Origin of the sequence: Myxococcus sp. AB036A (assembly GCF_006547355.1) — a bacterium.
In the GTDB taxonomy this organism is placed as follows: Bacteria; Myxococcota; Myxococcia; order Myxococcales; family Myxococcaceae; genus Myxococcus; species Myxococcus virescens.
Genome location: NZ_VHLC01000015.1, coordinates 1 through 57,671, shown reverse-complemented (window position 1 = coordinate 57,671; position 57,671 = coordinate 1). Strand labels below are relative to the sequence as shown.

Annotated in this window: 44 protein-coding genes and 1 pseudogene; 16 read left to right on the top strand and 29 right to left on the bottom strand. The window is 67.3% G+C overall.

What is annotated here, in order from left to right; genetic code table 11:
- Window position 1: 1 nt before the first annotated feature.
- Window positions 2–2,137 carry a transglycosylase SLT domain-containing protein gene (locus FL344_RS08775; protein WP_141618188.1) on the top strand — a complete coding sequence of 712 codons (2,136 nt, stop codon included), beginning with the start codon at window positions 2–4 and terminating at the stop codon, window positions 2,135–2,137.
- Window positions 2,138–2,190: 53 nt separating this feature from the next.
- Here the strand turns inward: FL344_RS08775 and FL344_RS08770 are convergent, their stop codons facing one another.
- A complete protein-coding gene (locus tag FL344_RS08770; protein ID WP_141618187.1) occupies window positions 2,191–2,853 on the bottom strand; it encodes a glutathione S-transferase family protein in 663 nt (220 codons plus the stop codon).
- Between the two features lie 92 nt (window positions 2,854–2,945).
- Here FL344_RS08770 and FL344_RS08765 point away from each other — a divergent pair, with 92 nt between their 5' ends.
- Window positions 2,946–3,446 (top strand): helix-turn-helix domain-containing protein, encoded by a 501-nt coding sequence (locus FL344_RS08765; RefSeq protein WP_141618186.1) that lies wholly within the window; start codon window positions 2,946–2,948, stop codon window positions 3,444–3,446.
- Between the two features lie 47 nt (window positions 3,447–3,493).
- On the opposite strand, the gene cmk is transcribed toward FL344_RS08765, so the two are convergent.
- From cmk to FL344_RS08750, 3 genes are read right to left on the bottom strand one after another with little or no spacing between them, the layout of a single operon-like run.
- Window positions 3,494–4,186, bottom strand: coding sequence for a (d)CMP kinase (cmk, locus tag FL344_RS08760; RefSeq protein WP_141590094.1), 693 nt, complete (start codon window positions 4,184–4,186; stop codon window positions 3,494–3,496).
- Window positions 4,183–5,274: a histidinol-phosphate transaminase gene (gene hisC, locus FL344_RS08755; protein ID WP_141590093.1), complete on the bottom strand. Its 1,092-nt coding sequence runs from the start codon at window positions 5,272–5,274 to the stop codon at window positions 4,183–4,185. Before hisC ends, cmk begins: the two co-directional genes overlap by 4 nt.
- Before the next feature lie 27 nt (window positions 5,275–5,301).
- Window positions 5,302–6,270 (bottom strand): acetyl-CoA carboxylase carboxyltransferase subunit alpha, encoded by a 969-nt coding sequence (locus FL344_RS08750; protein ID WP_011554047.1) that lies wholly within the window; start codon window positions 6,268–6,270, stop codon window positions 5,302–5,304.
- Window positions 6,271–6,341: 71 nt separating this feature from the next.
- On the opposite strand from FL344_RS08750, the gene FL344_RS08745 reads away from it, so the two are divergent.
- Window positions 6,342–7,028, top strand: a complete 687-nt coding sequence (locus FL344_RS08745; RefSeq protein WP_228564876.1) for a tetratricopeptide repeat protein — start codon at window positions 6,342–6,344, stop codon at window positions 7,026–7,028.
- Window positions 7,029–7,304: 276 nt separating this feature from the next.
- Here the strand turns inward: FL344_RS08745 and FL344_RS08740 are convergent, their stop codons facing one another.
- From FL344_RS08740 to FL344_RS08715, 6 genes are all read right to left on the bottom strand, one after another.
- Window positions 7,305–9,272: an ArsA family ATPase gene (locus tag FL344_RS08740; protein ID WP_141590091.1), complete on the bottom strand. Its 1,968-nt coding sequence runs from the start codon at window positions 9,270–9,272 to the stop codon at window positions 7,305–7,307.
- Window positions 9,273–9,541: 269 nt separating this feature from the next.
- A complete protein-coding gene (locus FL344_RS08735) occupies window positions 9,542–10,993 on the bottom strand; it encodes a sigma-54 dependent transcriptional regulator (protein WP_141590090.1) in 1,452 nt (483 codons plus the stop codon).
- Window positions 10,994–11,072: 79 nt separating this feature from the next.
- The gene (locus FL344_RS08730) at window positions 11,073–11,810 is read right to left on the bottom strand and encodes a histidine kinase dimerization/phospho-acceptor domain-containing protein (protein ID WP_141618184.1); all 738 of its coding nucleotides are present in this window, start codon (window positions 11,808–11,810) and stop codon (window positions 11,073–11,075) included.
- Window positions 11,811–11,986: 176 nt separating this feature from the next.
- A complete protein-coding gene (locus tag FL344_RS08725; RefSeq protein WP_141590088.1) occupies window positions 11,987–12,439 on the bottom strand; it encodes a cytidine/deoxycytidylate deaminase family protein in 453 nt (150 codons plus the stop codon).
- Window positions 12,440–12,533: 94 nt separating this feature from the next.
- Entirely contained in the window at window positions 12,534–13,412 is an 879-nt protein-coding gene (locus FL344_RS08720) for a serine protease (protein WP_141590087.1), read from the bottom strand.
- Between the two features lie 122 nt (window positions 13,413–13,534).
- Window positions 13,535–15,781, bottom strand: coding sequence for a PrkA family serine protein kinase (locus FL344_RS08715; RefSeq protein WP_141618183.1), 2,247 nt, complete (start codon window positions 15,779–15,781; stop codon window positions 13,535–13,537).
- A gap of 272 nt (window positions 15,782–16,053) precedes the next feature.
- Between FL344_RS08715 and FL344_RS08710 the strand changes: the two genes are divergently transcribed.
- A complete protein-coding gene (locus tag FL344_RS08710) occupies window positions 16,054–17,574 on the top strand; it encodes an Hsp70 family protein (RefSeq protein ID WP_011554055.1) in 1,521 nt (506 codons plus the stop codon).
- Between the two features lie 81 nt (window positions 17,575–17,655).
- Here FL344_RS08710 and FL344_RS08705 read toward each other — a convergent pair whose 3' ends face one another.
- The gene (locus FL344_RS08705; RefSeq protein ID WP_141618182.1) at window positions 17,656–19,728 is read right to left on the bottom strand and encodes a response regulator; all 2,073 of its coding nucleotides are present in this window, start codon (window positions 19,726–19,728) and stop codon (window positions 17,656–17,658) included.
- A 68-nt stretch (window positions 19,729–19,796) separates the two neighbouring features.
- On the opposite strand from FL344_RS08705, the gene FL344_RS08700 reads away from it, so the two are divergent.
- Window positions 19,797–21,938 (top strand): carotenoid oxygenase family protein, encoded by a 2,142-nt coding sequence (locus tag FL344_RS08700; RefSeq protein WP_228564875.1) that lies wholly within the window; start codon window positions 19,797–19,799, stop codon window positions 21,936–21,938.
- A gap of 67 nt (window positions 21,939–22,005) precedes the next feature.
- Here FL344_RS08700 and FL344_RS08695 read toward each other — a convergent pair whose 3' ends face one another.
- From FL344_RS08695 to leuS, 3 genes are all read right to left on the bottom strand, one after another.
- On the bottom strand, window positions 22,006–22,878 hold the full coding sequence (locus tag FL344_RS08695; RefSeq protein WP_141618180.1) for an aspartate dehydrogenase domain-containing protein: 873 nt from the start codon (window positions 22,876–22,878) through the stop codon (window positions 22,006–22,008).
- Window positions 22,879–22,950: 72 nt separating this feature from the next.
- Entirely contained in the window at window positions 22,951–24,882 is a 1,932-nt protein-coding gene (gene asnB / locus FL344_RS08690; protein ID WP_194863047.1) for an asparagine synthase (glutamine-hydrolyzing), read from the bottom strand.
- A 223-nt stretch (window positions 24,883–25,105) separates the two neighbouring features.
- Window positions 25,106–27,592, bottom strand: coding sequence for a leucine--tRNA ligase (gene leuS / locus FL344_RS08685; RefSeq protein WP_141618178.1), 2,487 nt, complete (start codon window positions 27,590–27,592; stop codon window positions 25,106–25,108).
- 433 nt (window positions 27,593–28,025) lie between these two features.
- Between leuS and FL344_RS08680 the strand changes: the two genes are divergently transcribed.
- The 7 genes from FL344_RS08680 to FL344_RS08650 all read left to right on the top strand — a co-directional run bounded on the left by FL344_RS08680 (window position 28,026) and on the right by FL344_RS08650 (window position 34,778).
- Window positions 28,026–29,306: an aromatic ring-hydroxylating dioxygenase subunit alpha gene (locus FL344_RS08680; RefSeq protein WP_194863046.1), complete on the top strand. Its 1,281-nt coding sequence runs from the start codon at window positions 28,026–28,028 to the stop codon at window positions 29,304–29,306.
- On the top strand, window positions 29,306–29,827 hold the full coding sequence (locus FL344_RS08675; protein WP_141618176.1) for a 3-phenylpropionate/cinnamic acid dioxygenase subunit beta: 522 nt from the start codon (window positions 29,306–29,308) through the stop codon (window positions 29,825–29,827). The genes FL344_RS08680 and FL344_RS08675 overlap by 1 nt, the downstream gene beginning before the upstream one ends.
- A gap of 127 nt (window positions 29,828–29,954) precedes the next feature.
- Window positions 29,955–31,169, top strand: coding sequence for a hypothetical protein (locus FL344_RS08670; protein ID WP_141618175.1), 1,215 nt, complete (start codon window positions 29,955–29,957; stop codon window positions 31,167–31,169).
- Between the two features lie 65 nt (window positions 31,170–31,234).
- On the top strand, window positions 31,235–32,503 hold the full coding sequence (locus FL344_RS08665; RefSeq protein ID WP_141618174.1) for a phenylacetate--CoA ligase family protein: 1,269 nt from the start codon (window positions 31,235–31,237) through the stop codon (window positions 32,501–32,503).
- Between the two features lie 61 nt (window positions 32,504–32,564).
- Window positions 32,565–33,332 (top strand): SDR family NAD(P)-dependent oxidoreductase, encoded by a 768-nt coding sequence (locus tag FL344_RS08660; RefSeq protein WP_141618173.1) that lies wholly within the window; start codon window positions 32,565–32,567, stop codon window positions 33,330–33,332.
- Between the two features lie 17 nt (window positions 33,333–33,349).
- Complete coding sequence (locus tag FL344_RS08655) at window positions 33,350–34,243, top strand: CoA ester lyase (protein ID WP_141618172.1); 894 nt, start codon at window positions 33,350–33,352, stop codon at window positions 34,241–34,243.
- 25 nt (window positions 34,244–34,268) lie between these two features.
- Window positions 34,269–34,778 carry a MaoC family dehydratase gene (locus FL344_RS08650; RefSeq protein ID WP_090490508.1) on the top strand — a complete coding sequence of 170 codons (510 nt, stop codon included), beginning with the start codon at window positions 34,269–34,271 and terminating at the stop codon, window positions 34,776–34,778.
- A 52-nt stretch (window positions 34,779–34,830) separates the two neighbouring features.
- Here FL344_RS08650 and FL344_RS08645 read toward each other — a convergent pair whose 3' ends face one another.
- The 5 genes from FL344_RS08645 to crtI form a co-directional block, all read right to left on the bottom strand.
- Entirely contained in the window at window positions 34,831–36,039 is a 1,209-nt protein-coding gene (locus FL344_RS08645) for an aminotransferase class I/II-fold pyridoxal phosphate-dependent enzyme (protein ID WP_141618171.1), read from the bottom strand.
- Window positions 36,040–36,094: 55 nt separating this feature from the next.
- Window positions 36,095–37,051, bottom strand: a complete 957-nt coding sequence (locus FL344_RS08640; RefSeq protein WP_194863045.1) for an ornithine cyclodeaminase family protein — start codon at window positions 37,049–37,051, stop codon at window positions 36,095–36,097.
- Complete coding sequence (locus tag FL344_RS08635) at window positions 37,048–38,196, bottom strand: alpha-hydroxy acid oxidase (protein WP_141618169.1); 1,149 nt, start codon at window positions 38,194–38,196, stop codon at window positions 37,048–37,050. Before FL344_RS08635 ends, FL344_RS08640 begins: the two co-directional genes overlap by 4 nt.
- Window positions 38,197–38,240: 44 nt before the next feature.
- Window positions 38,241–39,305 carry a 4-hydroxyphenylpyruvate dioxygenase gene (gene hppD / locus FL344_RS08630; RefSeq protein WP_194863044.1) on the bottom strand — a complete coding sequence of 355 codons (1,065 nt, stop codon included), beginning with the start codon at window positions 39,303–39,305 and terminating at the stop codon, window positions 38,241–38,243.
- Window positions 39,306–39,643: 338 nt separating this feature from the next.
- Window positions 39,644–41,101, bottom strand: coding sequence for a phytoene desaturase family protein (gene crtI, locus FL344_RS08625; protein ID WP_305021748.1), 1,458 nt, complete (start codon window positions 41,099–41,101; stop codon window positions 39,644–39,646).
- Between the two features lie 219 nt (window positions 41,102–41,320).
- Between crtI and FL344_RS08620 the strand changes: the two genes are divergently transcribed.
- The gene (locus tag FL344_RS08620) at window positions 41,321–46,615 is read left to right on the top strand and encodes a trifunctional serine/threonine-protein kinase/ATP-binding protein/sensor histidine kinase (RefSeq protein ID WP_141618166.1); all 5,295 of its coding nucleotides are present in this window, start codon (window positions 41,321–41,323) and stop codon (window positions 46,613–46,615) included.
- A 66-nt stretch (window positions 46,616–46,681) separates the two neighbouring features.
- On the opposite strand, the gene clpX is transcribed toward FL344_RS08620, so the two are convergent.
- The 3 genes from clpX to FL344_RS08605 all read right to left on the bottom strand — a co-directional run bounded on the left by clpX (window position 46,682) and on the right by FL344_RS08605 (window position 49,800).
- Window positions 46,682–47,959: an ATP-dependent Clp protease ATP-binding subunit ClpX gene (clpX, locus tag FL344_RS08615; RefSeq protein ID WP_141590079.1), complete on the bottom strand. Its 1,278-nt coding sequence runs from the start codon at window positions 47,957–47,959 to the stop codon at window positions 46,682–46,684.
- A 224-nt stretch (window positions 47,960–48,183) separates the two neighbouring features.
- Complete coding sequence (locus FL344_RS08610) at window positions 48,184–48,840, bottom strand: hypothetical protein (protein ID WP_141590078.1); 657 nt, start codon at window positions 48,838–48,840, stop codon at window positions 48,184–48,186.
- Between the two features lie 27 nt (window positions 48,841–48,867).
- Window positions 48,868–49,800: an AgmX/PglI C-terminal domain-containing protein gene (locus FL344_RS08605; protein WP_194863043.1), complete on the bottom strand. Its 933-nt coding sequence runs from the start codon at window positions 49,798–49,800 to the stop codon at window positions 48,868–48,870.
- Between the two features lie 44 nt (window positions 49,801–49,844).
- Between FL344_RS08605 and FL344_RS08600 the strand changes: the two genes are divergently transcribed.
- Window positions 49,845–50,690, top strand: coding sequence for a tRNA pseudouridine(38-40) synthase TruA (locus tag FL344_RS08600; RefSeq protein WP_141256927.1), 846 nt, complete (start codon window positions 49,845–49,847; stop codon window positions 50,688–50,690).
- A 27-nt stretch (window positions 50,691–50,717) separates the two neighbouring features.
- On the opposite strand, the gene FL344_RS08595 is transcribed toward FL344_RS08600, so the two are convergent.
- The 3 genes from FL344_RS08595 to FL344_RS08585 form a co-directional block, all read right to left on the bottom strand.
- A complete protein-coding gene (locus FL344_RS08595) occupies window positions 50,718–50,882 on the bottom strand; it encodes a ribbon-helix-helix domain-containing protein (RefSeq protein ID WP_011554065.1) in 165 nt (54 codons plus the stop codon).
- Between the two features lie 59 nt (window positions 50,883–50,941).
- Window positions 50,942–51,517 (bottom strand): hypothetical protein, encoded by a 576-nt coding sequence (locus tag FL344_RS08590; protein WP_141618164.1) that lies wholly within the window; start codon window positions 51,515–51,517, stop codon window positions 50,942–50,944.
- A gap of 113 nt (window positions 51,518–51,630) precedes the next feature.
- The gene (locus FL344_RS08585) at window positions 51,631–52,122 is read right to left on the bottom strand and encodes a DUF1772 domain-containing protein (protein WP_194863042.1); all 492 of its coding nucleotides are present in this window, start codon (window positions 52,120–52,122) and stop codon (window positions 51,631–51,633) included.
- A gap of 77 nt (window positions 52,123–52,199) precedes the next feature.
- Between FL344_RS08585 and FL344_RS08580 the strand changes: the two genes are divergently transcribed.
- Both FL344_RS08580 and FL344_RS08575 read left to right on the top strand, forming a co-directional pair.
- Window positions 52,200–52,988 carry an AraC family transcriptional regulator gene (locus FL344_RS08580; RefSeq protein ID WP_141618162.1) on the top strand — a complete coding sequence of 263 codons (789 nt, stop codon included), beginning with the start codon at window positions 52,200–52,202 and terminating at the stop codon, window positions 52,986–52,988.
- Window positions 52,989–53,124: 136 nt separating this feature from the next.
- Window positions 53,125–54,924, top strand: a complete 1,800-nt coding sequence (locus FL344_RS08575) for a hypothetical protein (RefSeq protein ID WP_228564874.1) — start codon at window positions 53,125–53,127, stop codon at window positions 54,922–54,924.
- 41 nt (window positions 54,925–54,965) lie between these two features.
- Here FL344_RS08575 and larE read toward each other — a convergent pair whose 3' ends face one another.
- From larE to FL344_RS08555, 4 genes and pseudogenes are all read right to left on the bottom strand, one after another.
- The gene (gene larE, locus FL344_RS08570; RefSeq protein ID WP_141590073.1) at window positions 54,966–55,862 is read right to left on the bottom strand and encodes an ATP-dependent sacrificial sulfur transferase LarE; all 897 of its coding nucleotides are present in this window, start codon (window positions 55,860–55,862) and stop codon (window positions 54,966–54,968) included.
- A gap of 97 nt (window positions 55,863–55,959) precedes the next feature.
- Window positions 55,960–56,733, bottom strand: a complete 774-nt coding sequence (gene cysC, locus FL344_RS08565) for an adenylyl-sulfate kinase (RefSeq protein WP_141590072.1) — start codon at window positions 56,731–56,733, stop codon at window positions 55,960–55,962.
- A gap of 192 nt (window positions 56,734–56,925) precedes the next feature.
- Complete coding sequence (locus tag FL344_RS08560; protein WP_141618160.1) at window positions 56,926–57,339, bottom strand: Mov34/MPN/PAD-1 family protein; 414 nt, start codon at window positions 57,337–57,339, stop codon at window positions 56,926–56,928.
- Window positions 57,336–57,671 (bottom strand): annotated as a pseudogene (locus FL344_RS08555) (ThiF family adenylyltransferase); the annotation flags it as partial. The gene FL344_RS08560 and the pseudogene FL344_RS08555, both read right to left, overlap by 4 nt.

The following is a 57,671-nucleotide window of genomic DNA, read 5'->3' as shown; positions in this document are numbered from 1 at the left end:
CATGAGTTGGAGTGGGTGGGTTGCGGGGGTGGTTGCGGGGATGTCGCTGGGCCAGTCCCCCACGGCGCTGGAAGCCGTCCGCCTCCACAAGCCGGATGCGGCCGCCCTGGCGCGCGCGGAGCTGACGGCCTGCGCCGCGAAGAAGTGCGACGACGGGGGGCGGCTGGCGCTGCTCGCGGGGACGCTCGCCCTCTCTGACGGTCAGGCCGCCGAGGCAAGGGAGCTGTTGGCTGCCTGGCCCGCCCCTCCACTGCTGGCGCCGTACCACGCCTTCTACCTGGGCCAGGCCCGCTTCTACGCCGGGGACGCCGCGGGCGCGGCCGAGGACTTCGCGCGAGTGCTGGAATCCAAGGCACCCGCGGAACTCGCGGCTCGTGCCCGAGCGCGGCTGGGTGAGTCACTGCTCAAGGCAGGCAAGCCCCAGGACGCGGCCCAGGTGCTGGAGGCCGCCGCGAAGGCGTCACCCACCGTGGAGCTGCTCTATCAGCGTGCCTTGGCGCGAGGCGGCTCCGGCAACCGCGCCGGGCAGCGCGCCGACATGATGACGGTGGCGCTGCGCTTCCCCACCCACCCCTACGGCGACGAGGCCATGGCGTGGCTGACGGAGGGCAGCACGCCCCCGGTGAAGCTGGGCTACACCGAGCGCACCACCCGCGCGGAACGCTTCCTGGACGCGGGCGCGACGCAGCGCGGACTCGACGAGCTGGCGACGCTGGACAAGGTGAAGCTCGACAAGGCGCAGGCGGCCCGCGTGGCGCTATTGCGCGCGAGGGCCTGGTTCGCGCTGGGGCGGATGGAGGATGCGGAGAAGGCGCTCGCGCTGGCGCGCAAGGGCCCCGCCGCCGTCGCCGCTCAGGCGGACCTGCTGGTGGCTCGGCGCGCGCTCAAGTCGGACGACAACGCCAAGGCCCGAACGCTGATGGCGGCCCTGGACAAGAAGTACCCCTCGCAGCCCGCGGGTGATGAGGGCGCCTTCTTCGCGGGCTGGTTGGATTTGCAGGCCGGGCGCTTCGCGGACGCGGTGCAGGCCTTCACGGCGTTCGAAACGCGTTATCCGCGCTCACGCCGGCGCGACGAAGGCATGTGGTTCCGCGCGCTGGCCCACCTGCGCCAGGAGGAGTATGCGAAGGCCCGCGCCGCGTTGGAGGCGTTCCTGACCGCCTACCCCAAGAGCAACATGGGACCGCAGGCGCGCTACTGGATGGCGCGCAGCCGCGAGCTCGACGGCGCGAAGGCAGACACGCTGGGCCCCGCGTACGAGGCCGTCATCACCTCGGCGCCCGCGTCCTTCTACGCGCTGATGGCCAACGAGCGGCTCAAGGCGCTGAGCCTGAAGACGCCCGCGCACTTTCCACAGCCGCCCCAGGTGCTGAAGCTGCCCCGCCCGCCCGAGCTGGAGCTGGCGGTGGAGCTGACGCGCGCGGGCTTGTTCCGTGACGCGACGATGGAGGTGGAAGCCCACGCGGCGCGGCTGCGCTCGGCGGACCAGGCCCTGCCCTTCGCGCACGCGCTGCTGGGACTGGGCGAGTACGGCCACGCCCACGCAGTGGCGGCGCGCCACCTGTGGGGACGGGCCTTCGGCGCGCGCGCTCCGGAGGCCCTGGCGCCCTTCTATCCTCGCGCCTTCGCCACCGCGGTGGAGGGCGCGGCGACGCAGCACCAGGTGGACCCCTACCTGGTGTGGGCCATCATGCGGCGGGAGAGCGCCTTCCGGCCGGAGGTGATGAGCTTCGCCGATGCGCGAGGGCTGATGCAGATCATCCCCAAGACGGCGAACGCCATCGCGGAGAAGCTGAAGGAGCCCGTCCCCGCCCCCGCGGACCTCTTCTCCCCCGAGCGGAACATCCGCTATGGCGCCTGGTATCTGTCCCGGCTGATGGAGCGCTTTGGACACCCGGTGCTCGCAGCGGCCGCGTACAACGCGGGCCCAGGCTCGGCGGCGAAGTGGGTCCAGGAGCGGAGCTCGCTGCCACTGGACCTCTTCGTGGAGACCATCCCCTTCAAGGAGACGCGCGGCTACGTGAAGCAGGTGGTGGCGGACCTGTTCCTCTACCACTCCTTCTACGGCGACGGCACGGGGGCGCTGAAGCTGCCGCTGCAAGTACCCGCGCCGTCGAAGGAAGGTGTCAGCTTCTAGGCTCCGATTGAGGCTCAAGGCCCGCGAGACGACGCGCGGGCGGGCGCCGAGCGTCAATCCCGGTCTGGCGCGCCCAGGGGAAAGAGCGGCCGGAATCGCCGCGCCTCATTCACCGCGCGGGCGAAGGACGGGCGCGTGAGCAACCGCGAGCGGTAGGCGCGGAGCACGGGAAACGCATCGGAAATCTGGTGCGTCCAGTCCGCGTAGAACAGCGAGGGCGCGGCCGCGCAGTCCGCCAGCGTGAAGTCCTCGCCAGGGGCGGCCCAGGTCCTGCCGGCGAGTTCCCCTTCGAGCCAGGCGTAGGCGACCTCCAGCTTCTTCACGGCCAGGGCCAATCCTTCCTGGCGCTTCACCGAATCCCCCGTCAGCGCGCCATCGACCGCGTGCTGCGCCGCGTTCATGACGTGCAGGTCGAAGAAGCGATCGAGAAAGCGCACGTCGAGCGCGGCCATCGGGTCCGCGGGCAACAGACGCACGGGCCCGGGATGTGCGAGCTGCAGGTACTCGATGATGATGCTGGTCTCGGCGATGTCGCGCTCGCCATCCACGAGCAGCGGGAACTTGCGCAGCGGCCAGCGCCGCGACCACTCGGCCGAGTGCTGAGGTGTTTCCGGCCCGATACAGCGGAACTCGAAGGGCGTGCCGTTCTCGTACAACGCGATGAGGACCTTCTGCGTGTACGAAGAAAAGGGATGACCGTAGAGCACGAGTGACATCGGCGGACTCCTGTCGCAGACCACTTGCAGATTGCAAGCAGTCGAAACCCTATCCCTACCACTTGCACATCGCAAGGAGTAGCCTGGAGAGAATGGCCATGGCGCAGACAGGGCGATCCGGCTGCCCGATCAACCTGACGCTCGAACAGCTCGGCGACCGTTGGAGCCTGGTCGTCATCCGCGACGTCATGTTCGGCAACAGGCGCAGCTACGGCGAGCTGCTCGCGCAGAGCGAGGAACGCATCGCCTCGAACATCCTCGCGGACCGGCTGAAGCGCCTGACGGCGTCCGGCCTGCTGACGCGACGCGCGGATCCCACCCACCGGCAGAAATTCATCTACAGCCTGACGGAAGCGGCCATCCAGCTCGTGCCACTCCTGGCGCACATGGGCGCCTGGGGCCGTCGGCATACGCGCTCGAGCAAGGAGCTGTCCGTCCGCGCGGAGCTGCTGGAGAAGGGCGGCGCTCCGCTCTGGAGCGCCTTCATGGAGGAGCTGCGCCACCTGCATCTCGGCGCGCCGCGGCCGGCGCGCTCGGTCTTCGGCGAGCTGCAGGCCGCCTACGAGAAGGCGCTGGCGAAGCGCTCCCGCTGAGCCCGGCGCGTCGTCCTCTGCGCCGGGCCAAGGTTCACCCACCCGCGCTAGGCGCGCTGGGCCATCCGGCGCAGGATTTCAGACTCCATCCCGTGCACCACCTCCGACAGGGGGATGCTGCTGGAGTCCACGTGCACCGCGTCCTCGGCGGCCTTCAGCGGCGCCACGGCGCGGGCGGAGTCGTCGCGGTCCCGCTTCGTCTGGTCCGCGAGCACGGCGTCCAAGCTGCTCTCCACGCCCTTCTGGAACAGCTCCTCGTAGCGGCGCCGGGCGCGCACCTCGGGGCTGGCCGCCAGGAAGAACTTCGCGTCCGCGTCCGGGAACACCACCGTGCCGATGTCACGGCCCTCCAGGATGGCGCCCTTCTCCGACTCCAGCGCCAGCCGCCGCTGGAGTTGCAGCAGGCCCGCGCGCACGACCGGCCGCCCGGACACCTGGGACGCCGCCATGGAGATGTCTGGCGTGCGAATCTCCCCGGACACGTCCTGGCCCCCCAGGAAGACGTGGTTCTCCTCCCCCACCACCTGGAAGTGGATGTGCACGCGGCCCAGCAGCTCGCCCAGGCCCGCGTCATCGTCGAAGGCGATGCCCTCACGCTGGGCCATCAAGGCCACGCAGCGGTAGATGGCGCCCGTGTCCACCAGCGAGAAGCCCAGCCGGCGCGCCAGCAGCTTGGACACCGAGGACTTGCCGGCGCCCGCGGGGCCGTCGATGGCGACGATGAAGGGCCGGGCGCTCATGACAGGATCTCTTTCAGCACCTGGACGCAGCGCGCGTTCTCCGCGGGCGTGCCCACGGAGATGCGCACATGGTTCGGGAACCCCTGCCCCGCGAAGGGCCGGACGATGATGCCCTTGCGCAGCAGCTGCTCGTACAGCGCCACCGCGGGACGGCCGAAGTCCACGAACACGAAGTTGGCGTGGCTGTGCGTGAGCGTGCCGCCCAGCTTCGGCAACTCCGTGGCGAAGTAGTCCAGTCCCGCGCGGTTCATCTCACGCGTGCGGCGCACGTGCTCGGCGTCTTCCAGGGCCGCCAGACCCGCGGCCTGGGCCAGCACCGTCAGGTTGAAGGGCATGCGCGTGCGGTGCAGGTACGCCGCCAGCCGGGCATCCATGATGCCATAGCCCAGGCGCACGCCCGCCAGCCCGTGAATCTTGCTGAAGGTGCGCAGCGCCACCAGGTTCGGGTGCCGGCCGACCAGCGGCACGGCGCTGGTGTACTCGGGCCACTCGACGAACTCGAAGTAGGCCTCGTCGTGCACCACCAGCACCTCCGGCGGCACCGCGGCCAGGAAGCGCGTCAGGGCGTCGCGGCTGAACGCGGTGCCCGTGGGGTTGTCCGGGTTGGCCAGGAATACCATCCGCGTGCGCGGGGTGATGGCCTTCGCCATGGCCTCCAGGTCGTACTGGAAGCCCTCGCGCATGGGCACTTCCACGAAGGGCCGCCCATGGGCCTGCGCGGAGATGCGGTACGCGGAGAACGAGCCCTGGCACAGGAGGATTTCGTCCTCCGGCGTGGTGAAGGTGCGGATGAGCAGCTCGATGAGCTCGTTGGAGCCGCTGCCCAGCACCACCTGCTCCGGCTTCACGTCCACGTGCGCGGCCAGCTTGCGCACCAGGTGGAAGGACGTGGCGTCGGGGTACAGGTGCGTCGCGCCAGAGATGTTCCGCATGGCCTCCACGGCGCGCGGGGAGGGCCCCAGTGGGTTTTCGTTCGAGGCCAGCTTGATGACACCCTTGAGGCCGAACTCACGCTCGGTCTCTTCAATGGGCTTGCCGGGCACGTACGGCTTGAGGGTCTCAACGTGGGTGGGGACGAGCGGTCGCATGGTGAAAAAGGCCCTGGAAACGTGGATTCAGCGTCCGGAGAACACACCGAGCGCGCGAAACTTCGCGTACCGGTCCTGGACCAGTTCATCGGGCGACAGCTCGGCGAGCTGTCCCAGGTGCTTGCGCAGCGTCTTGCCCAGCGCCTCCGCCATCTTCGCGGGGTCACGGTGGGCACCACCCGCGGGCTCGGCGATGGCCTCGTCGATGATCTTCATCTCCAGCAGGTCCTTCGCGGTGAGCCGCATCGCGTCCGCGGCCTTGTCCGCCTTGGCGGCGTCGCGGAACAGGATGGAGGCGCAGCCCTCCGGGGAGATGACGGAGTAGACGCTGTTCTGGAGCATCAGCACGCGGTTGCCCACGCCAATGGCCAGCGCGCCACCGGAGCCGCCCTCACCCACCACCGTGGAGATGATGGGCACGCGCAGCCGGCTCATGACCTCCAGGTTGACGGCGATGGCCTCGGCCTGCCCACGCTCCTCGGCGCCGATGCCCGGGTACGCGCCCGGCGTGTCGACGAAGGTGAGGATGGGCTTCTCGAAGCGCTCGGCCAGCTCCATGAGGCGGCGGGCCTTGCGGTAGCCCTCCGGGCGCGGCATGCCGAAGTTGCGCGCCATGTTCTCCTTGGTGTTGCGGCCCTTCTGGTGGCCCATCACCATCACCGGCTTGCCGTCGAAGCGCGCGAAGCCGCCGACGATGGACGGGTCCTCGCCAAAGGCCCGGTCACCGCACAGCTCGACGAAGTCGGTGAAGAGGTAGTGGACGTAGTCGAGGAAGTAGGGGCGGTTCGGGTGCCGGGACATCTGCACCACCTGCCACCGCGTCAGGTCGCTGAAGATCTCCGTCTGGAGCTTCTTCGCCTTCTTCTCGAGCTTGGAGATCTCCGAGGAGAAGTCCACCGTGCCGCTGGTGGAGAGGACCTTGAGCTCGTCGATCTTCTTTTCCAGCTCAATCAGGGGGCGCTCGAACTCGAGCACATAGCTGGTACCGGTTGCCATGGCGCGGAACTAGCACCAGGGTAAGGCGGCTTTCAACGCGCAAGCGTTTACGCACCCCTGTCTGGAGGCACATGCACCCCGCCCTGCCCCTGTTGCTCATGGCCCTCACGGGCGCCGCGTCCACCCCCAATGCTCGGGGACTGAACACCCAGGGCTTCCGGCTGTACCAGGCGGGGCGCTACCCAGAGGCCCTGGAGCGCTTCCAGGCGTCCGCCCGGGAGTCCCCGGGCTATGCGCTGGCGCACTACAACCTGGCCGCCACCCTGGGGATGCTCCGCAAGCAGGGGAAGGTCTGCGAGTACAGCGCCCACCGGGACGTCATCGTCGAGCACCTCACCCAGGCGGTGAAGCTGGATGCCCGGCGGCTCACCCGCGCGAAGGAGGACGCGGACTTCACCCCCATCCGGGACACCCTGGGCTGGCAGAAGCTGCTGGGCCGCAGCCCGGCGAGGGAGGCGGATGTCCCCGTGCTGCTGCGCGAGGTGTCCTGGTTCGGCCCGGGTGTGGGCGTCTATGGCACCACCCAGGGGCTGCGCTTCGGCCCCTCCGGCAGGGTCACCCTGTGGACGAAGGAGGTAGGCGACGACGGGACGCCCCGCCAGAAAGAGACGCGGGGCCGCTACACGGTACGCGGCAGGCAGGTAACGCTCCGGTTGAGCGGCCGTGCGCCGCTGGAAGGCACACTGACGGAGACGGGCGCGCTCACCTTCCCCGGCCTGGAGACGTTCACCGACTCACCTTCGGAATGCGAGGCGTGAGCCCCCGCGGGCCTCCATGCCTTCCAGCCATCAGTCGCGGCGTGAGCCACGCTCGCTTTCAGATACGGCCCGCGCAACCCCCTTGGCACCCATGCCGCGCGTCGTCATGGTGCGCACGGGGGCAGGTGGGAAGGGATGATTCTTCGGGGTGGAATCAGGGCGTGAGGCGGATGTGGCGGCGGCCCCCTCTACTTCTGCACAACGGCCAGGACACTCCCGCCGGGTGAATCGATGCCCGGCAGGGCCCCCTTGGCTCGATTCTCAACGCGCCTGGACTCAGGCCGCCTTGGTCTTCGCGGCCGGCGGCGACAGCGCGTACCACGCCGTGCGGAAGGCCTTCAGCTCGCGCAGACCCGCCGGGTGACGGCCCAGGGCCGGCGCCATCGTCACGGGCAGGCCCAGCTTCTTCTCGATGGCCTTCGCCGCGTTGAGTTCCAGCTTGCGCCGGCTCTCACACTTGTCGCAGGTAGACTTGGGGCCCACGCGGTTGACGAGCACCCGCTCCACGGGGAGCTTCTTCTCCTTCAGGTACTCCACCAGCCGCTCGGTGCGGGCCGCGGCCAGCTCCTCGCCACGCGTGACGACCACGAAGCGCGCCTCGCTCGGGGAGGCCAGCGCGTCCTCGAAGCGCTTCACGTGCTTGATCATCCCGGCGATGTCGTCCGCCAGCTCGCCCAGGCCCTTGGCGCGGTGCTTGGTCAGCACCGCGTGCAGCGCGCCCAGCCACGTCTTGGCCGTCTCCGCCATCTCCACCACGCGCACGGACGTCACCACCGGCGCCGAGTCCACCACGATGCGCTTGAAGCGCTCCTGCACCAGCGCGTCCGTCAGGCAGGACAGCGCGGCCAGCTCGTCGATGCCCGGCGGCGCGCACTCCAGCAGGTTGCGCAGGTAGAGCAGATCCGAGGGAACCTCGCTGCCCGACCGGGGCGCGCCCTCGAAGGCCTTCTCTGCCTTCTCCTTCACCCGCTTGCGCAGGGCATTGAACCAGCCGGCGATGTCCAGCTCGCGCGCGTACAGGCCCTTGGTGCCCTTCACCTGCGTTTCCGTGTCCGTCAGGCGGCTCTGCAGCACGTCCGACAGCGAGTGCGCCGGATCCGTGGAGATGAGGAGCACCGGCCCCTCCTTCTCCGTCAGCGTCACCGCGGCGGCGGCGGCGCAGGAGCTCTTGCCCACCCCGCCCTGCCCCACGAAGAAGATGAGCCGCGTGGGCGGCAGCGGCGGCGCGGCGATGGGCGGCATGGACGGCGCGCGCACCAGCGCCGGAGGTCCTTCGGCCGCGGCGAACTCCAGCGCCTTGGTCTCCTTGCCAGCGGCCCAGGCCTTGGCGAACAGCGCCAGGCCATCCAGCCCGCGCGGCGCCACTTCACGCCGGCCCAGCAGGTGCACCGGCACCGTCTTGTCCAGCGCCTGGAACTTGCGGACGTGGGGGGCCTGTAGGCCGCGGCGGCCCTGGCACGCGGGACAGCCGTCCTTGTCCTCGATCTGATTGACGACGATCTCCGTCACCGGCAGCCCGCGCTCGCGAAGCTGGGCGAAGAGCATGCGCGTCTGCGCCTCGGGCACCGGCTCCGCCAGCGCCACCAGGTGGAAGGCCGTGCGCGTGGTGTCCTTCAGCAGCGCCAGCAGCTTCTCCGCCTTCTGCCCCACCTGCTCCAGGAAACCGGGCGCCTCGGCCGCGGCGGCCGCCTTCTTGCCCTTCTTCGGCGGCGCCTCCGTCTTGTCCCCACCGGCCTTCACCAGGCCCAGGAACTTGCGCAGGCTCGTCGGCAGGTCGAACAGCCGCAGGGTGTGGCTGGTCGGCGCGGCGTCCACCACAATGCGGTCGAACTCCTCGCCCTCCAGCAGGTCCACCACGTGGAAGAGCGCCACCAGCTCCTCCAGCCCCGGCACGGCCTGCTGGTACAGCTTGCCCATGTCGTCTTCCGACACGTGCGTGCCCTTCGCCGCGGCCTTCGACAGCGCTGGCAGGTAGGAGGCCAGGAAGGGCTTCATCAGCGCCGCCGGCTCCACTTCCAGGCCGTACACGCCGCCGTCTCCCTTGCCCGGGACCAGCTTGGTCGCCTTGGCCGGGAGCTTCTTCTTCACCAAGTCCGACAGTGAGCGGACCGGGTCCAACGACACGAGCAGCACCCGCTCCTTGGGCGCATCCTCCGACAGCCTCAACGCATATGCCGCCGCGAGCGTGGTCTTACCTACCCCGCCTTTGCCGCCGAAGAAGTGAAGTACTCGCGCGTCGCTCATTGCGTTGTGGCCTTCCTTGTGCCCCCCCGCGGCACCCGATGCACACTCCGGGGCGCCCGAATAGATTGGCGCCGCTGGAGTTGCCCGAGGCGTGGAACATGTACGGCCGGGCACTCCCTGTGGGTGGGAGACCCCCCAAGAATCCCCCGTCCGGAGGTCAAAAGTCAAGAATTGACGGGGGTTTCGCGGCGGGGTCGCCGCCTGGGCGGGCATCCCCTCCGAGCCGGGCCAAGAGCCCGGAATCCGAAGGGGATTCCCTACCTGTGAGGTCAGCGGATGACGAACGAGTTGGTGCCCATGGCCCCCATCGCGCCGTCACTTCCCTGCCCGCCCAGGGGGCCGCCACCACCGCCGGGCGCCTGCTGCGCGCGGGCCTCGGCCGCGTAGCGGTTGAGCTTGTTGTAGAGCGTCTTCTCGCTCACCCCCAGCACCTCGGCGGTGCGGGCCTTGTTGTTCCCGTTCCGCTGGAGGCTGCCCAGGATGTACTCGCGCTCCACCGCGTCCAGGCTCAGGCCGAAGGGCAGCCGGAAAGTGTGGCGCTCCGGGCTCTTGCCGGCCATGTCGGGCGGCAGGTGCTCGCGGGTGATCAGCTCCCCGTCGCACAGGATGACGGCGCGCTCCACCGCGTTGCGCAGCTCGCGGATGTTGCCCGGCCAGTCGTAGTTCTTCAGGACCTCCATGGCCTCCGGGTGCACGCCGCTGACGCGCTTGCCGGAGTCGCCGCGGAACTTGTCCACGAAGTGCTGCACCAGGATGGGGACGTCGTCGCGGCGCTCGCGCAGGGGCGGCAGGTGGATCTGGAAGACGTTGAGGCGGAAGTAGAGATCCTCGCGGAAGCGCCCGTTCTTGATCTCCTGCTTGAGGTCGCGGTTGGTGGCGCAGAGCACTCGCACGTCCACCTCGATCTCCACCTTGCCGCCCAGCCGGCGCAGCTTGCCCTCCTCCAGCACGCGCAGGAGCTTGGCCTGCAGCTCGATGGGAATCTCACCCAATTCGTCCAGGAAGAGCGTGCCGCCGTGGGCCATCTCGAACACGCCGGGCCGCCGCTGATCCGCGCCAGTGAAGGCGCCGCGCTCGTGGCCGAACAGCTCGGACTCGATGAGCGTGGCCGGGATGGACGCGCAGTTGATGGCGATGAAGGGCTTGTCGCGGCGCAGGGACAGGTTGTGCACCGCGCGGGACACCACCTCCTTGCCCGTGCCGGACTCGCCGCTGATGGACACGCTGGCCTTGGAGGGCGCCACCTTCTCCACCAGCTCGATGACCTTGCGCATGCCCACGGACTGCGCAATCAGGTCCGACGAGCCGAGCTGCTTCAGACGCCGCCGCAGCGTCTGCACCTCGCGCATCGTCTCCTTCTTCTCCAGCGCCCGGTCGATACAGACCTTGAGCCGCGCGGTATCCAGCGGCTTGACGATGAAGTCGTAGGCGCCCTCGCGGATGGACTCCACCGCGGCGTCGATGGTGCCTCGCCCCGTCAGGAAGACCACCGGGCAGTCCGGCAGCTCCTCCTTCAGGTTGCGCAGCAACCAGAGCCCATCCGTCTCCGGCATGGCCAGATCCGACAGGACCACGTCTGGCCGGAACTCGTTCGCCTTGCGAAGGGCGTCATGCCCGTCGAATGCGATCTCGACCTTGTGTCCCCAGGCGCTGAGCATGTCCGCCAGCGCCTCACACGTGTCGCGTTCGTCATCCACGGCCAGGATTCGTGCGCTGCCCAAGTGAAGACCTCCCGTACTGCGTCGTGACGCGAAGTTGTCGTGACTCGAAATCAGAAGCCGGCCCGTCCAGATGAGACACTCAGGCGCGGGAGAAACTCAGGCGGCACAGCCCCGCCCGGACGTACAGGTCGACGCCCAACTGTGAACAGCGCAGTTGCAGCGCGGCCACGGCTTCGGGCAGGGGCTCGGGGCAGGCGCCGGCCGAATCCTCGACCTCCAGCACCGCGCTCGACTCGTCCCCACGCACCGAGACGCGGATGGAGCCGCCATTCTCCGCCCGGCGGAAGGCGCGCAGCAGCGCCTGGATGAGGAAGAAGCCCAGCTCCGACGTGTCCTGCAGGCGGACCTGGAGGCCCGCCTCCACCGCCGCCTGGACCTGGACGCGGCGCTTGCGGCCCTCGTGCCCCAGCACGCCCAGCGCCCGCGTGGTGGCCTCCGACAGGTCCGCCACGCCCGGCGCGCCGCCTCGAAAGACGACGAAGTCGCTGAACAGCTTCAGGATGCCGTCCACGCGCTGGATCTGATCGCGCATGGCCTTGAGGTTCTTCTCCTGCGACGGCGGCACGCTCCCCGTCTCCGCCTTCAGCTTCTCCGACAGGACCTCCAGGTGGATGGCCAGCGCGTTCAGCGGATTGCGGACGTCGTGCAGCAGGCTGTCCATCAGCGTGGGGACGGCCAGATACCGGGCCGCGCCCACCACGGGCTGCGGCGCGTCCTCAACAGAGGATGCACTATTTGACATTGCTGTCGAGGTAACCAACTGGAACTCCTCGGGATTTTCCCTGATCCACCCCCGCCGCCGCCCAACCGGAGCCAAGAGTTAGGGAGCCGTTCCAACATCGTCAACCCTGGGGCGGTAATTCTTGCCGGAAGTGGCAAATTCCCCATACACGGCGCGGACTTACGTCCGCCCGCGAGTGTTTTTCAGGTGACGATTGAGGAGCCCGCGCGATCCGCGCGGAAATGCCCGGACTGCCCCACGGTGCGGGGTGATCAGGCACCCGAGGCGGGAGGCCGGGCGGCGTCGCCCAGACCCACCAGGTCCAGCTTCAGCCGGGCCGCGTACTCGAAGATGCGAGGGTCCCGGTAGAACTCGCCGAACACGATGCGCACCAGGCCCGCGTTGGCGATCAGCTTGAAGCACGGCCAGCAAGGCGAGGCGGTGGTGTAGATGGTCGCCCCTTCGATGCTGACGCCGTTGGTGGCGGCCTGGATGATGGCGTTGGCCTCCGCGTGGACGGTGGCCACGCAGTGTCCGTTCTCCATCATGTGGCCCACGTCATCGCAGTGCGGCAGCCCGCGGATGGCGCCGTTGTAGCCGGTGGACAGGATGGTCCTGCCCCGGACGATGACGGCGCCCACATGCTTGCGATCACACGTGGCGCGCGAGGCCACCTGCGTCGCGATGTCCATGAAGTACTGATCCCACGAGACACGTCCGGCCATCCCACGCCTCCAGTCCGGCGGATGTACCCCGCTCGCGCGCGGTGTCGAGATTCCTGCCAGCCCGCCCGGAGGACTGGGACGCCGCGCGAAGGGACTAACGCCCGGCGGCGTGTGCGACGCCACCTTCCGTCATCGGCTTGCGCGCCAGCAGCCGGCCAAAGCCCTTGGCCTGGAGGAAGTGGCGCACCTTCGCGCTGGGTGCGGCGAACGTCTCTCCGGGCATGGGCACGTCGAAGCTGTAGTTCTCCTCCTGCACCTCGAAGTCCACCTTCGCGGTGCGGTAGCCCTCGACGATGGCCAGCAACCGGCCCGTCGTGAGGCTGAAGATGCCGCCGCCCGACGCGCCGTAGCCGATGGGGGCGTCCGTCTTCACCATCTTCGGGCGCTGGGAGGCCTTGTCCCACTCGACCTGGGACAGCATGCCGCCAGACAGCGACAGCGCGCGGCCGAACGGCGAGGCGGCCACCACCACGTCCTCTCCCAGCTCCAGCTCCGCGTCGTCCGCCAGCTCCACCGCGGGCAGGTCCAGCCCCGGCACGCGCACCAGCGCGAGGTCCAGGTCAGGCACCTCGCCCATCGCCACCACCTCGCCCCGGTGCTCCAGCGACTCCGCACGGCGGTCCACCAGCACGCGCAGCTCCGGAGCCTCCATCCCGTCCATGGCCACCGCGTGTGCGTTGGTGACCACCCAGGCGACCGTGGCTCCGTTCGCGTCCCGCTCGGCGCCCACCACCACGCCCGACGCCGTGCTGCGCACCCTGCCCTGCGAGGCCAGTTGCAGCCGCACGTTGTGCGGGAGGATGCGCCGCACCTGCTCCTTGCGCGTCATGCGCGGCACGTCCGGCACCGCGATGACACGCTCGACGACGGGCGCCACCTGGGATGCGGGGGTGGCGGCGGCCGGCTGAGGCGGGGCACCAGCGCATGACACGAGGGCGAGCAGGGCGGGGGCGCCCAGGAGGAAGCGGGTCATCGACTCTCCGGTCTGGGGGGAAAACGGATGCAGCCAGTACAACTCCCTGGCAGCCCCCATCATCCCGAGCCCTTTCCGGCTTTGAAAGCAGGCGTCCAGGCGGGCCCCGGACGCCTGCCCGGTCACGCGTAGCGCTTCTTCATCAGGAAGAGGATGGCGTCCTTCGCGCACGCCTCGCAGTAGCCGTAGCGCTCCGCCATCGTCTTCAGCGTGCTCTGCACCTGCGTCTGCTCGCGCGCGGTGAGCTGGTTGCGGTCCTCGGACAGGTACTTGAGGACGTTCTCCTTGTTCTTGCGCAGCACGCGCTTGCGCTCCTCGAAGTAGTGATCTCGCAGGCGCTTGAACATGTCCGGGAAGATGCGGCCGTAGTCCATGACCGCGTCCGGGTTGTCCAGCCGGTGCGCGCCGATGGAGGCGATGAGTCCCCGGCGGAAGTCGGCGGCGTCCTCGCCTCGCGGCATGATGATGGCCTCCACCTCCACCATGCGCTGCTCTTCCGGCGCCTCCATCACCCCGGTGACGCGGTTGCGCATCTTCTCCCCGCGCACCCAGTGGCTGATGGTCTGGATGTAGCGCTCCACCAGCTCGCGGTACTGCCCCTCCGACACCAGGCCCATGGACTCGCGCACCTCCGAGTCCACCCGGTCCAGGTACTCCGCCTCCGCCAGCCGCACGAAGGCGTCATGGTCGTGGTAGCCGTCCACCACCTCCTGCAAGAGGAACTCGTAGACGCTCTTGTCCTTGCAGATGGCGGACAGCTCCTCCAGCACCGCCAGCGCGTTGAGGCACTTGTAGTCGGTGTTCTGCGCGGCATTGAAGAGCGCCGTCTTGATTTCGCGCGCGCTGGCGCCCGAGCGTCCCTCGTAGTTGGGGTACGCGTCCGACTCCGTGAACAGGTCCTCGCGCAGCTTGCGCAGCTCCTTCGTGTTGGCCAGGCTCAGCCGGTCCGGCGGCGCGCCCTCCTCGTAGAGGTGCAGCTTCTCCACCGGCGTCACCTGGTCGATGAGCTCCTTCACGTCCTGCGGGTAGCGGTCCGGAATGGGCTTCTTCAGCCGGGTGAGCACCGCCCACATGGCCGCCAGCTCCGTGGCATGGGGCGCCACGTGCTTGCCCACGGTGGTGGAGGTGATTTGCGCGTCGTAGATCTGCTGCTCGGTGCGGTAGCGGCGCAGGTAGGGCACGCGCACCAGCTCGATGCGGCCCTTGAAGGACGCGAAGTCCGGCAGCTCCTTGAAGGCGTTGAGGTGCTTCTCGTTCGCCGACGCGATGAGCACCTCGTCGAGCTGGAGGACGAAGGGCTCCAGCGGCACCTCGCCCGTCTCGCTGAAGCCCAGCAGGTACTTGAAGGCCTCCAGGGGCCGCTTGAGCAGGTCCGCGTACTCGATGAGGCCGCGGTTGGCGTGGACCAGGGGGCCGTGCGGCTCGAAGAGCACCGTGCTGTGCAGCGGTGCGGGCACGTTGAGCTGGGTGCGGTCCGCGGTGAGCTGCTGGACGACGGCGTCCACGCTCATCTGCGGCTCCACCGTCACCGTGCCCACCTGATAGCGGCGCGACACGTAGAAGCGCTCCACCTGGACGTGGCGCATCACCTTCAGCCAGTCCCCGCCGTAGGAGTTGAGCAGCGCGGTGTAGATGCGGCGGCACTTGGAGCACAGCTCGCCGTCCCGCACGTAGTCGGACAGGATGAAGTCGCCACTCTCCCCGTCCCCGTTGCCCAAGCCCTTCTTCTTGAGCGCCGTCTCCAGCAGCTTTCGGCGCTCGCCGGGCGGGACGGCGAAGAGCGGGTGGTCCCGCAGCTCGCACGGCATGCGCAGGTCGATGGACTCCGCGTCCAGGTGCGCGAAGGTGGTCATCTCCCCACTGGCGGAGTCCCGCTCACCGAAGCCAATGGAGCCCTTGATGAGCTTCTCCGACGGGAACACCCAGGCGAGCCGGTAGAGCGCGCCCTGGGGCAGCCGCGAGTACGTCTCCATGCCTTCCTTCAGGGCATTGACGAGCGTGGATTTGGCGCTGCCATTGGGCCCGTGCAGGAGGATGAGCTTGTTGATACGGCCGGCCCGCACGAAGTTGCCGAGCAACCGGTAGATGGCGTTCTGCACCTCCTCCTGGCCCGCCACCCGGTCGTCCCGGTCGCCGCCGGGCACGTCGAAGACCTGGAAGCGCCGGATGGTGCCCGTGGGGTGCGGCACCGTGGTGGTGCCGAAGTGGTCCATCACGTCCCGCAGGTACTGCGCCGCGTTGCGGGCCTGGCCCTTCGGGTCGCTGAAGAAGAGGGAGAGATACTCCTCGAAGGAGAGAATCGACCGGTTCTTGACGAAGTCGGCGTTCACCTGCGCGCCCACTTCCTGCAGATAACCCTTCGCGTCCAAGTTGACTCTCCTCTGGTCCGTCGTCCACCACCAAGTTTTCCGTCCGGGCCACCAATGTCCAGCACCCCGGACGTCATTGTCGGCTGGGGCACGCGCTGCTGGCCACCGGGCGGCCACAGGGAGCGCTACGGCGCCCTCCAGGGGAAGCAGGGAGCCCGGGTCCGCATTCCCGGGAGCGGCAAACGGCGCGGTGTGTGAACTCGCGCGCGGCGCGAGGGTGCGCTACGGTCTTTTCCTTCCTCTGCGGCCTACCCACCCGGAGTCCAAGCAAGATGCACAAGGAGCCCATCATCGGCATCGACCTCGGCACGACCAACTCGTGCGCGGCGATCGTCGAGGACAGCGGGAACGTCAAGCTCATCCCCTACAAGGGCGGCGAGTACACCATCCCCTCGATCTTCGCGATCGACGACAAGGGGAACGAACTCATCGGCTACGAGGCCAAGCGCCAGTGGCAGCTCAACCCGCGCAACACCGTCTACGGCTCCAAGCGACTGGTGGGCCGAGGCTTCGGTAGCGAAGTCGTTGACACGATGAAGCAGGTCGTGGCGTACAACATGCGCCCCGGCAAGCAGAGCGACGTCATCCTGGACGTGGGGAAGAAGGAGTTCGCCCTCCAGGAGATCAGCGCCAAGATCCTGGGGAAGATCCGCGAGGTCGCCTCCAACTACCTGAAGATGCCCATCAAGCGGGCGGTGGTGACGGTGCCGGCCTACTTCAACGACCGGCAGCGCCAGTCGGTGAAGGACGCGGGCAAGCTCATCGACCTGGAAGTGGTGCGCATCATCAACGAGCCCACCGCGGCGGCGCTGGCCTACGGCGTGGGCAAGGGGCTGAAGGAGAAGGTCGTCATCTACGACCTGGGCGGCGGCACCTTCGACGTCTCCATCATCGAGATCCGCGACCGCGTCTTCGAGGTGAAGGCCACCGGCGGTGACGTCTTCCTGGGCGGCATCGACTTCGACAACGCCATCATCCACCACGTCCTCAAGGACTTCGCGGCGAAGACGGGCCTCGACCTCGCCACGGACCCGGTGGCGATGCAGCGCATCAAGGACCTGGCCGAGCGCACGAAGATCGACCTGTCCGCGCGCGAGGAGGTCCCCTTCAACATCCCCTTCATCACGATGACGTCCCAGGGCCAGCCCCTGAACATCGAGATGAAGTTCAGCCGGAAGATGCTGGAGCAGCTCACCAACCAGCTCGTGGACCGCACCCTGCAGATGGTGGCGCGCGTGCTGGTGGACTCGGGACTGTCCACCAAGGACGTCGACGAGGTCATGCTCGTGGGCGGCCAGACGCGCATGCCCATCGTCCAGGACCGGCTCACCAAGTTCTTCGGCAAGCCGCCCAGCAAGGGCGTGCACCCGGACGAGGCCGTGGCCATTGGCGCCGCGCTCTACGCACACTCGCTCCAGGACGACACCAACCTGCGCATCCAGCTCCTGGACGTGATTCCCATGGCCATTGGCCTGGAGAAGGCGGGCGGCGCCTTCCACACCGTCTTCCCGCGCAACGCGTCCATCCCCAACGCCAAGCAATTGCTGGCCACCACCAGCATGGACAACCAGACCGAGCTCGCCGTGCGCATCTTCCAGGGCGACAACGAGCTGGTGGCCCGCAACGACATGCTGGGCGAGTTCACCTTCTCCGGCATCCAGCCCGGCCGCGCCGGCGCCGCGCAGGTGGAGATCACCTTCGACGTGAACGTGGAAGGCATCCTCACCATGCGCGCCCGCGACCCGGCGTCCGGCCGCGAGATGAAGACCACGGTGCGCGTCAGCAATGCCTGATTGACGTCCCCTGCTCCGCTCCCGTGCGCCAGGAGCGGAGCGCCCTCGGCCGCCGCACCAGGGAACAGCGGGCGCGGCCCCTCAGCCGCCCTGCGTGGTTCCCCGGCCTTCTGGCGCCGCATCCGGCGCCAGGAAGGCGGTCGCATCGTCGGGGCCCCGTGAGCCATGGCCCTCGTCGCGGGCCAGCTCGAAGAGGCCCGTCTCCACGGGCGAAAGGCCGAAGCGTGACGCCGCGCGCGCCTGGGCCCGGCCGCTGACCAGCACCTGCCCACGCCCGGCCCTCGCCGCCAGCCTCGCCGCGGTGTTCACCACGTCCCCCAGCACCGTGAAGTCCAGCCGGCCGGAGGCCTTCGCCCCCACGCTGCCGGCCACCAGGTCGCCCGAATCCAGGCCCATGCAGACGCCATGCGCGTACGGTGCGCCCTCGCCGCCACGCGACGCCAGCGTGCCGAGTTGCCGGTGGACGGCGTGACAGGCCTCGAGCGCCAGGTCCACGTGCCCGGGGCCTCGGAAGACGGCCATCACCGCGTCCCCCATGAACTTGTCCACGATGCCGCCGCGCGCGAGCAACTCCGGGACAATGGCCTCGAAGTTGGCGTTGAGACGGCGCAGGGACTCCGGCGGCGCTTCCTGGTGCAGCACTGGCGTGAAGGCATCCACGTCGATGAACACCACCGTGCCGTCCACCCACTCGCCCGCCATGGCGTCCGAGCCCTGGAGCAACGGCGGCAGACGCTCCAGCACCGCGCCCGGGACGAACATGCGCAGCAGGCCGTTCTCCTCCGTGTAGCGCACGGTGCGGCGCAGCTCGCGCACGTGCTTCAGCGTCTTGACGAGCGTGGCCTCCAGGTCCGGGAAGTCGATGGGCTTGGTGATGAAGTCGAAGGCGCCGCGATTCATCGCCGTGCGGATGTTGTTCATGTCGCCATACGCGGAGACGATGACCACCCGGGTCAGCGAGCTGATCTCCCCCACGCGCGACAGGAACGTCAGCCCATCCATGCGCGGCATGTTGATGTCGCAGAGGACGACTTCGATGTCGGGATGCTGGCGCATCTCCTCCAGCGCCTCCTCGCCGTCCGCGGCGAAGAGGAACTGGTAGACGGAGCGGCGGATCTGCTTGCGGAAGCTCTGCTCCATCAGCACGACGATGTCCGGCTCGTCATCGACGACCAGGATTTTCGCCGGGCGCGACGGCCGGCCCGCATCCACCGCGCTGGTGAGGGCGGAGGCCAGCTCGTGCGCGGACTGGAAGCGGCGCGCGGGGTCCACGTCCAGGGCGCGCGCGAAGAAGGCGTCCACCTCCGTGCCCAGCTCCGGGGACAGGCTGGACGGCGTCGCGGGCGGCGGCGGCACGTTGCCCAGGCGCATCTGCCGCAGTGACTCCAGGGGGAACGGGTGCTGTCCCGTCAGCGCGCGGTACGCCACCACGGCCAGCGCCCAGAGGTCACAGCGGTGGTCCAGCCGCGGCTCCAGCCCTCGGAGCTGCTCGGGGCTCATGTACCGGGGCGTGCCGGCCATCTCCTCCTCGGGATGCGGCCGGGCCGCGCCGCCCGACATCAGCAGCGCCAGACCGAAGTCCAACACCTTCACCTGCTCGCCATGCTCCGTGCGCGCGAGGAAGAGGTTGGCCGGCTTGAGGTCGCGGTGGATGACGCCCGCGGCGTGCGCGGCGGTGAGCGCGCGGGCCGTCTGCGTCACCAGCCGCTCCACCATGGCCAGGGACAGCCGGCCGCGGCGATTCAACAGGGCCTCCAGGTCCTCGCCCACCAGCCACTCCATGACGATGTAGGGCGTCTCGCCGGAGAGGTCGCAGTCGTGGACCTGGATGACGTGGGGATTCTGGAGGCGGGCAATCGCCTGCGCTTCCCATTCGAACTGCCGGCGAGCCAGGGGCGCGGGCGCGCAGTGGGCCGCCATCAGCTTGAGGGCCACGCGGCGCTGGAGCTTGGGATCCAACGCCACCCAGATGGTGCCCATGCCACCGCCCGCCAGCCGCCGCTCCAGGACGTAGCGGTCGCCAATGACTTGTCGCTCGGAGTGGGAGTCTTCGACCATGGGAAGCGGCAAGTGTCTCACACCGGCCCTTCGCAAGGTACTGTGGGCTGCCCTCTCCCACGGCGGCCAGCCGCGCGGCGTCGACCGGTCTGTCACAACGCGCGTGCTACGGTCCCGGCCCCCATCCCGCTGCGGCGCGCACCCATCCAACCTCCGGAGGCGTCATGCCCGAGACTGAATCCGTCCTGAAGCCCCCCGCCCCCGCGGCGCCCGAAGCGCCCGCTTCCCTCTCGCGCGAGGCGGACGGCCATGCGCTCCCCGGTCTGCACGTCCCACCGGGGCTCAGGCCCGGCATGCCACGCAACGCGATGACCACCAGCCCGGTGGAGTACGTCAACGAGCCGCTGCAGGTGCTCGCCGGCACGCTGCCCGAGGACCTGCAGGGGCACGTCTATGTCGCGGGGCCCAGCGTGCACGCGGGCTCCCCGGCCCTGGCCTCGGACGGGCTCGTGCTGCGCCTGGACTTCCAGGTGGGCGGCGCCCGGTTCACCTCCGCCACCATGCGCACCCCCTCGTACTACGCGCGCCAGCAGGTGGACGCGGGCGCGACGGCGCGAGGCCCCCTGACGCGGCTGCTCAACCGCTTCCGCAAGACGACGCTGGCGGACGTGTCCCTCACGCTGGGCCCGCAGGAGACGCCCAACACGGCGCCCTTCCTGGTCGAAGGTGAGCGGATGCTGCTGGTGACGACGGACGCGGGCCGCCCGTGGGCCATCCACCCCAAGACGTTGAAGGCGTACACACCGCTGGGCTACCTGCGCGAGTGGAACCGCGCCCTCCCCACGCCGTGGGCCTTCCCCCTGCTGCAGAGCACGGCCCACCCGGCCTTCGACCCCGCCGAGCGCCTGGGCCCACGCATCAACAAGGACCGGCCCCGCCTCTTCTTCACCAACCACGCGCCCAAGTGGCCCCTGGGCGCCGGTTACACGCAGTTGGTGAGCTGGGACACGGAAGAGAACCGGCTGAACCACTGGAAGCTGATGGACGCGGCCACGGGCGAGCCGGTGGTGGCGGCGTCGCTGCACCAGATCGCCGCCACGCGGGACTACGTGGTGCTGCTGGACTCCAACTTCCCCATCAACTTCTGGCAGATCGCCGCGCAGGCGGCGGTGCCCTTCCTGCCGCGGGTGCAGCGCGCGGTGGAGTGGCTGACTGCGTCCCCCGCCGCCCCGCAGGCGGTGTTCTGGGTGGTGCGGCGAGCGGACCTCCAGACGTCACCCGGGACGCTGGACCCGGCGAATCCGCCGCTCGTGTCCGCGCACCGCTTCCAGGCCGGAGGCGGTGGGCTGCACTTCGCCGCCATCTACGAGAACCCCGACGACGTCATCACCCTGGTCGCGGCGCACTCTCCCACCGAGGACCTGTCTCATACGCTGGAGCCGGGCGAGCTGCTCATCAATGGCAACCGCGTGCAGGACTGGCAGGCGGGAATGCCCACGGCGGTGCCCGTCACGCGCAGCTCCATGGGGGTGCACCGCATCGACATGAAGCGGCTGCGCATCCAGTCCAATCTGTATTCGCATGACGACTTCACCTGGGGCCTGACGGTCTTCTCCAACGCCGGCCTGGTGAATGGCGAGCTGGAGGCCCACTTCCGGCTGCTGGGCCACGTGATGAACGCCAAGTTGCCGACGAAGGAGCTGGCGCTCTACCTCAACTCGGATGGCTTCACGGCGGACATGGTCCCCGAGGCGCTCTACCAGCTCTACAAGCCCGTCGTCGGGGACAAGTCCGCGCTGCCCATCCGCGATGGCCGCGCGGCGAGCTTCTGCAAGTTCTTCGTCGACTCCGGCCGCTTCGAGGGCTACGTGCTGCCCACCGGCTGGTTCGGCTTCGCGCCGCAGTTCGTCCCCAGCGCCCGGTTCCCCCAGGTGCCCCACTGGAAGGGCTACGTGGTGGCGCTCGTCGTGTCGGACCCGACGCCGGACCTGCCTGAGAACTCCACGGGCGACGAGGTCTGGATCTTCGACTCCGAGGACCTGGCCAAGGGCCCCATCTGCCGGCTGGGCAGCCGCAACTTCGACGTGGGCATGACGCTGCACACCACCTTCCTGCCAGCGGGCCTGGCTGACCTCCTGGAAGGCCAGCCCCCGGGCAACGTGGCCCCGTACTGCGTGGACGTGCGGCAGGACCTCGACATGGACGCCATCGAACGGACGTACCTGGAGTGGCCCCAGACGCTGCTCCCACGGGTGCCAAGGGTGCTGTTCGCCCCGTGGCGCCTGGGCGTGAAGTGGGCATTGAACTTCCCGAAGCTGCGGCAGGTGCTCCAGGAGGACGTGTATCCGCACTTCCCGCGCAGGTGACTGCGTCAGGCGCGGCTTCCTCGTCAGCGCCCCTGACGTCCGCTGGGCCCGTCTGCCCGCGCGACCTTCATACGAAGAAGAAGCCGCCCCCGTGGCCCGTGCTGCGCTGGAGCGAAGCCAGGAACGAGGCAAAGGTCGCGCTGCCCGTCACCGCTCCAGGCCGGGCCGGATTCGTTCGCGTGGTCTTCAGCGTGAATCCGCCCCTCCCTTCCAGCTCAACCTCCACTACGTGAGACTCCAAACGCTTGTCTGCGATGATCTTCCCCCGGGTCTTGTCGAAACCAAAGGCCGGACCCGAAGCGAGCGCCGCGCACGCCATCGTGTTGACATTACTCGGCGCGAGCGGCGCCAGCTCGCGCACGCTGCCATCGAAAATGACGAACTCATCCTGGGAGTCACTCTGTTCGTATTCGATGAGTCTGCTGCGAAGAGGCTCCTTCAGCTTGAACGCGCTTGGGTGCTTCTTCATGGTGACGCTCAGCGCGCGGATGCTGTCGCCCTGTTGGCCCAGCTTGGCGATGTCTTCGACCCCCCACAGCGCTCCCGCCGGGAGATAGCACTCATGACGCGTGCCTTTCGCGGGCGCTTCTGCCAGTGCGCTGCGGATACGTTGCTCGACGGAAGCATCCGCGAATGCCGTCGGGCTGCCGACGATCAGGTCGCAGTGCCGTAGGAAAAAGGCACCATACCGCGCGACGATCTCCGGATGGCACACTTCGATGACAAGGTCGATCCTGCCGTCATACTTTTCGAAGAGATGCAGCAGATCCCCGCTGTACCGCAGCGACTCGGGCTGGAGGGATGCAAGCTTGTCAGTCGTCCTGTTCCAGACGGCGATCAGCTCGAACTGCGCCGAAACGGCAGGGTCCCCCTGGATCGCGTCGACCAGGTATTGGCCCAGGTTGCCATATCCAATGATTGCGGTGCGTATGCGAGTCACATTTCCCTGCTTCTGGTGAGTGGACGGCGAGTTCGCGAGAAGACGGCGAAGGAATGACCGATGAAGGGTGGGTTACGTCCCTGTCGCCACGTCGCCGGTCGCCGGCCTGTCCTCACGCATCTGCAGGGCCGCAGACTTCGAAGGCATCTTGCCTGGGAGGTGTCCCCCCAAGGACTCAGCGCCACGTGAGATGAAGAGGTGATGAAGAATCTGCAGGCTACAGGCGACGAGCAGAAACCTGTCCGCGATGACGCGAAACCTTTCAAATCGACGGAGAAACCTGGCGAAGGCAATCATAGGCCACTTCAGAATTCCAGCCTCTCGCACGGCGCTCGGCGTCAGATAGGTGTCGCAAAGCCGATCACAGGCTGGATACGCCTCGCGATTGAAGGTTGGAACCGTGGTGCTGAACGGCCATTTCTCCCGCGCCTGAACCTCTTCGGGAACGAGGTCCGCGGCGATCTCCCGAAGGATGTACTTCTCCTTCCCTTGATGGATCTTGAAATCGATGGGGATGTCGCGCGCGAGCTCGAACAGGTGGTGATCCAGGAACGGAACCCGCCCTTCGATGGAGTGGGCCATCTCCATGCGATCGCCGAAGCAGACCAGGATCGCCTTCCGGAGATGGTCTTTCATGCGCCGGTACTGGTCCTTCAGGAGCGGGTGGCGACCCTCGAGCTGTGACTGCTCCAATGGCTGCCTGGGCAAGAGCGTCGCCAGCGGCTCGCTGCGGGATGGCGCACGAAACTCCTTGCGGAAGGTCAGCACCCTGACGATCGCGTAGAGGAACTTCCAGTACCGGAGAACGAACCAGTCGCGAACGCGGATCGCAGCGCGGATGAACACCGGCCTCTGGTAGCCATGGAGCTTGTCCCGGAACATCTTGTAGCCGAGGAACACCTCGTCCGCACCCTCCCCGGTCAAGACGACGCTGACGTGCTTCTTCGCGAAGTCGGAGAGCAGGAACTTAGCAACCGGTGCGAAGTCGAAGATGATGTCCTCGCTGTGCCAGAGGCAGGCCTCGAGATTCTCCCAGAGGTCGTTGGTCTCGACGTCGAGCACGTGATGTTCCACCCCGATGTGCTCGGCAATCCGCTCGGCGTTCGAGCGCTCGTTGAATCTGGGCATGTCCGCGAAGGACACAGTGAAAGCGAGCGGTGGCCGATTCCCGAGACGACGGACCTTGGCCGCGACGAGCGCCGAGTCGATTCCCCCGCTCAGGTAGACACCCACCGGCACGTCAGCCCGGAGACGCAACCGGATGGCTTCCGTCAGAGCCGCGTCGGTTTCTGCCTTCCATTGCGAAAAGTCCTTGGCTGCCCCGCCACCATCTCCCTTGGGGAAGTCCGGCCTCCAGTAGGTCAGCAAACGAGGCGCGGGCTCACCCAGGTCCACGACGAGCGCCGTTCCAGGCGGCAGATCGTAAATGCCCCGGAACAGGGTCTCGTTCTCGTTCCGTTCGCCAAACGGCAGGACGAACTGCATCCTGGCCTCTTTGAGGCCAGAGGCCAGGATCGCTTTGATTTCAGAGGCGAAGACCCAGCCACCGTTGTCAGTGTTCGCGACGAAAAGCGGTTTGATGCCAAACCGGTCCCTGCAAGCAATCAGCCGTTTTCGCTTCTTGTCGAAGAGAAGAAAGGCAAACTCTCCCCGCAGGTGCTGGAACAGCTCCAGGCCGTGCTTTTGGTAGAGCCCCAGGATGACTTCGGAGTCGCTGCGGGTCTTGAACTGGAAGCCCTCCGCCTCGAGCTCTTGCCGTTGCCTTTCAAAATCATAGATTTCGCCATTACAGACGAGGACGCATTCGCCGGCCGAGTCGAACAAGGGCTGAACGCCGTTCTCCAGGTCGATGATGGACAGACGGCTGTGGGCCAGGCCCACGCCGGTCTCATCGTCTAGAAAAGCACCTTGACCGTCCGGTCCACGGTGCTCCAACACCTTGCATGCGCGGCCGAGCGCCAGCCGATCAACCCGTGCGTCTACAGCACCGAAAACTCCACACATGAACCCCTCCCCAGGGACCTGATGAAAGTCGATTCCGAAGGAACAGGGCCCGCGGAAGTCCCGGGCGCCTGTGTTCCCCTCGGCCATCAGGCCGCGGCACTGCGTAAGTCATTCCGGAGCAGCGTGAGACTGATAGCGGCGCGCTTCGCGGCGCCCGGAAGGGGCCCCTGTTCGGGGCGCTCCCCTCCGTTCGCCGCTCATTCCGCCCCCCTGCGGGGCCTCATCAGCCAACGACGATGTTGATGATTCGCCCTGGCACGTAGACGAATCGGCGCTCGGTCTTTCCGGCGAGATGCGGGATGAACTCCGGCTCTCGGTGGACGGCCTCGCGCGCCTCCGCCTCCGTGGCGTCTCGCTTCAGGCGCAGCTTCCCTCGGACCTTGCCGTTGACCTGGATGGCCATTTCGACGAGCTCGTCCACGGTCAACGCAGGGTCGTATTCAGGCCACGGCTGGAGGGAAATGGACTCGCTTGCGCCCCAGCGGTGCCAGAGTTCCTCCGAGAGGTGAGGCGCGAATGGGGAGAGAATCCGCGCAAAGACCCTGGCCGCCTCGAGCGGCACGCGCGGAAGCTCGGCCAGCGCGTTGGCGAGGATCATCATCGCGCTCACGGCCGTGTTGAAGCGCAGCGCTTCGATGTCCTCCCCCACCTTCTTCACCGTCTTGTGCAGCAGCCGCCGCACGTCCTCGGTCAGCTCCGCCGGCGCCCCCCCCGCGTCCTCCGTCACGAACGCGAGCATGTTCCACACGCGGTCAAGGAAACGCCGCACGCCGATGACGCCGTTGGTCTGCCACGGCTTCACCGCCTCCAGCGGCCCCATGAACATCTCGTACATGCGCAGGGCATCCGCACCGAACTGCCGGACAATGTCGTCCGGGTTCACCACGTTGCCGCGCGACTTGGACATCTTCTCGTTGTTCTCACCCAGGATCATTCCCTGGTGGACGAGCTTCTTGAACGGCTCGGCGTGCGTGACGAGGCCGCAGTCGAACAGCACCTTGTGCCAGAACCGGGCGTAGAGCAGGTGCAGCACCGCGTGCTCCGAACCGCCGACATACAGGTCCACCGGCATCCAGGCGTCGTACGCCTCCTGCGAGAAGATGGCCTGGGTGTTCTTCGGGTCAGTGAAGCGCAGGTAGTACCAGCACGAGCCCGCCCATTGAGGCATGGTGTTGGTCTCTCGCGCGTACCACTTTCCATCGCGCTGGAAGAATCGCCAATCCAAGGCGCGAGCCAGCGGGCCCGCCGGGTCCTCGCTGGGCTTGAAGTCCTCGAGCTCGGGGAGCCGCACCGGCAGCTCGTCCTCGGACACGGGCAGAGGCTGGTCGTAGCGAATGGTGTGGGGATGAATACGCGGGTCCGATGAGCCCTCCGCGAACTCGACCGGGAAATAGATGGGGATCGGCTCCCCCCAATAGCGCTGGCGCGAGAACACCCAATCCCTCAAGCGGTACTGGACGCGCCTTGCGCCCAGTCCCTCTCGCTCGAGGTGCGCGAGCATGGCCGCCTTGGCCTCCGGCGTCCGCAGCCCATCGAGGAAGCGCGAGCGCACCGCGACGCCGTCCCCCACGAATGCCTCCGTCCACGTGCCGGTCTCGTTCAGGGCGCCGTCGGCCGAAACCACCTCGACGACGGGCAAGCCGAGGGCACGCGCGAACTCGAAGTCACGCGCGTCATGTCCGGGCACGGCCATGATGGCGCCCGTCCCATAAGAGCCGAGCACGAAGTCAGCGACCCAGATGGGGAGGCGCGCTCCCGTGAGCGGGTGCAGCGCGTAGGAGCCGGTGAACACGCCGGTCTTGGCTTTCGAGAGCGCGGTGCGGTCCAACTCGCTTCGGCTCGCGGTCGCCTCTCGGTAGGCCAGAACCTCGGCACGCCGCTCCGCCGTGGCGAACCGCTCCAGCAGCGGGTGCTCGGGTGCGACGACCATGTACGTCGCGCCAAAGAGCGTGTCCGGACGGGTGGTGAAGATGCGGAGGCGGTCCGCGCTGCCCTCGATGAGGAAATCGACCTCAGCACCCTCGCTGCGCCCAATCCAGTGGAGCTGCTTCTCCCGCGTCTCGGGCCAATCCAGCCCCGAGAGGTCCTCGGCGAGCCGATCCGCGTATGCCGTGATGCGAAGCGTCCACTGCCGCAGCGGCAGCCGCACAACCGGGTGACTGCCCCGCTCGCTTTTCCCGTCAATGACCTCCTCGTTGGCGAGCACCGTGCCGAGCGCCGCGCACCAGTTCACCGGGAGCTCGGCCTGATAGGCCAGCCCGCGCTCGAAGAGCTTAAGGAAGAGCCACTGGGTCCAACGCACGTACTCCGTGTCTGTCGTGGAGAGCTCGCGAGACCAGTCGTACGAGAACCCGAGAGACTTGAGCTGCCGCTTGAACGTCGCGATGTTCTTCGCGGTGGTATCCGCCGGGCGGGTTCCCGTTTCAAGCGCGTGCTGCTCCGCGGGCAGGCCGAACGCGTCCCATCCCATGGGATGAAGGACATCATATCCCCGCATCCGCAAGTATCGCGAGATGATGTCCGTGGCCGTGTAGCCCTCCGGGTGCCCGACGTGCAGCCCGGCCCCCGAGGGGTAAGGGAACATGTCGAGGACGTATGCCTTCGGTTTGCCGGGGTGCCTGCGCGCCTCGAAGAGGCGCTGCTCTTCCCAACGGGCCTGCCAGAGGGGTTCGATGTTCGCCGGGTCGTACTTCGGCCGTTCTGTGGACATGGCGCCAGTTACCACAACGGGCATGCCCAGTCAGCAGGCCGCGGAGCGGCGCTTCAGGTGGCCCGCTCCACGCGTGATCCGGTGCTCGAGCTCCCCGGACCCGCTCCGATCCGAACGACAGATGACGTAACTCTCTCGTAGGCCTGGATTCCCTCCATCACGGGTTCAATCGTAATTCCCGCGTGACATGACACCGAAGGCGATGCTAGCAATGGGACACTTTTTGGGAGGGGCTCTTCAGGCCTGATGCGCTCTCCTCAGGTGCGATTGATTGGGGGCCTGCAAGGCTTCGCCGTTCAGCAGCCTTCTTCAGGTGGCCACCACCGCATGCGCGGTGCGACTGGCGTGGCACACATCAGGACTGACAATGAAGAGTCGTTCGTCTGAGGGGGGCCCCATGCATGCATCCGTGCCCGGCCGATACTCGCAGCTCGTGGACACCCAGAAGGGCCTCGTTCGTCGCGAAATCTTCGTAGATGAAGAGGTGTTCCGCGATGAATTGCGCCAGATATTTGGCCGTTGCTGGCTCTACCTCGCGCATGAGAGCCAGGTTCCCGCCAAAGGCGATTATGTGAATGTTTTCATGGGCACCGAATCGGTGCTCGTGTGCATGGGGCGGGACGGGAAGATCCGGGCCTTCCTGAACTCATGCCGTCACCGGGGCAACCGCGTCTGTCGCGTCGATCGCGGCAATGCCAGCACGTTCGTCTGCCCCTATCACGGATGGTCCTACGACCTCTCGGGGAAGCTGGTGGGCGTTCCCGGCGCGAAGGAGCTCTATCACGGCGATCTCGACCGTTCCCAATGGGGTCTGGCCCCCGTTGCGCAGGTCGCGAGCTACAAGGGACTCATCTTCGGGACCTTCGATCCCGAAGCGCCTCCCCTCGAGGAGTATCTGGGCGACATGCGCTGGGGCCTGGATTTGCTACTCGACCAGGGCGACCTCGTTGCCGTACCAGGCACGATCCGATGGTCAATGGCCTGTAATTGGAAGCTGGCCGCGGACAATGGAGCGGGAGACACGTACCACGCCTTGTGGACGCACCGTTCAGCGGTTCTCGCGGGCCACCCCGAAGGGGACGGGGTGACCAACGATGAGCTCGCGATTGGCAAGCACCGGGGTTTCACCATGGTGACTGGATACGGCCATGGCTACAACGCGGACTGGCTCGCCGAGAATGTCGACATGAGCTCGCCCCTGGCAGCCTGGCGCCGCGATCCTGACGTCCAGCGGAAGCTGGGGCCCTTCCGCCAGAATGTCCATCGCGCCAATCAAAACGTCTTCCCGAACCTGTTCGTCAACACAGGATCGCGCGACCTGATGGTTCGCAATCCCATCAGTCCGACGAAAACAGAGACCTGGAAGACGATTCTCGTCGACAAGAACGCCGATCCCGAGATCCAACGGATGCAGATCCGAGCCTCCAACCGCCATTTCGGGCCAGGAGGAATGTTCGAGCAGGACGACGGCGAGAACTTCGAGCAATGCACCTCCGCCGCCAGCGGCGCGTTCTCGCAGGCGTACCCGCTCCATTACGGAATGGGCCTCGGGCACGGACACGTCGTGAACGACGGGAATTCACCTCCGCGCATCGACAGCGTCATGAACGAGCATGCGCAGCTGTGGATGTATCGCGCCTGGGCGGAATTCATGGACGCCCCCAGCTGGAATCACCTGAAGCAGAAGCATTCACGGCCGGAGGGTGTCCTCTGATGTCGCCCCATCTCGAGGCGATGCTGCTCCAGCACGAAATCGAGCAGTTCTACTACATGGAGGCGGCGCTGCTGGATGAGCGCAGGTTCAACGAGTGGCTGGCGCTCCTCACGAAGGACCTGGAGTACTGGATGCCGGTTCGTTCGACCCGGACCCGCGCCGACATGCACCTGGAATTCTCCAAGCCCGGCGAGGCCGCCTACTTCGACGATGACAAGCAGACGATGACCGCGCGCGTGAAGAAGCTCGACACCGGGTTCTCCTGGGCCGAGGACCCGCCGTCTCGGACTCGCCATCTGGTGAGCAACGTCCGCATCACCGGGAGAAGCCGCGAGGGAGAACTCGAGGTCTCGAGCAACTTCCACGTCTACCGCTCGCGCCTGGCGAACGATGAGGATTCATGGTTCGGCCGTCGGGAGGACTGTCTCAGGAAGCTCGATGACTCCTGGCAAGTGAGCCGGCGGCATATCTATTTGGACCAGGTCAGTCTCGACTCCCAGAATCTCAGCATCTTCTTCTGAAGACGCGTCGTCTCTCGCCATTGCAGCAATCGCCCTGAACGGCGCAATGCGAACCGACAGGTGGTGCTCACCACCCGCGGAAGCGTCGCGAGCGCCGCATTGCCCAGCCCGGGAACCGGATAGACGAATGACCGTGACCTTTCAGAACATGCCTCTGGAGTTCTCGCTCGCGGAGGCAGCTCCATCCCTGTGGAGTCGACTGCCAAGCCAGGTCCAGGCAATCGCAGGCGAATGGATGAGCACGGGCAGCATCCCGACCGCTGACATCGTCGCACCTTTTCACGCCCCTCCATTCGTCAAGCCGCGGTTCCACGTTCGCGCGATGTACCGCTGTGTCGACGGCCATGGATTTGACCAGGGAGTCATCGCGCTCAAGGGTACCGAGACGGCCGCACGGGACATGCGGCTTGCCCTGCAAACGATGACCGCTGGGCGCCCCTATGTGAACCGCATCGAGCTCTTCATGTACCAGGAGTACAAGCTTCCGATCGCGGTCCGTCTCCGTGAAGCGCTCCTCGATGCCAGGAAGGCGCTCGCCCTGAATCAAGCGCTCTGGACCACCTTCGAAGAGCAGGCCCCCATCCCGGTGCCCCTGGGCGTCTTCAGGTGGCCCGTGGAGCACCAGCGTGCATATGAGGAAGAGCTTCAGAAGGTCCTCTCCGACACGGGCGCCGAGGTCGCTGAGCAGCTCCAGGACTCGCTGGGCGTGCTCGTGTACTACTTTCCGCGGTCGCCCATCCGTGTCAGGCATCTCCGCCACGAGAAGACAAGCGCGTATCCCGACGCGGCGGGCCGAGCTGAACGGGTGCGGAGCTGGGTGGAGCTCGCCGCCAGGCTGATGGTCGCGGGCTACTTCCCGTGCACGCTCGACAACCAGCGCCAGGGGTGCTGCCTCTCCGATCAGAATGTCTGCGTGGATGGCGGCTTCGTGGACATCGACTCCATCAAGCGCATGTCCGAAATCACCGATCCGGGGTTGTTCCACGGCAACCTGTTGCTGACAGTGGCGATGCTTGCGCACAGCTGCGCCGTCTATCTCTCTGGAGAGAAGACGGTCGCGAGTCACCCTGCGTTCGAGCAGGTCGTTACGATGCACAGCATCTTCGGGTCCAATCTGGCAGGCGCCCTCTACCTGCCCGCGATCTGGAGGGACCTCACGTCGGCCTTGCAGAGACTCATTGAGGCGGGGCACACAGTGGACAAGCGTCTCGAGACGCTGCTCAAGAAGGATTCGGGCGCCGATCTTCTCGTTGAGCTCACTTCGAGGCTCCCGGGGCAGTCAGAATCCTCCAGCGAGATGACATTCCACACCTCGGTCAAGCATCCGTTTGAAGCGCCCTGACGTCGCAGAGCGGCGCTTGCTGTCGTCAGGGGCATCCACCTCTACTCCGCGGAACGGTATCAGCCATGCAAATCTTTACACTGGAGACACTCGTCGCCCTGGCACGAGAGCGGTCACCCTACTACCGGAAGCTCTACCGTGATCTTCCCAGGAGTGGCTGGAAGCTGCGGGATCTTCCCATCATCGACCTGGAGGACTTCTGGGCTGTCAATGACTTCAACGGAAGCCAAGTCTATACCGACACCGTCTTCGACGGACTCATCGGCTCGACCACGGGTACGACAGGGAGTCCCAAAGTCATTCCCTATACCCGGGAGGAGTGGCGGACGACGATTGAGCTGGTCGGCCGCATGTTCTGGATGAGCGGGGTCATCAAACCGGGTCAGCGCGTGGCGAACCTGGCGACCGCGGTGCGTTTGTACACCTCGCACCTCTTCGTCCACGATGCACTCCAGGTTTCGCCCATCCGTTGCTTGGAGCTGGCAATGTCCAGCAACACGACGGTTGATTTCATCGCAGATGCATTCGACATGTTCCGGCCGGAAGCCGCGATCGGCATGGTAGTGCCGCTGCTGAACATCGGCACGGAGATCGCCGGGCGCTCGAAGACCCCGGATTACGTAAGCCGGCTGCTCTGCGGAGGCGAAATCATCTCCGACGACCAGCTCGCATACTTCGGCCGGGTGTACCCGAACGCCAGGATCTGTGGCAGCGTCTACGCCACGCACGAAGCCGGAATCCTGGGGCTCTGGGATGAGTCCTGCGGTCCGCAGGAGATGCGCGTCTACGACGAGTGCGCGCTGCTCGAGATCGTCGACGCATCGGGCAACCCCATCGAAGAGGAGGGCCAACCGGGGACGGTCATCGCGACCAGCCTGACCAAGTCCCTCATGCCGGCCATTCGCTACCCCACGGGGGATCGGGGGGTCTGGGCTGGGCCTCCAGGGCCAGGGCGCAAGTTCCGTCTGCTGGGACGAGCCCAGCCTCGCCTCTACGACATCGGCGGCCAGACCATTGACGTGGACGACCTCGGTTTGACGCTGAGCGGCTCCATTCCAGAGATCCTGGTCCTGTCGGTTCAGTTGGTCCAGGAAACCCGTGAGGGGGCGGAAGTCGTCACGATGCGCATCTCTCACGCGCCACGCACAGCGGGAGCCAGCGCCGATGTTCGCGCCGTGGAAGAGAGGGTTCGGATGCGCGTGCCCGCCTTCACCGCCATGGAACGCTCCGGGGAGGTCTCGCGGTTCAAGGTTGAGTTGGCGTCGCCGATGATCGAGGTCAGCGGAGGCCTGGGGAAGCTTCAGCGCGTCATCGACCGACGGGGGCGCGCGTAGACAGCGGCCAATACCGCGGACGGTTCCCTCAATCCCACACCAGGTGATTCCCTCAAAGCGAATGAATGCATCAACCAGGTTCCAGGGGGCCATCGTGCTCGTCACGGGTGGCACGGCGGGCATCGGATTGGCATGCGCCGAAGTCTTCGCGCGAGGAGGTGCACAGGTCGTCGTCGTCGGTCGTGATGCCGAAAAAGGTGAGCGGGTTCGCGAGAGCTTCGCGGCGCGGAGCTGGGCGTGCGACTTCATCAGGGCGGATGTGTCCAAACGGGAGGAGATACAGGCGTTGTTCGCCCTGATCACCGAGCGTTATGGTCGCCTCACGGTCGCCGTGAACAACGCGGGAACCGATGGTGCATCCTTCACTCCCCTCCTCCAGTATCCAGATGACATCTGGGATGAGGTCATCAACCTCAATCTCACCAGCGTCTACCTGTGCATGAAGGCGGAGCTTGCGTTGATGATGGGCCACCCGAACTGCGCGATCATCAACGTGGCTTCGCTCGCGGGACTGAAGGCGAGCTACAGCGGTGGCGGTGCGTACACCGCGAGCAAGCATGGCCTCATCGGGCTCACCAAGAGCGCGGCCATCGAGTATGCGCCGCATCGGATCCGCATCAACGCGGTCTGCCCTGGGCTGGTGAGGACCCAGATGGCGATCGATGTCCTTGGCGATGAGAAACTCGCCGCGGTCGGTGAAAAGAACCCTCTGGGCCGGCTCTGCGAGCCCCGTGAAGTCGCCGACACCGTTGCCTGGTTGAGCACTCCCGAGTCTTCGTTTGTGACAGGCGTGGCCCTGCCGGTGGACGGCGGGCTCATCGCGAGTTGATTGAGCAGGAGCCCAGCGTGACCATCTGCTTTCTGTATACCTCCGTACTCCGGTTCGACCCCACCCGGGATGATCCGGGCTTTGGCAGTGACGTCGTGATGATCGACCTCGAGGACGCCGTCCATGCGGCCTCAAAGGCCAAGGCCCGGCAAAGGCTGGCCGAGCTCGACCTGAGGACGCTGACCCAGCGGGGTCGCCGCTTCGGCGTCCGGATCAACCACCTCGCATCCCTGGATGGCATCCGGGACCTCGATGCCGTGTGTCGAGGTCATGAGGAGGGGCGCCTTCCCATCGAGTACCTGCAGATTCCGAAGGTCCGCTCTCACCACGAAGTGGTGCTCTGCAGGTCGGTGATCGAGAAGCTGAAAGGCGTCAAGCTCTTCCCCATCGTCGAAACGCCCGAAGGCATGGACGACATCGAGCGTATCGCCTCAGTGAGCGATCTGCTTCTGTTCGGGCAGGCGGACATCACCGCCACCATGTACCGCCCCAACGAGGCGTACCTCGCTCAGGCCCGGGGGCGTTTCTGCGTCGCCTGTGCGCGATATGGGATTCCACCCGTCGACACGAAGCTCTTCGAAGAGGTGGAGGACATGGCCCGCTTCGAAGCCGCGTGTCGCGAATCGAAGAATGAAGGCTTCATGGCGAAAGCCATCATTCACCCCAACCAGGTGCCGATCGTGAAGAAGGTCTATTCGGTGCCCTCCGCCGAGCTCGAGACATACCAGAAGACGATCAGCAGCTACGAAGCCGCGGCCAACGGCTTCGCCATCGTCGATGGCTCGGTCATCGCCCCGCCCTTCGTCGCCAAGGCGCGGCTGATGTTGGACTATTACACGTCTCAGCAAGCATCCGGGTCACCCGGCGGAACGGAAGATCGCGGGCGGGACCCTTCCGCTCGAATTGGCTGATAGCCCACACGGGAGAAGCGAACACATGCAAAAATCAGCATACATCCAGGTTGGCGAGCGACGGTACCGCGAGGACAAGGGACTCTATCTGGAGGACCTCGAGCCGGGGCTCATCTTCGAGCATCGGCCTGGCCGGACCATCACTGCCACCGACAACATCTGGCAGTCGCTGATCAACATGAATCAGCACCCCATCCACATCAACGAGCACTACGCAGCGGAGACCGAGTTCGGCCGCCTCCTGGTGGGAGGGCTCGTGACGTTCAACATCGTGAACGGGATGACGGTCAGCACCGTCAGCCAGAAGGCGATTTGCCATCTGGGCTGGGACAAGGTCCGGTTCCCCGAACCGGTGTTCGTCGGAGATACCCTCTACGCCGAATCCGAGGTGCTGTCGCGGCGCAACTCCAACTCGAGGCCTGGCCAGGGCATCGTCGTGGTGGAGACGCGCGGAAAGAATCAGAAGGATGTGACTGTCGTCACCTTCGAGCGGTCGATTCTGATTCCGAGCCGGGACTACGTCGCCAAGAAGTAACCCGTCGTCAGGAAGGCGCTCACCACGAGCGAGCGCCTTCCGCCGCGACCATCTACGCGGCCGCCTTCACCTCGGCGACGCTTTCCTTCACCGCTTCACAGAAGGCGAGCAGGTCCGCTTTCTCCATGTCCGCCCGCCCCATGATGCGCAGTCCAGCGCGGCCGCGAGCGACGATCGGGAAGAAGACGGCGGAGGTGTAGAAGCCCCGGCGGTACACGCGCTGAGAGACCTCCAGCGCATGCTCCGACTCGCCGATCTCGATGACCCGGATGGGCAACCCGTCGTTCGCGTAGGGCGTGGGGATCAGCGAATCCAGGTAGGCCATGTTCGAGCGCATCTTCTCCTGGAGCGCGGCAACCTCCTCCGTCATGTGGAGCTCCGCGGTCGCCTTGGCCGCCCCCATGGCGGGAACGTTCACCTGCTGGCTCCACCCGAGAGGCCCCGCGGAGTAGTCGATGAGCTCGCGCTGCCGCTGGGTCCCGAACAGGAGCACGCCCCCCACAGTGCCGAACGACTTGGCAAGCGAAGCTGCAATCATGGTGCGCTCGCCCAGATCGCCAATCTGGGGGCGGAACATTCCCTGACCGCGCCGACCGCATACTGAGACGGAGTGCGAATCATCCACGTAGAGGAACAGCCCGTACCGGTCCTGCAACTGGAGGAGGTCGCGGACGGGAGCGGCTCCGCCGGTGCTGTACGCGCCGTCACAGACATAGACGACGGCAGGGTGCGCCTTGCACGCATCCTCAAGCGCGTTCATGTCGTTGTGGGGGATGGTGACAACCTCCGTCTCGTCCCCACAAACGGCCTTCATGATATTCATCGAGAAGTGACAGTTCTTGTCGAATACCATGACGGGCTTGACGCCGCCCGTCAGGTGACCGGACGACAGCAACGGCAACGCCGTCGCTGAAGCGTAGAAACATGACGGTGTGAGGTAGGCCTTGCTCTCGAAGAGCGTGGCCAGCGCCTCCTCGGCCTCGCCGAGCAACGCAGGCGCAATCCGCACCCTCGAAACGGCATGATTCAGCACGCCCTCCCGCTCGATGGCCTGCTTCGCCCCTTCGAGGATCTTGGGGTGCCTGTTCAGCCCGAGGTACGAACATGAGACCATGTTGACGAACTGGTGGCCGTCAGCGGTCTGCAGCTTGCTGGTGTCCGTCTTGCCGGTACGGATGTGCATGAGCCCGCGCTCGGCACCTTCGCGCCAACTGCTCTCGCTGGCGGTGATCATCTTGCTGATGTTGTGGTACTTCCCCATGGCGGCTTCGTCCCTTTCGACCTCGATACGCGTGCTGTGAATGGAGGCAGGCCCGTCACTCGGTGCGCGTCAGTTCGGCTCGCAAGCCGGAGCGTTCGAGCACATGCATTGAGGCAAGAAGATCCAGAAATGCATGTCCCGTGGAGCAGAACGCGGTTCGAACCTCGCGCAGCTCGCTGGCGTCAAGATGCACCAGCCTAGCGAGCGGCGTCGCGTGGCGGTGGACCTCTCCTGCTTCAGCCACCGCCATCTCCACGTCCTCCACGATGAGCCTGGATGTCTCCAGGACATCCACCGGGAGCTCACGCGAACGAGGGGTATGCGCTCCCATGCAATTGATGTGGAGGCGCTCTCGCCGCAGCGCTGCGCTCGAAACCACCGGAGTGGTCGAGGTCGTCGTGGTGCTCACGATGTCCGCTGGCGCCACAGCCTCGTCCGCTGAGTTGCAGGCGACCCACCGAGCACCTTCCGCGAGCGCTTCGTTGCGGCGGATGAACTCACGGACATTGTTCGGGTTGCGTGAGTACACGCGAACCTCACCGAGCTTCCGCACGGCGCCAACACCTCGGAGTTGCTCACGTGCCTGCACGCCGCTGCCGATGATGGCGAGCACCTCCGCCTGCTCATGGGCGCAGATGTCCGTCACCAGGGCCGACACCGCGGCGCACTTGAGATTCGTAATGGCCATGCCGTCCAGAATGGCCAGCGGCGCCCCAGTGAGTGCCGAGAACACCACCACGAGCGCATGAACGCTCGGATGCTGCGAGAGCGCCTGCGGCACCACGGCCCCGACCTTGGTGATGAACAGCTGGTGCTTTCCGCTGTAGATCGGCATCGCGACGAACGCACGGAACGGGTCCTCGCGCAGGATGAGTGAGCGCGGGGGGGTCTCGAGGTCCTGGGGTTCGGCGTAGGCGGCGCGGAGCTCGGCCACGAAGGTCCGCAGGTCGGAGACTCGCGCAACCTCCTGCTGCGTCACATACCGCAAGCCCGCCTCTTCGAGCCCGGTCACAAGCCCTCCTCGGGCGCGCTCCACCCGCCGCCGCAAGGCGGTGCCGAGGCGACCAGCGACCGGTCAATCTCTGTCCAGCGCGACTGACCACAGAGTGCCAACGCCTGTTCAAGCTCGGCACGGAGCAGGCGCAGCACGTCGGTTACCCCTTCGGCACCGCGCGCGATCAAACCCCACATGATGGGCCGACCGATGAGGACGGCATCGGCGCCAAGCGCGCGAGCCTTCAGCACATCCGTGCCGCGCCGGATGCCACCATCCAGCAGGATGCGGCAACGGCCCCCCGCACCTTCGACGACCTCTGGAAGGACATCCAGGCTGGCGGGGGCACCGTCGAGCTGGCGGCCACCGTGGTTCGAAACGATGATCCCATCGATTCCCACGGAGGCGGCTCGTTGAGCATCCTCTCGCGTGAGGACGCCTTTCAGCAGAACGGGCAATGCCGTCTGCTGCTTCAGGCGCTCCACGGTGCTCCAGCTCAAAGCAGCGTCGAAGAGCTGGCCGACGTGCAGCGCGACGCCTGAGGTGCCCTGCTGGGAGCGGTGCAGCTCCGGCGAGGCCTCCATGAGCAAGTTGCTGGGCCGCAGGTGCGCGGGCAGCGCGAAGCCGTTGCGCAGGTCGCGCTCGCGGCGGCCCATGCGTGGCATGTCAACGGTAATCACCAGCGCCTCGTATCCAGCGGACTCCGCACGGCGAACCAGTGACAAGGTCAGCCCCGGATCCTTCAGACAGTAGAGCTGAAACCAGAGGGGCGCGCTCGCCGCCCTCGCGAGGTCCTCGAGGGTGCGGTTGGACATGGTGCTGACGACCATCGCGGTGTGCGCCGCGCCAGCCCCTTGCACAGTAGCGACCTCGGCCGCGGGATGAGCGAGGCCCTGATAGCCGATGGGCGCCACCAGGAGCGGAGACGCGAGCGTCCTGCCGAAGAGATGCACGGAGACGTCTACCGTATCGCGTCCAGAGAGGATTCGCGGTCGAAGCGTCCAACGCTCGAAGGCAGCGCGATTCGCTGCCAGGGTGCGCTCGTCGTCACTGCCGCCGGCGATGAAGTCCCAGGCGGAAGGTTCGGCGCGTTTCCTGGCGAGGCGGGCGTATTCCGCCAGATTGACCGGATTGGATTCAGCACCCGCGTTGTGCTCGAACATGCCTCGTCCCTCCCTTGACGCGCCCGCTGGAAGCGCGGCGCCCCCTACCCTCTCGCAGTGTTCGCGGCGAGCGCGATACGGTCTGCCTCCACGGCGTCGAAGAGCGCGCGGATGTTGCCACTGCCGAAGCCGGTCACGGCGCCCTTGCGCTGGATGATCTCGATGAAGAATGTCTGCCGCGGGTGCAGCGAGCGCGTAAACGTCTGCAGCAGGATTCCGCCTGGCCCTGGATCGACCAGGACCTTGAACTCACGCAGGTCCGCCATGGGCACGTCGAGGGCAGCGACGCGGTTGGGCAACTGCTCATAATACGTGTCTGGCACGTCGAGCGCCTTCACCTTGCCTCGCAAGCCATGGAGGGTGCGGCAGATATCGTCAGTGAGGAGCCCGAGATGATAGACACCGGCCCCGCGGTTGAGCGTGAGGAACTCAGCGATTGGTCCAGTCGGGTTCTGCGCCAGCGGCTCCTGCAGCGGGAACCGGATAGGCCCTCGCTGAACAACCCGGGCGTTCATCCCGCTCAGCTCGGTCTCGACGTACTCCGCGTGTCCATCTTCGAAGCCAAGCACGCGCTTGTAGAACTCAGCAACGGTATCGAGCTCTCCGGTGGGCAGGCACACAGCGACGTGATCGAGCGATCGAATACCGACGTCTGACGTGGCACGCGAGGGTGCCGAAAGCGGCCGGAAGAAATCGGGGAGCGACCGGCTCTCGACAAAGGAGTGAACGACGTCCCCGAAGCCACGAATTGTACGTCCAGCCTTGATGAGTCCCGCCACGGCGGACGCTTCGACGGGCGTGGCCCCCAGCGCAACTGCTTCGTTGAACGCCTGCGTTGCATCATCGACAGTGAATGCGACATCGCGAACGCCATCGCCATGCTGCCGCGTGAACGCTGCGACGGGGCCGCTGCCATCCACGGACGAGGTGACAACGAACGTGGCGTCGCCTTGCGCCAGCACGATGGAGCGATGTCCGGCAAGGCCCGTTTCCGGTCCTGCCTCCGCGATGGCATCAAAGCCGAAAACTCGCTGATAGCATTCAGCGACCACCCGCGCGTCCTCTACCCAGAATTCGATATGAGCGATGTCGTGAAGCAGTGATCGCATAAGATGTATGGCCTCGGAAAGTTCGTCCTGTGCTCGAACGACGACTGGGCTGACACCAGTCCCCCTGAATCCGCGGGCTTCTAGCATTCGCGGTTTTGTTCGTCCATAGCACTCATCAAAAGCAGATGGAAAGCTGCTTACAGAGGCAGCGCGACCCCATTGAAATTGAACTGGCCTTGGAATTGAGCGACCAGACATGGGGGCGAAGGCCGGGCCGCTGAACGACATGAAGCGGATGGCCATGTCCGAACAGTGGCGGCGGATTGAGCCGCTATTGGTTGAACCTCTTGAGGCAATTCTGACATCACCTCTGGGTTCCGCGACTCTTGCAAAAGGCGCTACGCCAGCGGAATGACTGTGTCCACGATCTTGGCAGAGCACAGCACGGCGGGGAGCCCCGCTCCAGGGTGCGTTCCCGCGCCAACCATGTAGAGGCGGTCAACGTCCTCGCTCCGGGCCTGTGCCCGAAGGAATGTGGTCTGCCAAAGCGTCGGCGCGAAGCTGAACGCGGCCCCTTTAAAGGAGCGCAGTTCGTCTCGGAAATACTCCGGCGTCGCCATCCGAGACGTCATCAATTCCGAACCCAGCCCTGGCAAGACGGTCCGCGACAGCCGATCCTCCAACTCTCGTCGGAAAGCCTCTGCCCGCGGCTTCCATTCCGCCCCTCTCCCCAGGTGCGGCACCGGAGCCAGTACATAGAAAGCATCATGGCCTGACGGAGCCAGCGCCGCGTCTGTCGCCGTGGGTCTGTGTAGATAGAGCAAGGGGTCCGCTGACGGCTGTCCAGGGCCTTCCAGTCCTGAGAACATCCCGCGGAAGTCCTTGCCGAACAGCAGCGTGTGGTGCGCGACCTCCGGGTACTGACGCCGCGTCCCAAAGTACCAGAGGAACGCGCTCATCGAGTACCGAGCCCGGTTGATGCGCTCGTCCGTCCAGTGCTTCCGGACATGCCCTGGCACCAGGTACCGGTACGTCCACGCCGCGTCCGCGTTCGACACCACCACGTCCGCCGCCAGCCCCGTACCGTCCCCGAGCCTCACGCCCGTCGCCTTCCGCCCCTCCAATGCAATCTCAGTCACCTCGCTGCCGTAACGGACCTCGCCGCCCAGGGACTCCAATAGCGCCACCAGGCCGCGCACCAGCGCGCCAGTTCCCCCCACCGGAAAGAATGCCCCCCAGCGCCGCTCCACGAATTGAATCGACGTGTACACCGCGCTCGCTGTCGCGAAGGGACTGCCGCCAATCAGCAGCGGATGGAAGCTCAACGCCTGCTGCAACCGCTCGTCCCGGATGTGCTTCGACACCAGGCCGAACATGGACCGGAACGCCTCGTCCCGCACCAGCGCGGGGGTGAAGGGCGCCAGACTCAGCACGTCCGGCACCGGCGTGCTCATCAGGGGCCCAATGCCCGCCTCGTACATCCGCTCCACGCGGGCGCACAGCGCCAGGAATCCCGCCTCATCCCGGGGCGACAGTCGCCGCACGGACTGGCGCATCGCCTCGCGGTCCGTGTGGTAGTCGAATGTGGAGCCATCCGGGAACCGCATCCGGTACAGCGGGACCACGGGCCGGAGCTCCACGTGGTCCGCCATGCGTTGCCCCGCCAGCGCCCACAGTTCTTCCAGCAGGTGCGGACACGTGATCACCGTGGGGCCCGCGTCGAACGTGAAGCCGTCCTGCTGGAAGGCGTTCGCCCGCCCGCCCGGGCTGTCCATCCGCTCGAGCACCGTGACGCGCCACCCACGCGCCGCCAGCCGGATGGCCGCGGCCAATCCACCGAAACCACTGCCAATCACGATTGCGCGTCGTCCACCGCTTCGCGCGGCCAGGCCAGCCATCCCAGAGGGTCTCAGCACGGTGACTCGCTCCATCGCACACCCGCGAGGCCCACTCCACTTCGCCCGCGGGCAGGCATCCGGCCTCACATCGTTCGCGCTCTGTTGCGAGCCCCCAGTGCCAGGGCTACCCTCCCCGCCTCAACGGGGAGTGCACTCCTTCGCGCACGGGTGGAAGCAATGATGGATGTGCCCGGCTACCGCATCGGCAGAGAGGTCACCACCGCAGGGGCCTTCCAGCTCTTGCGCGCCACACGCGAGGAGGACGGCGCCTCGGTCATCCTCAAGGTCCCCGACGCGGCGCGGCTCCCCTCCGCCACCACGCGGCTTCGCCATGAGTGGGAGCTGACGAACGCCCTGAGTCTCGACGGCGTCCTGCGGCCCCTGGCGTGGGCCGAAGCGCGGGACGGCGCGCCCGTGCTCATCCTGGAAGGCTTCGGGGATGCGACGCTGACCCAACGCCTGTCACACGGGCGCATGGAGCCGCGCGCCGCATGCCGCATCGCGCTGTCGTTGGCGCGCGCCCTGGGTGCCATCCACGAGCAGGGCATCCTCCACCGGGACCTGAACCCCAACAGCATCCTCGTGGGCACGGATGGCGAGTCCGTGAAGCTCACTGGCTTCACCCTCGCCACGCGCAGGCCCCGCGCCGAGGTCGCTCCGCTCGCGCCCGAGCGGTTGGAGGGCAGCCTCGAATACCTCTCCCCCGAGGGCACCGGGCGCACCCACCGCAGCGTGGACTCGCGGGCTGACTTCTATTCCATGGGCGTGGTGCTCTACGAGCTGCTCACCGGGCGCCGCCCCTTCGCGGACACGGATGCGCTGGGCCTCATCCACGCACACGTCGCCCTGCCCCCGCCTCCGCCCGTCAGTGTCGAACCCGAGCTGCCCCAGCCCCTGTCCGACATCGCGCTCAAGCTGCTCGCCAAGTCCCCCGAGGACCGATACCAGAGCGCCTACGGGCTCGTAGCGGACCTCCAGCGCTGCCTGGGTGCCCTGGAGGGCCCCGGCCCCGTCGCCGCCTTCGAGCTGGGCGCCAAGGACGTCCCCGAGCGCTTCGCCGTCCCCGAGAAGCTCTACGGCCGCGAGCCCCAGCAGGCGGCCCTGCGCGACGCCTTCGAGCGCGCCGCCTCAGGCCGCTCCGCCTTCGTGCTCGTCTCTGGCGCGGCGGGCATGGGCAAATCGGCCCTCACCGGGATGCTCAAGCGGCCCGTCGCCGAGCGCCAGGGCCACTTCGCCCGAGGAAAGTACGACCAGCTTCTCCGTGGCACTCCCTACAGCGGCATCTTCGAGGCCTTCCGCGAGGTGGCTCGCGCGCTCCTCGGAGGGCAGGAGCAGGAGCTCGAGAGCTGGCGTCAGCACCTCCTCGAAGCCGTGGGCGGCATGGGCCGGCTGGTGGTGGACGCGGTGCCTCGCATGGCGCTGGTGCTTGGCGACCAGCCTCCCGTCCCGGAGCTGGGGCCCGCGGAGTCGGAGCTGCGCTTCCAACTGGTCCTGCGCAAGCTGGTGGCCGCGCTCGCCACGCGGGAGCATCCCCTGGTGCTCGTCCTGGACGACCTCCACTGGGCGGACAGCACCAGCCTCCAGTTGTTGCGGCTGCTCCTGACGGACCGGGACATCGAACACCTGCTCGTGGTCGCGGGTTGCCGCTCCGAAGAGCTGAGCCCCGACCATCCCGTGGAGTCCCTTGCCCGCGCGCTCCAGGACCACGGCACGCCGGTCCACCGCATCGACCTGGCGCCGCTGTCGCCCGAGGACGTGACGAGGCTGGTCGCGGACGTGTTCCCTCCCGCCGAGGGCCAACCCGACGCGCAGCTCGACGACCTGGTGCTGTCGCTGACGGAAGGAAACCCGTTCCACGCGGTGCAACTGCTGCGCACCTTCTACGAGCGCGGGCTGGTGCGCTTCGACGCGGACGGCGGTGGCTTCCGGTGGGATGCCAGCGCGCTGCGTGGACAGGACTTCAGTGACGGCGTGGTGGCCCTGCTCACCTCCCGCATCCGAGAGCTGAGCTCCGCCGCGCAGGCACTGCTGCCCATCGCCGCGGCACTGGGCCATCTGTTCGACCTGCACAGTCTGGCCATCGTCCTGGAGCGTACGGACGAGGAGGCCGAGAAGGGGCTCGTCGAAGTGCTCCAGGCGGGCCTGGTGGCGCCCATTGACGACGCCGACCTCGACAGCGGGGGCTCGTATCAGTTCACCCATGACCGCGTGCAGCAGGCCGCGCTGGAGCTGATTCCGGCGGACGTGCATCCGGAAATCCATGCCCGCATCGGCCGGCTGCTCCTGCGGCACACGCCCCCGGAGCGGCTCGACGAAGAACTCCCGGAGCTCGTCAGCCACTTCCACCTGGCCTTGCCCGTGCTCCACGACGAGCAGGAGCGCCACCGCGTGGCGGAGCTGGACCTGCGCGCCGGCCGCAGCGCCAAATCCCGAGGCGCCTGGGCCGCGGCCCTGCGACTGTTGAACACGGGCCTGTCCCTGCTCGGCGACGACGGCTGGCGGAAGGACCGGCGGCTCACCTTCGACCTTCACGTCGACGCGGCCGAAGCGGCGTACCTCGACGCGGACTTCGACCTAATGGAGCGGTTGGCAGCGGCGGCGCTGGCCCATGCGGTGGACAGCGCGGAGGAAGTCCGCGTGCAGGAGGTCCGGCTCCAATGCCTCGCACACCGGGGCGAGCACTCGCGCGGCGTGGACCTGGGCCTGGAGGTGTTGCGCAAGCTGGGCCAGCCCCTGCCCGCGAATCCGAAGCAGCCCCACGTGCTGGCCGCGGTGGCGAAGACGAAGCTGCGTCTGGGCCTGCGCAAGCCCGAGGACCTGGCTGCCCTCCCCGAGTGCACCGACCCGCTCCTGCTCGCCACGCTGCGGCTGCTGGTGAAGCTGTCGTCGCTGGCCTTCATGGCCCGCCCGCTGCTCTTTCCGCTGGTGGTGCTCCGCGTGCTCCAGCTCACCATCCGCCACGGCGCCACGGGCGTGGCAGCGTTCGGCTACGTGGGCTACGGGCTGATGCTGAGCGTGCACCTGGGCAACCCCGAGGAAGGCTTCCGCTATGGCCGGCTGGCGCTGAAGACGCTGGACCGCTTCCAGGCGGAGAGCCTGCGGGCCATGGTGACCTTCGTCTTCAACCTGTTCATCCGGCACTGGAAGGAGCCGCTGTCCGCCTGCGTCGGCGACTTCCTCGCCGCCGCGCAGAAGGGCCAGGAGACGGGCGACATCGAATACTTCGGTTATGCGTCCAGCGCGGGCTGCGCCACCGCCCTCATCGCCCGGGACGGCCTGGCCGACGGTGGCCCGCGCATGGACCGGTACCGGGACATCCTGGCCACCCACCGCCACAAGAACGTGCTCTTCACCGAGTACATGCGGCACACGCTCGACTCGCTCACGGGTGCCTTCACCGGCAACGTGGAGGCCCGCGAGGAGGAGCTGGTCGCGCCGTACCGGCAGCTCGACTACGGCAACGGCATCGCCACCTGCGACGTGCTACGCACCCTGCGCCGCTGGCTGTGGGGCGATGCGCGCGGAGCGCTGGAGAGCGCCGCGGCGGTGGACGCCCAGGTGGAGCTCATCGCCGGGCAGATCTACCTGCCCTGGTACAAGTTCTTCCAAGGCCTGGCGCTCATGGCGGTCCACCCGACGTTGGGGCCGCTGGACCGGATTCGCTCGTCACGGGCCATCGACGCCATCCGCAAGTCCATGCGGGGATGGGCCCGCATCGCCCCCATGAACTACGGCGCCCGCGCGGAGCTGCTGGACGCGGAGCGGGCCCGCCTGGACGGCCAGGGGGACTCGGCCGCGGATGCGTATGACCGGGCCATCCGGCTGGCGCGCCAGTACGGCCTGTCGCTCGACGAGGGCGTGGCCTGCGAGGCCGCGGCACGGTTCCACCTGACGCAAGCCCGCGAGCGCGTGGCCCGCACCTATCTGGAGGAAGCCCGCGCCGCCTACCTGCGCTGGGGAGCCCGCGCCGTCGCGGCTCGGCTGGAGCGGGAGCACCCCCGGCTCTTGCCGTCCGCCCCCACGCCCACGCGCACGGATGCCCCCACCGAAGCGTCACTGGCCGCGCTGGACCTGGCGTCCGTCATCAAGACGGCGCGCGCGCTGTCTGGCGAAATCGTCCTGGGCAAGCTGCTGCGCAAGCTGATGACGCTGGTCATCGAGAACGCGGGCGCGCGCCGGGGCCTGCTGCTGCTGAAGCGGACGGAGGGACTGGTCATCGCGGCGGAAGGCTCCGTGGACGGCGATGGCGTGGTGCTCGAGGCGCCCATCCCCATGGAGTCCTCCGCGTCGCTGCCGACCTCCATCATCCACTACGTGGTGCGCACCGGAGAGACGGTGCTCCTCCACGACGCCTCAGCGGAAGAGCCGTTCTCCGAGGACCCCTACGTCCGCAGCGCCCAGCCCAAGTCCCTGCTGTGCAGCCCGCTCTTGAAGCAGGGCTCGCTCACGGGCGTGCTCTACCTGGAGAACGACGCCACGCGGGGCGCCTTCACCCCGGAGCGACTGGAGGTGCTGCGCCTGCTGTCGTTCCAGGCGGCCATCTCCCTGGAGAACGCCGACCTCTACGCCAGCCTGGAGGAGTACAGCCGGACGCTGGAGCGCCGCGTGGAGGAGCGCACCGCCGAAATCCAGCACAAGAACGCCGAGCTGGCGGAGACGCTCACCCGGCTTCAGGAGATGCAGCGCCAGCTCGTGGCGCAGGAGAAGCTCGCGTCCCTGGGCGCGCTCACCGCGGGCATCGCCCATGAGCTCCAGAATCCGCTCAACTTCGTGAACAACTTCTCGAACCTGTCCTCACGGCTGGCCGGCGAGCTGGAGGAGATGCTGAAGGGCATGGCGGACCGGCTCGACAGCGAGGCCCGCGAGGACGTGCTGGAGACGCTCCAGGACTTGAAGCAGAACGCCCAGCGCATCCACAGCCACGGCACGCGCGCCTCGGACATCATCAAGACGATGCTCCGGCACTCGCGCAAGTCGGAGGGCACCCGCTCCAAGTCGGACCTCAACCTGCTGGTGCGCGAGAGTGTGAATCTGGCAGTGCAGGGCCTGCGCAGCCGTCCCGGCGGGGCCAGCGTGAAGATGGAGACCACGTTAGACCCCACCGTGGGCATCGTGGAGCTGGTGGCCAGCGACATCAGCCGGATGCTCACCAACATCCTCGACAACGCGTTCTACGCCGCGGCGCAACACCAACAGCAGGCCGGCGCGGGCTTCACGCCCCAGGTGCACCTGAGCACCCGCCGCGTCGGAAGCAAGGTGGAGCTGCGCATCCGAGACAACGGGCCGGGCATCCCCGAGGACCTCCGCGAGAAGCTCTTCCACCCCTTCTTCACCACCAAGCCCGCGGGCGTGGGCACGGGGTTAGGGCTCTCGCTGTGCCACGACATCGTCCAGGAGCACCAGGGCGACCTCCGCGTGGAGAGCGCGCCCGGCGCCGGGGCCGAGTTCATCGTCACGCTGCCCGCGCCCTGAAAGCGAAGGCCCCGCCTTCCGTGAGGAAAGCAGGGCCTTGGGACACCCGGAGAAGAGAGACCGCCGCTAGGCCGTCTTCTTCTCCTTCTCCATGACGAGCTGGGGCGCCTCGTGCTTGGTGATGACCTGCTCGGTGATCTTGCACTCCTTGATGCCCTCGCGGAACGGCACGTCGTACATGATCTCCAGCATGGCATCCTCCAGGATGGCGCGAAGACCGCGCGCTCCAGAGTGACGGCGCATCGCCTCGCGGGCGATGGCGCGCAGCGCCTCCTTGGTGAAGGTCAGCTTCACCTTCTCAAACTCGAAGAGCTTCTGGTACTGCTTCACCAGGGCGTTCTTCGGCTGGGAGAGGATGATGACCAGGTCCTCTTCCTTCAGGTCGTTCAGCGTGGCGATCATCGGCAGGCGGCCGATGAACTCCGGAATCATGCCGAAGCGCATGAGGTCTTCCGGCTCGGTCAGCGCCAGCAGCTCACCCACGCTGCGCTCCTCGCGGTGGGTGATCTTCGCGCCGAAGCCGAGGCCCTTCTCGCCCACGCGGCGCTTGATGACGCCGTCGATGCCGTGGAAGGCGCCGCCGCAGATGAACAGGATGTTCGTCGTGTCGACCTGGACGTACTCCTGCTGGTTGTACTTCTTCCCGCCGCGCGGCGTGACGTTGGCCCGGGTGCCTTCGATGATCTTCAGCAGGGCCTGCTGCACACCCTCGCCGCCCACGTCGCGGGTGGCGCTGGGCATGTCACCCTTGCGGGCGATCTTGTCGATCTCGTCGATGTAGACGATGCCGCGCGAGGCCTTCTCCACGTCGTAGTCGGCGTTGTGGAGGAGGTTCTGGATGATGTTCTCCACGTCCTCGCCCACGTAGCCGGCCTCGGTGAGGCTGGTGGCGTCGGCGATGGTGAAGGGCACGTTGAGGAAGCGCGCCAGCGACTGGGCCAGCAGCGTCTTGCCACTTCCCGTGGGACCGATGAGCAGGATGTTGCTCTTGCTCAGCTCCACTTCCTCGCCGGTGGGACCCTTCACGCCAGGACGCGGCCGGGAGTTCGGCTTCTTTTGATAGATGCGCTTGTAGTGGTTGTACACCGCCACCGCGAGGACCTTCTTCGCCTGGTCCTGTCCGATGACGTAGTCGTCGAGGAACGCCTTGATCTCCGCCGGCGTCGGCAAGCTGACCTGGGGCTTGCCCTCCTCGCGCTCGTTCTCGTCCGCGATGATGTCGTTACACAGCTTGATGCATTCGTCGCAGATGTAGACCGTCGGGCCCGCGATGAGCTTGCGGACCTCGCGCTGCGACTTGCCGCAGAACGAACAAGACAGGTTGACGTGGTGCTCCTTCTTCACTGCCGCCTCCGAGTTCGCCGGCTCCGGACACCCGGAGCCTCCTTCGCCGTCCACCGCTCCCCTACCCGCACGGCCTGCCCACGTCTCGAACAGCCGTCAGGCCCACCTTCCACGCGGCCCTGAACCACTATAGGGCCCTCCCCTTCGGGCAGGAAGCCCGGCGGTACAGGCCCGTTGCCGAGCGTACAGCCCCGGCCAACGGGTCAGCGTTCAGTAACAGCGGCTCAGGCGTCCGTCACGCCCGAGGCGATGTCTTCGAGGTCTTCCGCCAGGGCGGCTGCCCGCTCGGCGACGGCGTTCGGAATCCGACGGCTCCCCGACAGCTCGCTCGCGAGCTTGCGGGCCATCTGCGCCAGTTTCCGCACCTGGGCGCTCTCCGGGGGCGGCTCCGGCGGGGGACGGGGGAAGCGCTCGGCGAACTCCTTCTTCAGCTCGGCCGGGTTCTTCTCCGGGCTCCAGATGCTGTCGCGCAGGGACTTGTATTCAGTGGGCGACAGCTGGCCCCGCTCCTCCGCGTCCGCGAGGACTTCAATGACCTCGAACGCGGGTGCGCGCTGGGGGAACTCCTGTGCGGTGAGCTCCTCCTCGGGCTCGTGCTTGGTCAGGAAGCTGAACGAGCGGGTGAGCTTCAAGGCGGTCTGCTTCTTGATGTGCAGTTCCTTGAGGCAATAGGTCTCGAAGGAGGGGTAGCCCCACTCCTCGAACTTGGCCTCGTCCCGGACCTGGACCAGGAGCTTCCCCAGCTCGGCCCAGGTGGACTTGAAGCGCTTGGCTGCCGTCAGCACGGTGTGACGGAAGGTCCCCGGCGGGACGCTCATGGCCTTCTTCGCGATTTCGGTCTCAGCAACAGATGCGGCGGACATGCCCACGGTATCGGGCATGCCCGGGGTGCCGGCAAGAAAGTGACCCTACCCCCGCTTGCCGATGGTGAACGACAGGCCCACCGTCGCCTGCTCGCCTTCGTAGGCGCGGAACGGCCACTTCCGCATCTCCGACAGCAGGCACTCGTAGAGTGGACCCTTCTTGAACTGATGGTTGTCCACCCACAGCTTGCTGACCCGGCCATCGTTCCCGATGACGAACTCCATGGGGACCTTGGCGTAGATGCCGGGGGTGCGCTCCGCCTCTTCCTTGAAGCAGCGGAAGAGCGTGGACTTGTTGCTGGCCACCACCTGGTTGATGGCGGACTGGTCGAACTGCTGCGTCATCTCCATGCCATCCGGGTCGGTGGTCACGCTGCCCCCGGGGCGAGGCTTCCGGTCCGCCGGCGTCCGGGTGGTGGACGCCATGGCCACCTTGCCCGGACCGCTGCTGCCGGTGGCGGGCTTCACCCCCGGCTCGCCCGAGCCCGGACGGCGCGCGCCATGTCCGGGGTACTCGAAGAGTTCCTCGTCATCCACCCGGGCCTGGGCCACGCGGATGGTGATTTCGCCCATCTCGAAGTCGTCCGTCTGGACCTCGCCGCCGCCGCCGAACCAGCCGTGGACGGCGGCGTTGCGCGCCACCTGGATGCCGACGATGCCCAGCACCACCACGCCCGCCGCCGCGGCGCCGCCGAGAATCTTCAGGCGCTTCGCGGACTTCGCCCGCTCCACGACGACCGCGGCATCCACGCGGGCGCGCGCCTCCACCCGGGCCACGTGCACGCGGAAGGCGTCCACCTCGGACATGCGGTGGAAGTCCCGCTCTCCTGCGGGCGCCACCAAGGTGTCCAGCGTCAGCTCACCCGAGGTGAGCTTCTCCACGAGTTGAGCACCACTGACGGGCCCCAGGACGAGGTCCCCGTGCTTGAAGAGCCAGAGTCCGTCCACGTCCGCCGCAAGGTCTTGTCCAGCCGCCATTTTGCGCGCGAGTATCCCGTGGTTCCCCACACCCAAGCAACGGCGTGCTCCCCTCCACCTCCAAGCGGATTCCCGTCGCACTGTGGATCTGGTACCGCGGCGGAATCTTCCGCGGCTTCCAGCGCCAACCCGAGGGCCCCACCGTCCAGTCAGCCCTGGAAGAGGCGCTGCGGTCCGTGGGGGTGCCGGCGACCTTGATGCCTTCGGGGCGCACGGACCGGGGCGTCCACGCCCGGATGCAGGTAGTGAGCGTCCGGCTGGAAGCGGGCGACTCGGCGGAGTCCCTGGAGAAGCGGCTCCCGCCCCGGTTGCCACCGGGCCTGGGCCTGTGCGGGGTGCGCCGGCCCACGTCCTTTCATGCGCAGTGGAGCGCATGCGGCAAGGAGTACCGCTACCGGTTCCAGCTGGGCGGGGCCGTGATGCCCGAATGGGCGCCCTATGCGCTGGACGTGTCCGCGGAGCCGCTGCTCCAGGCCACGGCGGTGACGCCGGAGCGGTTGGCGGCGCTGCTGCGTTCAGCGGAAGGGACGCGGGACTTCATCGCGTTCCATGAGAAGTCCAGTCCACGCAAGCCGCGCACGCTGGAGTCCGCCACCCTGCACGCGCTGGGCGGTGGGCTCTACGAGGCTCGGCTGCGAGGGGACGGCTTCGCGCGCTACCAGATCCGCTATTTGATGGGGAGCGCGTTGAAGGTGGCCGCGGGGCTGCTGCCGGAAGAGGCGTGGCTCGCGGCACTCGAGACGGGTCAGGCCATGGAGGGCTTCAAGGCGCCCGCTCACGGCCTCGTGCTCTGGGAGGTTCGCTACCCTCCCCAAGTGGACCCCTTCACCGCCGGGGAGCGTCTCCATCCCCCGGGGCTTCCGCTGGAGCCACCCTTCCACATCGGGTGACGCGCGGTGGGGCCCGGATGGCCGTCTTCAGTCGACGAGCCGCTCTTCGTACTTCGCGAGCAGATCGGAGATGGCCTCGCGGAGGTACTCGCTCTGACGGATGCGCGTGGTGCGCGACAGGTCCTTGAGGGCGTCGAGCTTCTCGCGGTTGAGCCGGAAAACCACTGAGGTAAGGCGGGGATTCATGTCCATGTGCGCGACCTCCTACAGATACGCACACATTCTCACAAGTCGGTCTGATCGCAAGAAATTCACTTCGATCCGACCGGGAAGATCCACTGAACCCCGGTGAAGGCTTCCGCGTCTCCGCGCAGGCCCGCGCCGAACCCGAGCGAAAGCCCGAGTCCCCCGAACACCGCGAGCCGCTCGGAGAAGGTGTGTCGCACGCCCAACGCTACGCGAGGCCCCAGCCACGGCCCAGAAAACGGCCTGATCAGCAGGCCCAGATCATAGAAGGTCTGCCAGGACCCATCTCCGTAGAAGTTCCGGAAGCCGCCGGCCATCGATAGATCCGGGCCGCGCAGGCTGCCGCGGATCACCACGAAGACCTCGTCCCCGTCGTAGCCCACGGTCCGGCTGCCCCCGAGGTCCAGGTGTGCGTCCCCGCCATGCTTCGCGTCGGACTCTGAGCGATCAATGGACTCGGTGTAGGAAGCGCCGGGGCCGAGGATCAGCGAGAAGGCCCGTCGTTCCGCGTACGGCGCGTCCACGAACTCCGCCGCGCCGGCTGCCGCGGGCAGGAGCACGGAACAGGCGCTGATCAGGGTGTGGACGCGGCGTGTCAGGCGGGAACCTGCCCTGGGGGACGTGGAGTGATCGCGGGCCATGGCGCGGATCACGTTTCTATCAGGGTCCGCACCCGGGGATGTGCCAGTCCGTGCTCCCCTCCCCTGGCGAGGCGGCCAGGGGCGCGGTGCGCGCACGGAATCGGACGTTCTGATCACGAACCACCCTTCCATCGGAGCCAGGACAGGGCCTGGAGCGCCGAGAACCAGGCCCCCGCGCTGAGCACATGACGCAGGTGGTTCATCCGCGCCCACGTCATCGCGGTCTCCACGGCGGCGGCGTTGTCGGGTGCCTCCATCAGCCGGACCATCGTCGGGATGAAGTATGAGAAGGTCAGGAGCCGGTCGGCCAACGCCGCCAACGCGGCCCCGAGCCACCAGAGGCGCAGCGCGCCGGTGGCCTGGGATGCGAAATAGAGGCTCGCCAGGGTGAGCAGCGTCAGCGGCCCCGTGGTGACGAAGGCCCAGAAGCGGAGTCCCACGTTGTCCTCCCGCGCGGCCTCCGCGGACCAGTGTCCGCCCAGGGTGTCGAGCCATCGCGGCAACGAGACGCGGTGCTCGTAGAGACCCGCGCCGAAGGCGATGCCCAGGACGACGACGAAAAGCCACAGGACGATTGCCGCGACCGAATGCTTCAGGTTGATCATGGCGCCAGGATGCGTTCCCGGCACGCGAGCGTCTTTCGTGCCCTTGCGCCGTTTTTCGCCTTCCTGCGGAGTTCCCGATGAGCCCCCGGCCCGCCCTGCTCGAACAGATTGGCTCGGACGTCGTGCAGTTCCAGGACGCGTCCGCGGAGTTCGATGCCACCGTCGGAAAGGTCCTGGCGCTCGGGCGCGCGGACCTCGCGTGCCTGACGCAGATTCACTTCGGAGGCCCCACGCCCCTGGGCGCCGTCGCCCGCGAAGCCGACGTGGCGCGGCTGGAGCTTGCGGGCTACGTCCAGCGAGAAACGGCCGGTGGTGGCCAGCGGCTGGTGCTCACCTCGCACGCACGCGAGTGGATCGACACGCTCTGGGGTCCGTTGCAGGCGGACGGGCACCAGCTCATGGTGGGGCTGCCGGAGGAACACCTGCGAATCGTCGCGGGGTTCCTGAAAGCGGCGAGAGCCATCCAGGACCGACACGCGACTCGGGTGGCCAGGCTGCTCCAGGAACCGGGGACTTCACGGGCGGCACGCCAGCGAGGCGGGCTCTCCCCCGCCGCACTTCGCCGCGTGCAGCTTTACGTGGAGGCGCACCTTGCCGAGCCAATCCGTGTAGGGGAGCTCGCCCAGCGCTCCGGATTGAGCGTCTTTCATTTCACCCGCGCCTTCCGCCAGTCCACCGGCATGACACCGCACGCCTGGGTGCAGCAACGACGCGTGGAACGGGCACGCGACTTGTTGAGCAACTCGTCGCTGCCGCTGGGAGACATCGCGCTCGCGGTGGGCTTCAGCTCACAGAGCCATTTCACCACGGTGTTCCGCAGGCTCACCGGACTGACTCCGGCTGTCATCCGCCGCGAACAGCGCTGAAGGAACCGGGTGCAAGGTGGGCCCCATTCGCCCTCCCACATGGCATCGCAACACATACAGGTTACGCATTGACCTGAGTCCTTGGAGGGGTTGATCTCCCTCCATGCACACGGGAACTCCATGGCTCGTAGGACTGATGCTCGTCGTGACGGCTTGCGCCACCCGTCCCCCGGCCGTCATTCCCGCTCCTTCCTCGATCCCCGTCGTAGTGACGGCTCCCAAGCCGCTCCTCACGGTGTTCCGCCTCGAACCGGATGGGACCAGCGCTGAGCTCGGGCATTTGCCACCAGGGCCCGAAGGCTTCACCCCACCTGACACGGGCAACTGGTACGCAGAACCCTTGCGCCCCGTGCGTACCGAAGCGGAGGCTCGCGAGATCGCTGCCGTGTTGCGCGAGCATCGCGTGCGCGAATTGTCGTTTGGCGTTGCCGGTGTCCCAGCCCCCGGGCTGCTCGCGGCCCTGCTCCAGGCGTCCGGCGTCGTCGCGCTTCAGGTGTCTGGCACGGACTTCGGCAATGCGCACCTCGCCTCGCTGGAAAACGCGACCCAGCTCGAGGCCCTGCACCTCAATGCCACCCGAGTCACCGACGCGGGGCTGGCTCCTCTCAAACGCATGCAACGACTGGCAGTGCTGCGGCTGGACGAAACGCCGGTCTCCGACGCAGGCCTTGCGTCGCTGTCAGAGCACACCACCCTGCGTCGAGTAACCCTTGCCGGAACAGCCGTAACACCCCAGGGACTTGGATTCCTCGCGAGGCAACCGGGGCTGGAGGAACTCGACCTGTCGGATACGGCGGTGGACGACACCGTCCTCGCAGTGCTGCCGGACGCCCCGTTGCACACGCTCAACCTCAGCGGAACGAAAGTCACGGATGCCGGCCTCCGCGGCCTCAACGCCCTGCCCTCCCTTCGGCGGCTGGGCCTTGCGCGTACCACTGTGTCAGACGCCAGCCTTCTGCACATCGCGGGACTCCGTGAACTGGAAGCCCTCCACCTGGGCAGCACGCAGGTGACGGACGCCGGGTTGCTCCACCTCGCGAAACTGCCCGCGCTTCGTGCGCTGGTTCTCAGCAAGGCGCGAATCCGAGGCGCAGGGCTTCGCCACCTCGCGGGCCTCTCTCGACTGGAAGCGCTTCACCTCGACGAGACGCGAGTGGGCGACTCAGCGCTGCGCCATCTTCGAGGACTCAACGAGTTGAGGGAGCTCGACCTCTCGCGCACCGCCATTACGGGCACGGGACTTCAAGAACTGAGCACCTTGGTGGCGCTCGAATCACTCTGGCTCTCGGGGCTCGCGCTGACGGACGATTCCCTCACCGCACTCGCTCCCCTCAGCCAACTGACGCGACTCGCGCTCAGCCACACGCCAATTGGCCCGGAGGCGCTGAACAACCTGGGTTCCCGCCCACTCCTGCGACACCTGGACTTGAGCAAGACCGGGTTCACCGACGAATGGGTGCCCTCCATCCGGCAGGCCTTCCCCGGCCTCCATTCCTTGAAAGCCGAACGCACCCTCCTCACGGATGTCGGGCTGGGCCAGTTCGCCGAATGGACAGAACTGGAGGCAATCCATGTCGCGGGGACGCTCATCAATGGTTCTGGCCTGACGCGCCTGCACACCCTTGCCCGACTCACGACGCTCGACCTCGGCGCGACGAGGTTGGACTCAGAGGGCCAGAAAGCGCTCCAGGGCTTCACGAAACTCGTCTGGCTGAGCGTCGCCGGCGTCCGCACCGGCGACGAGATGCTTGGCCACCTCCCCCGTTCGCTCCGAACCCTCTACCTGACGCGCACGAAAGTCACCGACGCGGGCCTCCCGGCGTTGCACAAGCTGCCACACCTGCGGGAACTCGACCTGCGCGGAACCGCGGTTTCCACAGAGGCCCGGAGCGCCCTGGCACGGGAGCGCGGCATCCACCTCGTCACCGGGATGTGAGCCGGTCCCGAGCCTCACGACCACCGCCATGGAGACGCGGCTCAGCTCACCACGGGCAGCGAAAAGCCCTCCGGCTTGCCCGTGTCCCCCGGCCGCGCCACACCCGCCGCATCATTCATGCGGCCCGAGCGGAACGGCTCCAGGTCCAGCGCCACGAACTTGAACCCCAGCGCCAGGAACGCGGTGTTGATCTTCTGCCGCACGTCCGCCGCGAGGAAGCGCTCGTACTCCTCCGCCGCCACCTCCAGCCGCGCCACGTCCTGGTGGTACCGCACGCGGAACTGTCGGAAGCCCAGCTTGCGCAGCTCCGACTCGGCGGCGGCGACCTGCAGCAGCCGATCCCGCGTCACCGCCGTGCCGTACGGAATCCGCGACGCCAGGCACGCCATCTGCGGCTTGTCCCACGTCGGCAGCCCGAGCGACTGGCTCCAGGCCCGGATCTCCTCCTTCGTCAGCCCCGCCTGCGCCAGCGGCGACACCACCTGGTGCTCCTGCGCCGCCTTGTGGCCAGGCCGGTGGTCCTTGAAGTCGTCCGCGTTGAAGCCGTCCAACACCACCGCCAACCCCAGCGATTTCCGCTGCGCCTCGCAGATGTCGTACAGCTCCGTCTTGCAGAAGTAGCAGCGGTTCGTCGGGTTGGCCGCGTACTGCGGGTTCGCCAGCTCGTTGCTGCCCAGCACCACGTGCCGGGCGCCCAGCCGCTTCGCCAGCTCGCGCGCCTCGTCGGCCTCCTCGGGTGCCACGGACGCGGACAGCGCGGTGAGCGCGAGCGCCCGGTCGCCCAGCTCCTCCACCGCCACCTTCAGCACGAAGGTCGAATCCACACCGCCGGAGAACGCCACCAGCGCGCTGCCATGGGCCCGCAGCGCGGCACGCATCGACTCCAGCTTGGGGCGCGACGACTCACACAGGGACTTGATCCGCTCGGGGCTCAACATGAGGCTCTCCTAAAACGGAGGGGCCCCGGATTGCACGCGCACCGCGCGGCAACCTGGAGCCCCTTGGAAATGACACCGGGCCCGGAAGCCCAGCCGCCTAGCGAGCCTTCCGCTTCGCGGCCTTCTTCGCCGCCGAGGCCGGCTTCGCCACCCGGGCCGCGCGCGTGGCCGGACGGGCCTTGGCGCCCTTGTCCGCCTTCGGCGACTTCGCCGCGGGCTTGGACTCCTCGGCGCGGCGGGCTTTGGCGCCACCCTTCTCGGCCTTCTCCGCCTTCTCGCCCTTCGCGGGGAGCGGGTTGGCCTTCATCTTCTTGCCGGTGATGACCTTCAGCTCCTCGGTGCTCATGTAGCCGAGGTCCAGAAGCGACTGGAAGATCTTCGCCGCGCCGTCCTCCACCGACTCCACGTTGGAGTGGATGGTGACCTCCGGCGAGTTGGGCGGCTCATACGGCTCGGTGATGCCAATGAAGTTGGGGATCTCCCCGTTGAGCGCCTTCTTGTAGCGGCCCGTGGTGTCGCGCTCGATGAGCTTCTCGGTCGGGCAGTCGACGTAGACTTCCACGTAGCGACCAATCGACCGGCGGTTCTCCTCACGGCCCGGCTTGTACGGGCTCACGCAGGGTACCAGCGCCGCCACGCCGTTTCGCGTCAGCAGGTTCGCCACGAACCCCAGCCGCTTCACGACGGTGATACGGTCCTCCTTGCCATCCCCCAGCCCCGCCCACAGCGCCTCGCCAAGTTCACCCTCGTCGAGGATCTCGACGTTGCGACCCACCTGCCGCAAGCGCGCGGCGATGTAGGCGGCGGTGGTGCTCTTCCCGGTACCGGACATGCCGGTCAGCCAGAGGGTGAAACCAGTGTTGGAGGCCATATGGGTCGTCTACTCCCTGCGTCCGGAGCACTTCTTGCAAGCTGCGTATGGACGCCGCAGATCCAGAAGATGGACGCGGTTATAGACGAAAACCCGGCCACTTGACAATTCGCGCCCACCTTTCCGCAGGTGGGGGTGACGGGCATTCAAGTGCCTGCTCAGACAAGGCTTTTTCGTTTCTGCAATGCACTTTCAGCCCGTTCGTAACACGAAGTTTCCCTCAAGCCACTCATACTCCGACACGTAGTGAACACAGCCGCGATGTACGGATCCGATGAGATAGGAAACATCTGGGAGCAACGGATGCCCCTCCGGAGCCGCCCGCAGCAGGTCCTCCCGGGAGAATGTGGCCGGTGCATCCACATGCGAGTGGAACACGCACACCACTCGCTCTGACCGTACATCCGCGTCCATGCAGACGGCCAGCCACTCCTCGGGCGCGAAGGCATACGCCACGCGTGGGTTGTCGGCGGCATTGCGCAGGGGGCGGATCCGCAGGGCGCCCGCCCCCTCCGCGCGGAGGATCACCCCACAGCCCTCGAACGGATACGCGGCCTCCAGGTGACGCCCCACCTCGTCGAGGATGTGCTCGGGCCAGTGACTCACGGCTCGGCGGGCGGCTCACGGCCCGCGCAGCGCGAGCACCTGCGCAATTCCATCTCCTCCACGGCTCCAGGTGCCACCAACCACCGGCCGCCCAGCGCGGGGCCCAGGCCCAGCCGCAGCCGCTGAAACACGAGCGCGCCCAGCGTCCCCACGGCCACGCCCAGCGCCCCATCCGGGGGCGAGCCCAGGTGCCGCACCGTCTCACCGAAGCACCAGAAGCACCCCTCCGCGCTTCGGAAGACAACGGCGGCCCGCATGCCATCGCCCCCCAGCGCCACCCAGGGCGCCTCGCCACTCCACGCCGCGGGCAGCTCCGCCACCAACCCGCCCCC

What these genes read in the sequence shown, in the direction of transcription:
- FL344_RS08775 (WP_141618188.1), top strand. Translation starts at nt 2, where the DNA reads ATGAGTTGGAGTGGGTGGGTTGCGGGGGTGGTTGCGGGGATGTCGCTG.
- FL344_RS08770 (WP_141618187.1), bottom strand. Translation starts at nt 2,853, where the DNA reads ATGTCACTCGTGCTCTACGGTCATCCCTTTTCTTCGTACACGCAGAAG.
- FL344_RS08765 (WP_141618186.1), top strand. Translation starts at nt 2,946, where the DNA reads ATGGCCATGGCGCAGACAGGGCGATCCGGCTGCCCGATCAACCTGACG.
- cmk (WP_141590094.1), bottom strand. Translation starts at nt 4,186, where the DNA reads ATGAGCGCCCGGCCCTTCATCGTCGCCATCGACGGCCCCGCGGGCGCC.
- hisC (WP_141590093.1), bottom strand. Translation starts at nt 5,274, where the DNA reads ATGCGACCGCTCGTCCCCACCCACGTTGAGACCCTCAAGCCGTACGTG.
- FL344_RS08750 (WP_011554047.1), bottom strand. Translation starts at nt 6,270, where the DNA reads ATGGCAACCGGTACCAGCTATGTGCTCGAGTTCGAGCGCCCCCTGATT.
- FL344_RS08745 (WP_228564876.1), top strand. Translation starts at nt 6,342, where the DNA reads ATGCACCCCGCCCTGCCCCTGTTGCTCATGGCCCTCACGGGCGCCGCG.
- FL344_RS08740 (WP_141590091.1), bottom strand. Translation starts at nt 9,272, where the DNA reads ATGAGCGACGCGCGAGTACTTCACTTCTTCGGCGGCAAAGGCGGGGTA.
- FL344_RS08725 (WP_141590088.1), bottom strand. Translation starts at nt 12,439, where the DNA reads ATGGCCGGACGTGTCTCGTGGGATCAGTACTTCATGGACATCGCGACG.
- FL344_RS08720 (WP_141590087.1), bottom strand. Translation starts at nt 13,412, where the DNA reads ATGACCCGCTTCCTCCTGGGCGCCCCCGCCCTGCTCGCCCTCGTGTCA.
- FL344_RS08710 (WP_011554055.1), top strand. Translation starts at nt 16,054, where the DNA reads ATGCACAAGGAGCCCATCATCGGCATCGACCTCGGCACGACCAACTCG.
- FL344_RS08700 (WP_228564875.1), top strand. Translation starts at nt 19,797, where the DNA reads ATGCCCGAGACTGAATCCGTCCTGAAGCCCCCCGCCCCCGCGGCGCCC.
- asnB (WP_194863047.1), bottom strand. Translation starts at nt 24,882, where the DNA reads ATGTGTGGAGTTTTCGGTGCTGTAGACGCACGGGTTGATCGGCTGGCG.
- leuS (WP_141618178.1), bottom strand. Translation starts at nt 27,592, where the DNA reads ATGTCCACAGAACGGCCGAAGTACGACCCGGCGAACATCGAACCCCTC.
- FL344_RS08675 (WP_141618176.1), top strand. Translation starts at nt 29,306, where the DNA reads ATGTCGCCCCATCTCGAGGCGATGCTGCTCCAGCACGAAATCGAGCAG.
- FL344_RS08670 (WP_141618175.1), top strand. Translation starts at nt 29,955, where the DNA reads ATGACCGTGACCTTTCAGAACATGCCTCTGGAGTTCTCGCTCGCGGAG.
- FL344_RS08665 (WP_141618174.1), top strand. Translation starts at nt 31,235, where the DNA reads ATGCAAATCTTTACACTGGAGACACTCGTCGCCCTGGCACGAGAGCGG.
- FL344_RS08660 (WP_141618173.1), top strand. Translation starts at nt 32,565, where the DNA reads ATGAATGCATCAACCAGGTTCCAGGGGGCCATCGTGCTCGTCACGGGT.
- FL344_RS08650 (WP_090490508.1), top strand. Translation starts at nt 34,269, where the DNA reads ATGCAAAAATCAGCATACATCCAGGTTGGCGAGCGACGGTACCGCGAG.
- FL344_RS08645 (WP_141618171.1), bottom strand. Translation starts at nt 36,039, where the DNA reads ATGGGGAAGTACCACAACATCAGCAAGATGATCACCGCCAGCGAGAGC.
- FL344_RS08635 (WP_141618169.1), bottom strand. Translation starts at nt 38,196, where the DNA reads ATGTTCGAGCACAACGCGGGTGCTGAATCCAATCCGGTCAATCTGGCG.
- hppD (WP_194863044.1), bottom strand. Translation starts at nt 39,305, where the DNA reads ATGCGATCACTGCTTCACGACATCGCTCATATCGAATTCTGGGTAGAG.
- FL344_RS08620 (WP_141618166.1), top strand. Translation starts at nt 41,321, where the DNA reads ATGATGGATGTGCCCGGCTACCGCATCGGCAGAGAGGTCACCACCGCA.
- FL344_RS08610 (WP_141590078.1), bottom strand. Translation starts at nt 48,840, where the DNA reads ATGCCCGATACCGTGGGCATGTCCGCCGCATCTGTTGCTGAGACCGAA.
- FL344_RS08605 (WP_194863043.1), bottom strand. Translation starts at nt 49,800, where the DNA reads ATGGCGGCTGGACAAGACCTTGCGGCGGACGTGGACGGACTCTGGCTC.
- FL344_RS08595 (WP_011554065.1), bottom strand. Translation starts at nt 50,882, where the DNA reads ATGGACATGAATCCCCGCCTTACCTCAGTGGTTTTCCGGCTCAACCGC.
- FL344_RS08590 (WP_141618164.1), bottom strand. Translation starts at nt 51,517, where the DNA reads ATGGCCCGCGATCACTCCACGTCCCCCAGGGCAGGTTCCCGCCTGACA.
- FL344_RS08585 (WP_194863042.1), bottom strand. Translation starts at nt 52,122, where the DNA reads ATGATCAACCTGAAGCATTCGGTCGCGGCAATCGTCCTGTGGCTTTTC.
- FL344_RS08580 (WP_141618162.1), top strand. Translation starts at nt 52,200, where the DNA reads ATGAGCCCCCGGCCCGCCCTGCTCGAACAGATTGGCTCGGACGTCGTG.
- FL344_RS08575 (WP_228564874.1), top strand. Translation starts at nt 53,125, where the DNA reads ATGCTCGTCGTGACGGCTTGCGCCACCCGTCCCCCGGCCGTCATTCCC.
- larE (WP_141590073.1), bottom strand. Translation starts at nt 55,862, where the DNA reads ATGTTGAGCCCCGAGCGGATCAAGTCCCTGTGTGAGTCGTCGCGCCCC.
- cysC (WP_141590072.1), bottom strand. Translation starts at nt 56,733, where the DNA reads ATGGCCTCCAACACTGGTTTCACCCTCTGGCTGACCGGCATGTCCGGT.